Genomic DNA, 56,308 nt, shown 5'->3' with positions numbered 1-56,308 from the left:
GGTCGCCGTCGCTGGTGAGTGCCACCGCGGTGACATTGAAGTCCACACCGTTCGCCACGCTCGCCGCGCATTTCGACGCCGTCGACATGGATGAACGCGATATCTATCCGCCGGTCTGGAAACGCGACGGCGACGAAATCGGCCTGGGCTACCTGGGGGAGAACTACAAAGAGCTGGTCATGTTCTTCGTGCACGCCGCGAAATCTGGGTCGGGGGCGGTGATGAGTTTCGGCTGAGCGCCCGGATCGGTGCCCGACTGTCGGCCGCCGCGTCGGCGAAGCGGCGGGCCAGGTCCGCGAACGCGGCGGTGAGTTCGGCCGGACCGACGATCTCGAAATCGGCGTCGAACCTGGCGATTTCGGCTGCCAGACCGGGCCAGGACCACGAGCCGAGGACCATCCGGCAGCGGTGCGGGCCGAGTTCCTCGACGACGGCCTCGCGGGAGAATTCCAGGACGGTGCACGCGGGCAGTTCGAGGATCACCTCACCGAGGCACGGCCAGTCACCCGCGCCGTCGGACCCCTTGAATCTGCCGGTCACGAATGCGGCGACATCCCCACCCGGCACCTCGCGCGGGGTGAAACGCGGGCCGGTGGGAACGCGCGGCACGATCCGGTCCGCGCGGAAGATACGCCAGTCGTCGCGATCGAGATCCCACGCGAGCAGATACCAGCGACCATCCCGGGTGAGAACGCGATGGGGTTCCACTCGACGCGGTGCTGCCGTCTGGTGGCCGTCCGCGCGTGTCGTCGACACGGGGGTGTATTCGAAACGCAGCACTTCGCGGGCTCGGACCGCCGCGTTCACCGCCATCAGCACGGTAGCGTCGGCCCGCGAGTCGGACGGGCGAGGCACGGTCGCGAAGTGGACCGCGTCGATGCGGTGGCGCAACCGCGCGGGCATGACCTGTCGTACCGTCTCCAGCGCCCGGGCCGCGGCTTCCTCGATACCGGCGCCGCTCACCGCCGCGGTCCCGAGGGCGACGGCGAGGGCGACGGCCTGTTCGTCGTCGAACAGCAGCGGCGGGAGTTCCGTTCCCGCCGCGAGCCGGTACCCGCCGTCCGGGCCTTTGCTCGCCACGATCGGGTAGCCGAGTTCGCGCAGCCGGTCCACATCGCGGCGCACGGTGCGCGGACTGATGTCGAGACGTTCGGCCAGCAACGCGCCCGGCCAGTCACGGCGCAGTTGGAGCAGTGAGAGCAGCGACAGCAGTCGCGCGGACGTCTTCGGCACATCTCCGATACTGCCCCGAGTAGCGGACACATCCTGGCCTCTTCCGCTGCGAGCGTGGTCCCGTGTCGCCGCGACGGCGACACGGGCCGGTGATCACGCCGGGAAATATCCCTTCGACGACAGGAATCGATGATGTCCGTCACCACCACCACACACCTCAACTTCCGCGGTGATGCCAGGGCCGCGCTCGAGTTCTACCGGTCCGTTTTCGGCGGCGACCTCGCCGCAGTCACCTACGGGGACGCGGGCGCGGCCGAGGACGGCCCAGAAGCGGTACAGGTGATGTGGGGTCAAGTGCTGGCCGACAACGGCTTTCACGTCATGGCCTACGACGTTCCTTCGGCGATGCCCTACGACCAGGGCGTGAATTCGGTGTTCGTCTCGGTGCGCGGCGACACCGTCGAGGAGGTCACCGAGTACTGGAAAGGGCTGTCCGAGGAAGCCACCGTCGTCGTCCCGATCGGTCCGGCACAGTGGGCGCCCGCCTACGGAATGCTGAAGGACCGCTTCGGCGTCGTCTGGGTTCTCGACGTCGCGAGCTGATCGACGGCACGGCTGTTCCGCCGCGACGGGACCTCGGATCCGGCGTCCCGCCGCGGCGAACCAGCCGAGGTCGTAGATCCCGTCGCCGAGGCTCCGCAGCCCGCCATCGTTCCCGGCACTGCCATTTCACCTACCGGTCCGCGAACCGTCACGAACCGGACAGTGATGATCACCCGGTGTTCGCCCGGAGCCCGAAAAAGATCCGGCTTGCTCACGGCGCGCGCGTGTGGGCCATCACGCGGGATACCGGCGCGGGCGAGCTGCCCGGGGAATCCCGCGCGGAGCGGAACTCGAGCTACAGTCAGCCTCTGCACGGTGGATGACGCGCTTGTTCCGGTACCGGAGGGGTACGCGCCGCATCGAAGAGGTAGTGAACTGAGAGGTATGCGGTGAAGGACCGGTCGGGGGATGCGGTTCGGCGGTTGCGGGCACGCGGGCGGGATGTCCTCGACCGGATCGGGCCGAAATTTTCCGAACAGCGCGTGATCGCCGAGGCCACGCAATACTGGTCGGCGCGCGCGGATCGGGCCTGGGAAGGTAACTCCCATTGGCGCGATGGCATCCCCGACCAGTGGGAACAGGTCGGGCGTGACCATTTCGCCCTGTTCGGCAAACTGGCGCGGGTGCTGGACCGGGAACCGACGATCGGCACGGTCGTGGAGTGGGGATCGGGCGGCGGCGCGAACGCCGTCGCCTTCGCGCCGCACGCGGATCGTTTCATCGCCGTCGACGTCGTGCAGGCCAGCCTGGACGAATGCGAGAGCCGTACCCGGGCGGTGTGCGAGACACCGTTCCTGCCGGTCCTGATCGACGTCGCCGCTCCCGAGGAGGCCATCGAACGGATCGGCCCGGGATCGTGCGACCTGTTCCTGTGCCTGTACGTGATCGAGTTGCTGCCCTCGCAGGAGTACGCGCGCCGCATCCTCGACATCGCCGCGGAACTGCTCGGTCCCTCCGGGGTGATGTTCGTGCAGATCAAATACCGCGACAACGCCGACCGCGCACCGCACAAACGCAATTACGCCCGAAATCTGGCATCGCAGACCATCTTTCCGATCGACGCGTTCTGGCAGGTGGCGGTCGCGCACGGCTTCGAACCCGAAGTGGTGTCGCTGGTGCCGCAGAACGACCTGGACCACAACTACGCGTACGTGCTCCTCACGCCGTCGAAACAGGACCGCGGATAGGTCGATCGACCGATGCGACGGGACGGGGCCGACGTACACCATTGGTGACACGGTCTCCATAAACGCTCACCGAGGCTCGAAGACGCAATGCGAATTGCGGACAGCCTTGCCCGCCAACACTTCCGACAGACCGTGCTCGACTGCGCGCCGCGCAGGATTGTCGCATCGATCGAAGGAATCTCATGTCTCGTCAACTTCGGTACGGCGCCCGTCGTCGTACCGTCGGCGTCCTCGCGGGTGTCGCCGCCATCGCGTTCGCGACCGTCGGCGGCCCCGCGCTGCCGGTCGCGGGCGCGTCCAGCCACCGCGAAGCGCCCCTCGTCGCCGCCGATCCGGCGGTGGACAACACCGATGTGTACGCGTTCGTCAGTCCCGACAAACCGGATACGGTGACGATCGTCGCCAACTGGTTCGGGCTCCAGGAGCCCAACGGCGGACCGAACTTCTATCCCTGGGCCACCGACGCCAACTACGACATCAATATCGACAACGACGGCAACGGCAAGCCGAATCTCAGTTACCGCGTCAACTTCACCACCGACGATCGGCGCGGTGGCACCACCTTCCTCTACAACAACGGCCCGGTGACCGGTCTCGACGACGAGAATCTGCTGTTCCGGCAGAATTACACGGTGTCGGTCAGCCAGGGCGCCGACGACTGGCGTCCGATCGCGCACGGCCGAGTGGCGCCGTCCTACACCGGGCAGGCGTCGATGCCCGACTACGACGCGCTGCGCAAACAGGCGACGACGAGTCTGCCGGGCGGCGGAACCGCCTACGTCGGCGCCGCCGAGGATCCGTTCTTCCTCGATCTGCGGGTGTTCGACCTGCTCTACGGCGGGGATCTGTCCGAGGTCGGCACCGACACACTGGCCGCGTCCAACGTCAACACCGTGGTGCTGCAAGTACCGAAAAGCGATCTCGCGCTGCGCAACGACGCGACCCGCAATCCGGTGATCGGCGTGTGGAGCGACACCGAGCGCAAAACACTGCAACTCACCCCCGGCGCGGCCACATCGGTCGGCGAGTTCGTGCAGGTGTCGCGACTGGGCAACCCGCTCGTGAACGAGGTGGTCGTCCCGGTGGCGCTGAAGGACGCCTTCAACAGCCTGTCGCCGAGCAAGGACGCGACCATTCCCGAAGTGGTCCGCCGGGTCACCGATCCCGAACTGCCGACATTGATCGAGGCGCTCTACAAGGTGCCCGCGCCCGCGGGCCCGCGTAACGACCTGGTGGAGATCTTCCTCACCGGAATCGCGAAGAAGGCGCCGACATTGGACGGCAGCGCGCCGCCCATCCAGGCGGATCTGAACTCGCAGATCCTCAACGCCGACGTGCAGGCCTCGACGTTCCAGCCCTCGGAGATGCTGCGGTTGAACATGTCGGTGCCGGTGACGGCGAAGCCGAATCGGCTGGGGGTGGTCGGCGGGGATCTCCAGGGATTCCCCAACGGTCGTCGCTTGAGCGACGACGTCGTCGATATCGCCTTGCAGGCCATGGTCGGCGCGGCCCAGGCCGGTAAACCGGTCGAGGCGCTGGCCGCGGGGGACAAGGTGGACGCCAACGACACGTCGTTCTCCGGAAGTTTCCCGTATGTCGCGCTGCCGTCACCGGGCAAGACCACCGGTGGCAAGGCCGTCGGCCAGACCTCGTCGACGGCCGACACGACGAACACCTCCGTCGCGATGCCGCAGAGCGGGGACGACGACACGTCGGCCGTGCTGCTCGTCGCCGCCGGGGTCGGTGTGGGCGTCCTCGTCGCGGGTGGCGGACTGCTGCTGATCCGCCGCCGGTCGCGTCGGGCGCCGAGTCCGTCGTCGAACGGCTGATCCCCGTGCGGGCGGTGACATCGAGCCGATGTCACCGCCCGCACCTCTCCGTACCCCTGCCACTCGAGGACCCGTGATGTCCGAAAATCTCTTTCGCGTCTTCCGCACCCCTCTGCTCGTCCTGCTGGTGCTCACCGGGCTGACCGCCGCCGCCGTCGGTGTCACCGCCGCGTGGCCGGACGTTTCCCCGACGGTCGAGACCATCGCCGACCCGAGTGCACCCCTGCGCGCGGAGATCACGCGGGCGAGACAACAATTGGATCGGGTCCCGGACAATACGACCGGTTGGGCAGTGCTCGGCGCCGCCTACGTCGAACTGGCGCGGATCACCGCGAATCCGGAGCACTACGGCGCGGCCCAACGCGCCCTGGACCGTTCGCTCGAGCTGAAACCACAGGACAATGCCGACGCGCTCATCGGGTTCGGCGCGCTCGCCAACGCCCTGCACGATTTCACGGCCGCGCGTGACTACGGTGCGCGGGCGCTCGCGCTGCGACCGAGCAGCGCCGACGCCCACGGTGTCCTGATCGACGCGCTGACCCAACTCGGCGAGGCCGACGCCGCGACGGCGGCGGTCCAGCGGATGCTCGACCTGCGACCGGGCGTGCCGTCGTTCACCCGCGCCGCCTACGACCTGGAACTGCACGGCCGGACCGACGACGCCGCGGCGGCACTGCGCATGGCGCTCACCGCGGCGACCACCGCCGACCAGATCGCCTTCTGCCGTTACCACCTCGGCGAACTCGCGTTCGACACCGGAGACCTGGATCGGGCCGAAAGCGAGTACCGCGCGGGTCTTCTGGCGTCCCCGGACAACGTGGCGCTGCGCCGAGGGACGGCCAGGGGCACCGCGGCTCGCGGGGATCTCGACGGGGCCGTCGAACAGTACGAAGCGCTGACCGCCGCCGCGCCCGTGCCCGAATACCTGATCGAGAAGGGCGAACTGCTCGAAGCGGCGCGCCGTCCGGAGGAGGCGGCCGCCGTCTTCCGGGAGATCTCCGAGCGGTTCCGTCGACTCGAGGAACAGGGCGTGACCGAATATATCGACGCCGCCCACCTCGCGGCCGAACACGGCGATCCCGCCGAGGCGGTGCGGTTCGCGGAACTGGAGTTCGGTCGCAGGCAGAGCGTGATCACCTCGGATGTGCTCGCGTGGTCGCTGCACAAGGCGGGCCGCGACGCCGAGGCGATCGGCTACGCGGACCGGGCGTCGGCGCTCGGGTGGCGCAACGCGTCGCTGGCCTATCACCGAGGCATGATCCTGGCGGCTCTCGGCCGGGCGGATCAGGCCGCCGCCGCGCTGACCTCCGCACTGGAGATCAACCCGCATTTCTCGCCGCTGCACGCACCCCGCGCCAGGCAGGCCCTGGCGGCACTGGCCGGGCGCTGAGCTCGGCCGTCCAACGGGCTTGACAGCCAGCGTGATTCGGGCCGAGCCCGCCCGCGATACGGTAGGGAGGTGACTGGCGCTTCTCCCCATCTCGACACCGGTAGCGAGCATCGGGGGTCGGCTGGGTCGGGCGGTGTCCCACCCGCGTCCATCCGGGTCACCGAGGTGCTGGCCGCGCTGTCGCTGACGACCGATCTCGCCACCGGAGCCCCGTTCGAGAAGGGGCTGGCGACCTGTCTGGTGGCGACCGCGCTGGCCGAGCGGATCGGCATGGATCAGTCCGACCGGCGCGTCGTCTTCCAGGCCGCCCTGCTCGGCGCGATCGGCTGCACCAGCCGGGCCTCGGAGAACGCCGCGTCCTTCGCCGACGACATCGCCTTCCAGCGGGCCTATCACGTGCTCGACCCCGGCGACGCCCCGGTCTACGCCGCCCAGCTGGCGCAGTTCGGCTCCTGGGCGCCGGGTTTCCAGCCTTTGGTGCGTGAACGCCTCGAGGAGATGACGCCCGAGCAGGGTTCGGCGGCGGTCCGCTCGGTGTGCGAGGTCAGCCGAGCCCTCGGACCCCGGCTCGGCCTGCCGGACGCCGCGGTGCTCGCGCTCACCGAGGTCAAGGAACGCTGGGACGGTCTGGGAAAGCCCGAACATATCGGGGGAGAGAGTATTTCGCTGCCCGGCCGGATCGTGCATGTCGCCGAGCAGGCGGTGCTCGCCGCGACGGACCTGGGCAGGCGCGGCGCGGTCGACGAACTGCGGCGGCGCGCGGGCGGACATCTCGATCCGGATCTGGTCGACGCGTTCGCCGCGGGCGAGATCTGGGACTGTCTCGATGTGCCGGACGCGCTCGCCGCCGTCATGCGCGCCGAGCCCGGTGTGCCGGTGTACATCCGACCCGCCGAACGGCTGGAGCTGTGTACGGCGCTCGCCGTCGTCGTCGATCTGAAAGGCCGCTGGCTGCTGGGGCATTCGGCGCACGTCGCGGGCCTCGCGCACGGCGCGGCGAACCTGTCCGGGCTCGGCGCGGCCGATATCGACACCCTCAGCGCCGCGGCCATGCTGCACGATATCGGCCGGGTCGGTGTGTCGTCGGCGATCTGGGATCGCCCCGGACCGCTCGGCGCGGGGGAGTGGGAGCGCGTCCGGCTGCACACGTACTGGACCGATCGGGTACTGCAACGGTGCCCCGGCCTGGCGGATCTGCGTGAGATCGCCTCGGGTCACCACGAATGTCTCGACGGCAGCGGATATCACCGAGGCGTGCGCGGCCACGATCTGTCCAAATCCGCCCGAATCCTCGCCGCCGCCGATGTTTTCGCGGCCCTCACCGAAGCCCGGCCGTACCGTCCCGCCCATTCGCCCGACGCCGCGGCCGGAATCCTGATGTCGGCGGCGACGACGGGGCGGCTGGACACGGCGGCCTGCGCCGCGGTCGTGGAAGCCGCGGGCCTGCGGAAACCGCGGACCGAATATCCCTGCGGCCTCACCGAACGCGAGGTGGAGGTGCTCCGACTCGCCGCCCGCGGCCTCTCGAACCGCCTGATCGCGGCCGAACTCGTACTGTCCGAACGTACTGTGGGCCACCATCTCGCCCACATCTACGACAAGACCGGCCGCCGCACCCGCGCGGGCGCCGCCGTCTTCGCGATGGAACACGGTCTGATGCCGGAGTGATCCGCCGTCGCCGGACCTCGCACGCCGGTAGTATGCGAACAGGATCCCCGAGGCGATACGAGCACCTCGGGGATCCTGTCGTTCACTCCGCTCGAGCGCGCCGTCGCACCGCCAGCAGCACCAGACCCGCGAGCACCGCGACCGTCACCACGCCGACGATCACCATCGTGTAGTCCGAGTCGTCCTCGGCCGCCGGTGCCGCCTCGGTGACCGGTGCGGGTTCGGGGCTACCGAAGGTCAACGGAACCGCGGCCAGAATGGCGGTGGGATCGGTCAGGCTGGTCACGGCGATGGCGCACGCGCCCGCCGCACTCGTGCAGTCCACGCCGCCGACATCGGCGGCCAGGGTGATCGATGTGCTGCCGCCGTTGGATTTCCACACCCCCGCCGCATCGGCGCTACCCATCAACGCGGTCGGCAGGTTGCAGTCGGTCGGCGCTTTGACCAGTGGTTTGCACTGTCCGACGGCCACCATCGGCAGATTCGCGGGCAGCCCGTCGAGCGTGACGGTGACCGATCGGCCGACCGCGACTCCGGTAGGTGATTCGACCTGTAGGGCGGGATCGGCCGCGGCCACCGGACTCGTCGCGAGCAGGCCCGCGCCGAGCAGTACGGCCGCGCCCACGCGTAATCGCGTCGTCGTCATATCGCGCCTATCCGAAACTCAACGGAACGGTCGCCATCATGGCGGACGGATTGTTGAGCGCGGTGACGGCGACGATGCAGGCGCCCTCGAACGCGGTGCAGTCCACGCCGCCGATACTGGCCGCGAGAGTGATGGCGGTCCCGGAATTGGAGGTCCAGTTGCCCGCGTCGTCGGCTTTACCGAGCAGGGTGCCCGGCAGATTGCAATCGGCCGGTCCCGAGACCTGCGCCTTGCACTGGCCGATCGCCACCGAACCCTGGATCCCCTCGATTCCGCTCAGCGACACATACACCGCCTGCCCCGGCGAGACCCCGGCGGTCTGACTGACCGACAGATACGGGCTCGCCGTGGCGACACCCGTCGCGCCGAATGCCGCGGCGCAGGTGAGCGCCGCGATGGCGCCGAACCGGATTCGCGTGAATGTCATTTCTCCTCCTGGATTATTCTCTGATTCGCGGGAATGGTCAGCGCCAGGCCCGTGATGATCACCAGCAGTGCCGCGGTGGCGAACCACAGTGGTGTCGACGGGCCGGACAAGTCTTCGACGGCGGCCGTGCTCGCGGCTACCGGCGTCTGCACGGTGCCGCCGTGGAATCGCGTTCCGGCGAATCCGATGAGTACGACAGCGGAGTTGGCGGCGAGAATGGATTCCGGCTCGCTGCCCGGCAGTGGCGCGGCCGCGATGACGCATTGCCGCTGGGCGCAGTCGATATCGCGGAATTTGGATCGTGCGGTGAGCGTCAGTTCCGGAAACGTTCCGTCGGCGGCGATATTGACGAAGGTCGCGCCGCCCTCCAGATCGCAATCGGTGAGCCCGTTGGTGTAGCCCTGCTTGCAGAGCCCGACCGCGACGGCGGCGAGTCCGGGCCGGAAGCCGCTGCCTCGGACGGTGATCCGCTGACCTTCGGTCACACCGTCCTCGGTCCCGACGTGCAGGGTCGCGGTGTCGGAGGGCGCGGCGTGGCCGACCGCGGGCGCGGCGACGAGGCCCGCTGCGAGCAGAGGCGCGAACACGGCGCGGCGCAGCGCGGTGCGCGTGGAGGTGGTCACGGGTGGTCTCCTTCCGGAACGGCGGACTGCGTGCGAGGTTTCGACGTCACGACCGACCCGGCGGTGACCGATGCGGGGGTGACCGACCCGGCGGCGACCGATGCGGCGGCGACTGATGTAGCGACGATCGATGCGGCGACGATCGCCAGGACGGGAACGACGGTCAGCGTGAGCGCCGTCCCCGCGCCGACTATCGCGCCCAGTGCCTCGGCGACCGCGAGCCCGGCGACAGCGCCGAGCCCGCCCGCGCACACGGCGAGGGCGGTCGGCCGGACGGCGCGGGGATCGGTGGACCGGTCCAGTTCGAGTGCCGCGCGCGCGGCGGCCGCCACGGTGACCGCGAGTCCGATCGCGAGGGTCGACGGTCCGGGGGCGAGGGCGACCAGCAACGGCCCTCCGGCCGCGACGACCAGGATCAGCGCCACCGAGACCTGTCGCAGCGGCAGGAGGACGGCCACCAGGGCCGCGACCGCCGCCGCGCCCACGACGGGCATCTGATCCACCCCGACGACTTCCCAGCGGAACAGCAAGAGATGCAGTGCGGGAGTGAAACTCACGCCGAGAGCCAGACCGGCGGCGGCGTAGCCGAGCAGGACCGGACCCGCCGTCGTGCCGCCGGTGCCGGGCGTGGCCGTCGCGGGGGTCATGGCCAGCGGAATCGCGAGCACGCCGAGTCCGGCGGCCACGACCCCGGCCACCATCAGCCCCGACATCGGGTCGTCGTAGGACAGTCGCGCCAGCGTGGCAGCGGCGAGCAGGCCGAGCCAGGTCAGCGCGTGCCTGGTGGTGCGCGCATTCGCGCCGAGCGCGCCGAAGGCCGTTCGGCCGGTGGTGTAGGCGATACCGGTGAGCGCGCCCGCGGCCAGCGTCGCCGCGGTGAAGAGGATCGGTTCGGAGGCGACCGCGACCAGGATCAGCGCCGCCCCCGCGCCGATACCCGACCACGCGCCCGCGCGGGCGGCGGTGTGGCGAACCAGTCTCGGTACGGCGAGGGCGGTGAGACATCCGAGCAGCGCCGCCGTCACCACGACATATCCGACAACCGCGCCCGGGATATCGAGGACGCCGCCGATCGGTTTGGACATCAGGATCAACTGCCCGCCGCCCACCGGTCCCGTGACGGCCGCCCCCGCGGCGAGTGCCCACGCGAGCAGCGTGTCGCCTCGGGGGGCCGCGGGATCGGTGGCCGACGCCGAGGCGCGCGCGGTCGAGTCGATCGACGGCCGGACAATGCTGTGGTCGGTCACCTTGCCTCCTGACATGTTCCGCTATGAGAAACGCAGTTTCGGAATGGGCTCAATTGAATCGGTGGCGGAGCGAGAGTGTCAAGGTGCGAAACGTCCCGAAACACGAACGTTTCATCGGATTTCGGGACCGGCGTGACGCAGCCGACAGGCATCGATCGGTCCGTCTGGAGAAACGGCCGTTTCCCTTGTAGCGTGGCGTTCGATCGCGTTGCTTCGATGCCGGGCCGCCGCGTCCGGCGCTGTGGAAGGAGTCGCGATGTTCTCCGTCGCACTGGTTGTGCTGTCCCTCGTCGAAGTCGCGACACTGGTCGCGCTCGGACGACCGGGCGCGGGTGTGCGCCGCCGCCTGTTGATCTGGGCGGTCGGCCTCGGATGTGCCTACGATTCGGCGATATTCGGGCTCGGGTCCGTGGTGGGAGCCGGGCAGGCGCTCGAGACGGCGAGTTGGTTCCGGTTCCTCGGTCACGCGGTGCTGACCCCGTTGCTCGTCGTCTGGGCCGCGTGGAAATACGCGGACCGACCGGGGATTCGCCGCGGCGCGGTGGCGGTGACCGCGTCGCTGATCGCCTGGGGCCTCGCCGTCGACGTGTGGGGTCTGCGGCTGACGGTGCGTACCTGGGCGGACACGCTGCGTTACGCCCCAGAGGAGGCCGCCGTCCCGCTTCCCGCCCTGATCGTCGTGGTCGTTCTGATCGCGGCGGGGGTGATCGGATGGCGACGTGACGGCGATACCGCGTTGCTGATCGGCGCGCTGGTGATGTTCGTGGCGGCCGGTGCCGGGGCCGCCGCGCCACCGCTGGGCAATCTGGGGGAGGCCGTGCTGCTCGGCGCGATCGTGGTGGCCGAACGCGGCGATTCCCTGCGCCGCACCGCTGATTCGGCCGGTCGGCGCGAGGTGTGACACCGAGCCACGCCGACCGGTTCGCGGCGGAACCGTTCGATCAGTACGGGCGCAGGATCTGCGCGCCCGGCGCCGCGGCCACCCGGCGGAAACTCTCGTCCGGGTAGAACTCCGAGGTGGGGGTGCCCGACAGGTAGTCGTCGGCCCAGCCGATGGCGAGTGCGTCCAGTTCGGCCACGTTGGAGGTCTGGGGCTCGCCGCACAGCAGCGTGCCGAGCAGGTCCGAGCTGCTGCCCTCGGCGTCGGTGTGCACGCCGCCGGTCAGGCGGACGCCGAGGAACGGGCGGTGCAGATACTGCTGCATCGACATCGTTCCCGTCCCGAGGTTGTTGCACGCCGACGGCGCCGCGGAGATCGCCTGGATGGGCAGCGAGGTGGTATCGAGATTGATCAACGACGGATCGGTGTTGTTGTCGATGAACGATTTCACCGGGTCGAGCAGGATCAGGCCGCGCAGACCCGACCAGGCCTCGGGGTAGGTGGTGCGCAGGCGGTCGGCGACATAGGTGACCGCCTCCGCGCCCGCCGAATGACCCACGAAGACCATCTGCCGTGGCATCGCGACAGGTGCGCGCCCGATGCGCGCGGCGGCCTCGGTCAGACTCGCGCCGAGTGTGCTCGCCGGATCACCGGAGGTGCCGAACAGTCCGGCGACATTGTCGAGAAAACCTCGATTGCCGGTCAGGTTCTGCAAAGTGCAGCCGTTGAGATCCATGAAGGGCAGCGCCGGGGTGAAGACCAGGTAGCCGGCCTCGGCGAAACGCGTCGCCAGATCCGCGACATTGGCGTTGCTGCGGGCGAAGCCGTGTTGCAGCCACACGAGGCCGCGGGGCTGACCGGACGGGAAATACCAGTCCGACGACTGGTGCAGGACCGCCGACCCGCACGGGATGTCGACCGATTGGGCGGTGTGGGTGACGGACTCGGCGTGCGCGAGCGCCGGAGCGAAGAAGGCCGCTCCGGCGACCGCGGTCGCGGTGATCACGGTGGGTAGTCGAAAACTCATTCTGGCGCTCCTGCGATGACCGGTATGTTTCCTCGAGCGAAATGGCGTTTCTCGACCAATTAGCGGTCACGACCGGCCCCGTGTCAATGGCGGGAAAAGTGATCGACATCGCCTCCGACCTGCCGTGATATGGCCGATTCCGGGCAGAGTTTGCGTCGCGGAAACCGTGTCGGCACATTCGCCGGAAGCGGTGGCGCTTTCCGGCGTCCGTGCGAGGCGGTCCGGGTCGGCGCGCGCGCCGCGACCCGGGCCCGTTACCCGGTGATGATCTGCCGTCTCAGCGCCGATTCGCCTGTCGTCGCAGAATATCGCGGCCCGCGATGATCGGAAGATCGAGGAATGTCCGGATTCCCGGAGCCGCCGCGCACACCGGAGCGATCGCGTGCACCGCGTGCATGGCGGTGCCGAGGCAGCCCTGATCGACCTCGTCCTCGCCGTGGGTGGCGATCTCGGCTTCGAGCACCATGGACGGCACCCCTTCGACGGTCACCTTCCAGCCGCGCCCGGTCGGCCAGTCCGGCGCCTGGTCGGGCCGCATCCTGGTGATGTGCTCGACGGTCAGCATCGGCCTGCCGTCGATGATCGCGGTGTAGGAGAACCGTTGCGCCGACACCGTTCCCGCCTCGATCGGTCCGGCCTTGGTCTCGAACGGTTCGTCCGCCACCGCGACGCGGCGGTCGAAGACGAAATCGTCGATGGTCGCGCCGAGGCCCTCGGCGAGCAACATCAGCGGCGCGCGGAACGCGGTGCCCGCGACGATCGGATCGGCCATCAGCACCGGTTCGTCCGGATGCTTCCCGAAACCCATGATGCCGACGACCATATCGGTGCTGTCGTAGGTCGAGTAGTCCAGAAGTTCCTGTACCAGAATGGAATCCGTGCGGTACAGCAGCGGGGACAGGGTCAGTGGCAGTACCTCGGCCGCCCATCCCGGCTCGATACCGGTGCCGTGGAACGACGACGCGCCCTCGGCACACGCGCGTTCGAGTCGGTCGACGACCTCCTGCCCGAGACTGAGGGGGTAGATCAGCCCGGTCACCGCGGTGGACACCACGTTCTTCCCGGAGGCGAGCAGTCGGCAGATGTCCTCGACGGCGCCCATCGGATTCATCTCGCCCTGCGGCATGTACAGGACGCAGTCGGCGTCCAGCGCGAGGATTTCCTCGATATCGTGGGTCGCGACGACGCCGACGGGGCCGATTCCGGCGATCTCCCCGACGTCGCGGCCCGCTTTCGCCTCGCTGTAGGCGTACGCGCCGACAAGTTCGAGGTCCGGCAGATCGTGGACGGCGGCGACCGCGTGCCGTCCGACCGACCCCGTCGCCCATTGAATCGTTCGCAGCACCGCATCGCTCCTCACATCGCGCCCGAGGTATTTCGCTGTCGACCATACTGTATTTGAAACAGTATGTGCGGCGATCAGCGAAACGCGATATCCGGTGCTTTTCGTCTCGTTCTCAGTAGTCCCGCAACAGTGTTCCCGCGCCCTCGACCCGGTCCAGGATTCCGTTGTCGCGTAATGCCATCCACCAGGTCGCGGCATTGATGGCGATCACCGGTTTGCCCAGCCAACGTTCGGCTTCGTCGGCCAAGCCGACCATCGACAGATTGGTGCCGCACTGCACGATCGCGTCGATGTTCTCGCCGTCGACCCGGAGTATCGCCGAGCGCAACACGTCCTCGGTGACATGGGCGATCGATACCGCGGTCGGACACCGCAACCCCTCGATGGCGGCCACCTCGAAGCCGAGTTCGCCGAAGAACCGCACCACATTGGCGTCGCCGACGGGCTGATAGGGCGTCACCACCCCGATCCGGCGCGCGCCGAACAGTTCGAGCGCGCGACGGCACGCCTCCGCGCCGGTGGCGACCTCGAGCCCGGTCAGGCCCCCGATCTGTTCGACGAACCGCTTGTTGCCCTCCACCCCCTCCCAGAAGGTCTCCGCGGACATGCCCATCACCATGTAATCGGGCTCGCAGGTCAGCACCCGCTCGCAGGTCGCCTCCATCTCGGCGCGGATCTGGTCGAGCAGGCGGCCCATGCCCTCGTCGTCGTCCATATTCTGGTCGCGGATGTGGATGCGCCCGAAATGGGCGGTGACTCCCGGCACGCCCATCCGGGCGAAATCCGGTTCGACCACGGTATTGGTCGACGGGGCGAGTACGCCGAACTTGCGGCGCCAGCCCAGCACGTCGGGCATGGTTGTCTCCTCTGTTCAGTGCGCGAATTCACGCGCCGACCGGGGTGTCCGCCGCGAACAGATCGCGTCGGCGGACCGGGGCCAGCGCGAACCGCGCGGCGATCTTCGGGGTGGTGAGCCAGCGGACGTGAGCGCCGTTGCGCGCCTGCGAGACCGCGCGCTCGGCCAGCCACGGCGCGACGGTGTCGACGTGGTCGGCCAGGATGTTCATCACCTTGCGCACCTTGACCAATTCGTCCTCGGTGTAGCCGTGGGTGAGCAGGTCGGTGACGACCATGCCCGGACTGAGCCGCCCCACCGAGACCCCGTCGGGCACCTCCCGCGCGAGCGCCTCCGACAGATAGGTGACGGCGCGTTTGGTCGCCCCGTACACGCCGAGGCCCGCGACCATCCGTCCGTCGCTGCCGAGTCCTTCCATATTCCAGACGTGTCCGCCGCCGCCCGCTGCCATCCCGGCGATCGCGACCGCGCAGCCGTGGATCGCGCCCAGCAGGTTGGTCTCCACCACCGCCTGCGAGGTGGCGGCGCTCAGCGCCCACGCCCGCTCCCGGTCGTGCGAGATCCCGGCGTTGTTGATCCAGATGTCGATGGGGCCGAGCAGTTCGCACCCCGCGTCCCAGAATCGCTGGACCTGGTCGCGATCGGTGACGTCGGCGGCCATCACCAGCGCCTCGTCGGGCAGTTCGGCGCGCACGCGCTCGATCCGCTCGGGATCGGTGCCGCAGACCGCGACCCGATGACCCGCCGCGAGCAAGGCGCGCGCGATGCCGAGTCCGATACCGCGCGTGCCCCCGGTCACCGCGACGGTCTTGACGGCGTTCACGACCGCTCCAGAATGCCGTGCAGTACCGCGTCGAGGCGGTTGTGCTCGAAGATCTCGTAGACCACGGCGATCCGGGTGCCCGCACCCATGCCCGGTTCGGCGTCCATGACGAATTCCCTTCCCTGTAACCGCTTTCCATCGGCGAAATGCACCAGCGGATAGTTGGCGCGCCCGTAGGCGGTCGCGTTGCCCCAGCCGTCGGGGCCTTCGTAGAACAACCGGGCCCCGTCGCGGCGCGCCAGTGTGCGGTAGTCGTAATCGATCGCGCCCGACCAGGTGATCTCGTGCCGCGCGGTGAGCAGATTCAGCGGGTCGATCGTCAGTTCCATCCGTACCGGCCCGATCGGTCGCTGGTCCGCGCCCCACAGCTCGCATGCGCCGGCGTATCGGCTGACCTCCTTGGACGGCAGAATGAAAGGCACCGCACCGCAGCGTGTCTCGTGCGCGAGATGGTCCTGCACCAGATCCGGGACTCGCGTGTAGAGGCCGTTGAAAACCCCGACCATCGCCGGTCCCTGCCGCAGCACCGAGGAATACACCTGGGTGTCCTCGATGGTCTGGTTCCAGGTGTTCAGGCTGACCTGCCACCCCGGCCCGTAGTAGTGGGCGTCGACGAAACTGCCGTAGGGCTGGCCCGCGCCGAAGAAATCGGGACCGGTGTAGAGCCGATCGGCGTCGGAATCGGTGACGCCGAACGCGAACGGCGCGGCCAGCGCGAAACGTCCTGCCAGCGCGCCACCGCCCTCGATGCCGCCGTCCATGTAGTAAGTGGTGACACCGTCGCGGAACACCGAGGAGCGGCGGATGTTCTCGAATCCGCACCAGGTGCCCTGCGCGTCGAACAGCGACGGCCTGCCGACCCATTCGCCGGTGATGCGCTGCTGCCAGCGACTCGGTTCGACCGCGGTGCTCATGCGAGCAACTCCCCACGCACCAGATCGCACTGCTCGGGACCGATCAGCCGGGTGACCCGATCCCACACCGGATCCACCCGGGGATCGAAGAGATTCGCGCGGTTGGCGCGATCACGGCCCGCCAGGTCCGCGTCGACCTCGCCGATGCCCTTGTCCACCAGTGTCAGCCAGTGTTCGAGATAGCTGTCGACGGTGCCGTCGAGTGCGACGAAAGCCTCGGGTGTGACCCGGCACACCAGCATCCAGGGCGACATCATGGCCCGCTGACGTGGGCCGATTGCGGCTGGTGAAATGCCTTCGGTCGACCATGCCGTTTCGAGTAACGGTGTGAGGGGTGCGAACACCTCGTCCAGGTAGTCCAGATTCACCGCCAGATCGGCCCGGGGGACCAGATCCAGATGCATCGCGTGATACTCGGCCGACGCGACCGAATCCAGGGTGAAATGCGGTATCGCCGAATCGCTTCCAGTGAACGCGAAGATCATGTGGCTGTCCAGGCCGATCTGCGGCACCACGAGAGAGACCGTCACCGCCTTGTCGATCGGCCCGCCGCGCAGCACGCGCAGCCTGCCGACCGGTTCGGGCGACATCGGACTGGTCAGGGCGATGTCCTGGGTCACCGCCAGATCGAGGGCGTCGGACAGTGTCGCCAGCGTGCGGTCACTGAGCGCGGCGGGCAGACTCATCGGGTTTACCTCCATTGCGGGCCTTGTGCACCCACGCACTGGCCAATTCGGGGTGGTCGCGGCGAGTGGGTGAGGCGATGACGGTCGCGTTGCGCCGCGGCCCCTCGGTGGTGATGATGTCGTCGCCGCCGACCCACCAGCCCTGCGCGATCAGCTGGGCGCGGCGACGGCGGTAGGCCACCTGGAGCGCGTCGCTGCGGACATGCAGTTCGTCGGCGAGATCGAAGGGCAGCAGCTCCGGGCGTTGGGCCTCGACCACCGGCCGATCCTGGACCAGGATCTTCTCGATACGTTTGCGGGCGTTCTCGTCGGCCCAGCCGCCGGTGAAGAAATTGCGGTAGCCGATGATCTTCACCATGGTCCGGTCCTGGGTGATCGGGATGTTGAAGTCGTAGAGCAGCATGTCGCCGATCGGCAGGCGCACATGCAGTTTCACCACATTGGGCAGGTACCAGCCGTTGGTGACGGTCACGTATTCCGGACGCGGTTTGCGTTTGGCCAGCAGGCCCCAGAGTCCCTTGGGCGGCGGCGGGCTCAGGAAGATGTCGGCTTCGGCCGACCAGTCGTCGGAACGGATCTCGAAAGCGGGAATCTCGGGTTTGTCCGGGTTGCCGAAGGAGGTGCCGTGCACGAACGGGGTGTGCGAGGCGTCGACGACGTTCTCGAAGGTCCGCTCGTAGTTGGCGTTCAGCTCCATCTCGAAATGCACGGCCCGGAAAGTCGGGTCGTCGTGTTCGGGGATGACCGGAATCGGCGGGCGCTCGTCTTCGGGCAGATCACCGAGAAAGGCCCACACCATGCCGTACCGTTCGACGGCCGGATAGGAATCCACCCGCGCCTTGCGCGGAATACCGCGCTCCTCGGCATTGGCCGGGATCTTCACGCACGCCCCGTCCGGGTTGTACTGCCAGCCGTGATAGGGACACGCGATGCGGTCGCCGACGAGGCTGCCCATCGCCAGGGATCCGCCGCGATGCACGCACAGATCCGACAGACAGACCGGTGCGCCGGATTCGCCCCGGTAGAGGACGAAATCCTGGCCGAGACAGGTCACCCTGATCGGTTTCCGGGTGACCTTCTCCGCGAATTCCAGTGCGTACCAGAAGTTCTTCAGCATGTGCGCTCGCTCCTATCGGCGGTGCAGGACGACACCGTCGTCGGAAACGGAGCCGTCGTCGGAAACGGAGACGTCGCCGAATGCGGACAGTTCGGCTCGCGCGCGCGCCGAACCCGACACGTGGGTGTGCAGGAACAGCGCGGTCAGCCGCGAGAACGCAGGCATCGCGTCGGTGTCGGCGGGCCCGTCCAGGAATGCCCGCGCGGCGGTCGGATCGGCATCGGCGATGGCGAAGTGGTTGGCGCCCTTGATGATCGCCAGTAGATTCGCACCGTCGGGCAGTGCTTCCTCGAAGGTGCGAGCGACCGGATCGGGCCGTTCCAGCCCGTCTTCGCCGTAGCGGTCGGCACTGCCCATGATGACACCGTCGTTGGTTCCGACACCGAGCAGGACCGGGCAGGTGACCTGTGCGGGCAGCACCGTGCCCGGCGCCCAGCCGAGCATCGTCGCCACCATGTTGTGCGCGCCCCATGCGAATACGGCCGCGATCTCGGGGAAGTATCGCGCCGACTGCAAGGCGACCGTGCCGCCCGCCGAATGCCCGCCGAGCGCGACCCGCTCCAGATCCAATGCCCCCGCCAACGGGCCCGAGGTGTTCAGTTCGGTCAGCGAGGAGAGAATCGCGCCGATCGTCGGACAGGTGGGCGCGGTGCCGTAGGTGTCGGGCCGCGCCGCGGCGAGGTCGACGCCGGGCGTGAGCCCGAACTGTCCGCCGAACAATTCGGCGACCCTGTCGAATGTGGCGACGACGAAGCCGTTTTCGGCGATGGCGGTGGCGAAGCGCCGGTAGGCGTCCTGGCCGACGTTCACCCCGGACAGGAACAGGACCACCGGATACGGCGCGTTCGCCGGATCGGCCCAGAAGACGCCGGTGAGACGTTCGGCGTCGTCACCGCGGACCTCCGCCGGGTAGTAGATCTTCAAGTGCGCGGTATCGAAGGGGGCGGTCCCGTCGGTGCGGACCGACCACCACAGGGAACGGATGATGCTCATGGATGTCCTCCGGCGATTCGGGGTGGTCGGCGTCTCGTGCTCACGCGACCGGCCGTGGTAGGACGCGGTCGCCGCCCCACAGCGCGCGGACCAGGCGTTCGGTCAATTCGGCGCCGAACATGCGCTCGCCCATGACATTCGCGGGATCGCGTTCGGCGATATTGCGCCGGATCGCCAGATCGCGCCCGGCCAGTTCGGCGCGCTGTTCGGCGGGCACCGGCTCGGCCGCGTCCACCCAGCCCAGCCACTGGTCGACGCGACCGCGCAGCAGAACGGCGACGGTGTCCAGGTTGGGTCTGGTCGACGGGAACGAATAGCAGTAGGCGGTGGGGGACAAGCTCGCCCTGATGAATCCGGTGCGGCTGGTGAACCACGCGAAATCGGGATGCTCTGCCTTGAATTCCAGCCAGGGGGCGTCGTTCTCGGCGTAGTAGCTGTCGAAGTAGTCGCCGTCGCCGACCATATCGCCCCGGGGTACGGCGTCGACGTAGAACCAGCCCTCCGGCCACAGCAGCAACGCGATCGCCAGATGCGGGACCCGGGCCTGGGGGCCGAGCCACAGCGTCAGGTGCAGATTCACGAATCCGGTGCCCGGGTCGCCGATCCACGAGTGCACCAGCCAGTCGACCTCGGGCCCGGTGTAGGCGGCCAGACTTCCGGCAGGACCGGTTTCCGGGTCGCCGTAGTGCTCCAGATCGACGGTGGACGGGTCGCGCGTCAATTCGAACCGCGCCGCGAGCCGATCCTTCAACTCGGTGAGCAGAGCCCGCCATTCGGTGAAGGTCTCGCTCACGTCGGTACGCGGATTCTCGTCGACCATCTGCTCGACGTGTTGCAGCGTTTCGCTCACCTGATCACTTCCGTTCCTGACGATGCGATGGCGAGCGGCCGCAGCGGACGCCCGTCCACGAGATTCGTGCCCTTGGAGACATTGCGGTTCACCGCTTGGGCGGGCCGGACGGCGGCGCTGAGACCGACCGACCCGGCGACCGTCGCGCTCACGACCGGATGGCTGATGACCCCGGTGAACGGACCGCGCCACGCGGTCCACAGCGTGAAATCCGGGCTCAGCGCGTAGCACGCGCCACGGAACTCACCGTCGGCGTCGTACCCGGCGGCGACGATATTGAGCCGATTCTCCGCCGACCGTTCGGCCAGGCCGAGCCGCAACTCCCACGGCTCGGACGGTGTGTGGGTGACCGCGACGACATCGGCGTCGGCGACCGCGGCCAGCCGGAACGTCTCGGGGAAGATCGCGTCGTCGCCGACCACGATCGCCACACGGCCCCAGGGCAATTCGAAGACGAGCAGGTCGTCGCCGAGTTCGGTCAGCCACGGGTGCCGACGCGTCGCATGTAGTTGCGGCTGACGACCCACCACGCCCCCCGCGTGCACCAGCAGGCCGTGGTTGGCCGCGCCGTCGCGCACCGACACCACCGCGTGCGCGGTCGAATCGGCGAGCGCGTCGACCAGATCGCCCAGTGGGATATCGGCCAGTTCGGGCAGCACGATCAGCGCGGCCCCGGCACGGGCGGCGGCGCGGACCAGCGCGACGTCGGCGGCCACCACCGCGGCCGTGACGGAAGCAGCGCCGGGCGGCGCCGTCCTGGCGGACGGCTCGGTGAGCCGGTGATAGATCTCGGGACGTCGCGCGGCCAGTAGATCCGTGCCGTCGGGCCGGATCTTGTCATCGGCGCGCGCGACATCGATATCGGCGACGACGATCGCCTCCCCGGTCGGCGGTGCGATCGCGACCACCGTGCCGTCCGGCGCGACGATCTGGCTTTCCCCGGCACCGTGCAGCCGGTCCGGCGGAACACCCAGGCGCGCGGCGATCTCCGGCACGAGCTCCTCCGGCAGCAGCGGCCCGACCTTGTTCGAGGCGACCACCCACACCTTGTTCTCCGCCGCCCGCACCGGCACGTGCAGACTCGCCTCGTCGACGGCGAAGGAGTTGAGACTGTTCAACAGGATCTGCGCGCCACGCACCGCCAGTGAGCGGGTGACCTCGTTGATGACGCCTTCCATGCACGCGTACATCCCCAGCCGCCCGATCGGGGTGTCGATGACGGGCGAATCGGTCTCGCCCGGATCGAAGTAGTCGTTCTCCGCGCCCATCAGGACCTGCTTGTCGGACTCGCCGAGCAGCGTGCCGTCCGGTCCGTAGAGCAGGCTCGTCGCCGTCGTGCGGCCGTCGTCACGGGCGAGGCCGACGCCGATCTTGACGTAGAGGCTGTGCCGTGCCGCACGTTCGGCGACCGCGGTGAGGAACTCGTCACCGATCCGGCAGGCTGCGCGCCGTGCGTGTGCCCGATCGGCGTACCAGGATAGGTGGTGACAGAACTCCGGCAGCACGACGAGCTCGGCGTCCGCCTCGGCGGCGGCATCGATGGCGCGCAGGCACGCGGCCAGATTGACGGTCACCTCCGTGCCCGCGGCGAATTGCGCGGCCGCGACTCGACTCATGGCATCGTCCTCTTTCCGCAGCGGATGGTGTTCCGTAGATCGAAACAGCGTTTCCAATCGACTCGAATTCTGTCCCGCTGCCGATCGCGTGTCCAGGCAGGCAACAGGCAATTCATCTGGACGTAACATGCGATGAGCGACGCCCGAGGGGAATTCGGCTCGTGCGGAGAAACGCCACTGGGCTCCGGCCCGACCGTTCGGCGCGCTGTCGAAACCGTTTCGACGCCCGGCGGGACCGCAGTACCGTCGCGATATGCCCGACCTGATCGCACCGACCGCGCGTCTGCACACCGCGTGGCTGCGGGCGCACGACGAATGGGGACCCGGCCCGCACGAAGACGGCTTCGGGCTGCGACCGTCCGACGAGGTCGATTCGCCCGCCGGTTTCGCGGACTGGGTGGCACGGTTGACCGCCGAATCGGACGAGGCAAGCGGTGCGCGCTGCACCTACCGATGGATCGTCGAGGGTGACGGCGTGCTCGGCGGAATAGCGCTGAGACACGGGTTCGACGACCATGTGCGATGGGCAGGCCATATCGGCTTCGGCATCCGACCGTCCGCGCGCGGTCACGGGTACGCGGGCTGGGCGCTGGGCCGGATGCTCGGCGAGGCCGCGGAACTCGGCATGGATCGGGTGCTGATCGTCTGCGCCGTCGACAACATCGCCTCGGCCAAGACCATCGAGCGGCGCGGCGGCGTCCTCGAAGGCATCCGGGAAACCCGGCTCGGACCCGCACGGCGCTACTGGATCAGCGTGGCGTCGGCACTCTCGCGGTGACCTCGTTGCGGTACAAAGGATTGCGCGTTGTGTTCGGTCCCGGGGTTCACCCGCGCAGTACCCTGCTCCCATGACATGGTCCATCGCCGAGGTCCATCGCCGAGGTCCAGCACCAACGGAGCAGGTTGCGCGCGATCCTCGAGCGGGCCACCGGGGTATCGGCCACCGAACACGACGTGTACGCCACCGTGAAGTTCGTTCATGGCGTCACGACGACGCAGCGGGTGAGCCTGTGGTGGGCGGCAGACACCGTGCGACTCGGTGCGTGGGTCGGCGAATTGAAACCGCAGTACACCGCCTTCTATTCGAATCCGACCGTGGTCGACGGACTACTCGCCCTGGAGAACAGTGGCTGGTCGATCAGGGCGAATCTGCATCTGGCGTACCATACTTCGCGACCCGAGCAGCGATGGTATCCCGCGATGGCCCTGACCGGCCGCGACTACATCGGCCGATGGACGCGGGATCTCCCGCACGCGGGACGTCGCCCGCGAGAGGAGATCGCCGATCCCCGATTCGGCCGATGGCTCGTCGACCGCGGCTACCTCACCGACGGCGAACTGCCCGGCCTGCGCGACTGGCTAGCCCGGCACTCGCGGCGACACATCGATATTCGCCCGAGTATCGCGGTCGAAAGGGCCTGGGCCACCGACGAGACATCGACCGGGGACCGCGCCCTCACGTCGCACATACGCACCGCCATCGACGAGTTGCTCGAGGCCCTCGACGAACCCGGCCTGCGCGCGACGGCGTGAGAGTCGCGTCAGCACCGAATCCGCCTGCGGTCGAACGACCTCACGTGGCCCGAACACGACACCGATCACCGTCGATGAATGCCCGCCTCTCGGCCCATCTCTCAGGGATCTCGTCGGTACGCTCGTGGCATGGGCGGGGACTTGTTACCGGCGATCGTCACCATCGGCCCGTTGGCGCTGTTCGGGTGGGCGGCTCTGCGGGCGAAACACCACGGCCTCGGAGGCGCGTTCGTCGGGCCGTTCCAAGAGATGTTCGATCCCGGCGCCGCGCGAGCGCAGATCGTCATGGAGGAGATCGCGGAACTGCCGGATCCGTCCGACTCGGGCGATCCGGGCGACGATGATGCGCCGAACACGGTGGTGTACAGGGGTGTTCGGCTCCGAATCGACCCCGACAGGGCGCGGCGGCGTGAAGGTAACGGGGCCACCGGGAGAGCTGGATGAGCCGGTCGAATCACGGTTCCGTGCGGCGGTAAGGCCACGATGTTCGAGGCCCCGACGGTGTGCGGGGACCTCGAATCATCTCGGGGAGCTCAGAGCTCGACGATCTGCTCCTTCGGTGTTCGCGCCGGGTGGCCGTCTTCCAGGAACTCCTGGGGCACGAGGTTCTCGATGTAGGCCTTGATCAGCAAGGAGGTGGTCGGGGTGTACCAACGTGCCTGCGCGACGGCTCCGAGCATGATCCACAGGCCGTCCTGCGGCGTCGGCTTCCAGACGTTGTTGATCTCGCCGTCGGTGCCGAAGCCCCATACCTTGCCGACCTTGTCGCGTACCTCGGCGCCGAACCATTCCTCGATCGCGTTCTCGATGGATTCGTAGCCGGTCGCGAGAACCACGGCGTCCAACGGGATCTCGTCGCCGTTCTTCAAGGTGACGCCGGTCGCGGTGAACGTGTCGACGTCATCGGTCTGAACGACCCCGATATCTCCGTCGATGATCCGTTGCGACGCGCCGACGTCCAGGTAGTAGCCGCCACCGGTGAGGAAGTAGCTGTAGAAGAATCCGGTGTCCTCGGGGCCCGATCCGATTTTCATACCCGCGGCCCGCAGCTTGTCGTGCAGTTCCTTGTCGATCTCGTCACCGATTTTGGTCTGCGCGATGAAGTTCTGCTTCAGCTGCGGATACACCATGCCCGACATGAACCGGATGTCGATCAGTTCGGCCGGGATATCACGAGGGTTGTATGGTGCGTACGACAAATTCGCGGTTTCGATATCCAGCACGATCGCGGGCGAACGTTGCAGGATCTTCGAGGTGCCGCCCTGCTTGTGGATATCGAGTGCGATGTCGTGCCCGCTCGTTCCGGTGCCGACGACGAGGACGTTCTTCCCCGCGTAGTCCTTGCCGTCGACGAACTTGCTCGAATGGACGACCTCGCCCTCGAAGTCCTTCAGGCCGTCGATATCCGGGATGCGCGGTTTCTGGCTACCGCCGGTCGTCAGCACGACGTGCTTGGGTCGCAGTTCCCGCACCGAGCCGTCCGACTGCTGGATCCGGACGGTCCAGCGACCCGACGCCTCGTCGTAGGTGCCGCCCTGGAACTCCGAGGACGTCCAGAAGTTGATGTCGAGTGCCTCGACGTAGGCCTCGAACCAGTTGGCGAACTTGTCCTTCGGAATGTACTCGGGGTAGCTCTCCGGGAACTTCATGAAGGGGAAGAAGAGCATTCCGTGGGGCTGGTGCAGCAGCAGGGACTCGTAGCGCTTGCGCCATGTATCGCCGATTCGCTCGTGTTTGTCGATCACCACGTTCGGCACACCGAGCCGGTTCAGGTGCGCTGCCATCATCACGCCGAACTGGCCGCCGCCGACCAGGAGCACGTCCGGGTCGGAATCGACGAAACTCGCTTCCTGTGCGCGGTATTCGGACCAACGGATATCGGGATGGGTGTCGTCGAAGCGGTCGCGGCGTGGCCATTGCGGTGCGTGATCGCGGAAGCCGTCGATGCGGGTGAGCAGGTTGACCGCGCGCCAGCCGCTGGGTGCGGTGGTGTCCTCGACCAGGTAAGCGAGGCCGTCAGCCGTTCCGGCCTCGACCTCGAACGCGAGGAACACCTCGATTACCCGAGGTCCGCCCTCTTCCTGAGAGATGACCGGCGCACTGGGCTTGCTGTCGTCGACGTGAAAGTTACGCGCGTAAGTGCCCGTGATGCATCCGAGGATCAGATCGATCACGGCATCGCGGCCCGCCGCCTGACGAAAGTTCCATGTGAGCGCTCCCAGATCTCGATAGAAGCTGTCCTCGAGGAACAACGCCTCGAATCGGCTGCGGTCGCGTGAAGCGAACGCCTCATCGAGAGCGCCCAGCCATCGCTGAGCTCCGTCGAGCGCCGAATCAGTCGTGGCATCGAGAGTGCTGGTCATGTAGTGCCCCTAGCTTACGCGCATAACTAATGACACCTACTGGTGCCGTGTTAGCAAGCTAACAAGCCCTCGGTGTGCCGTCAATCGACCTCCCGGCGTCCACCTCGGGAGGTGGACGCCGAGTGGGGCCGGAAAGCTCTGTGGGCAGGGATTACCGCCTCACCTCCGACGGGGAGCTACACGACCTTGGCGGCGATCAGCAGGTTCCAGATCTCACCCTGGTCGACGACCTCGACGCCGAGTTTCTCGGCCTTGGTCAGTTTGCTCTCGCCGACCCCGGCGCCGGTGATGAGCATGTCGGTATTGGCCGATACCGACGACGCCGCCGTCGCGCCCGCCTTCTCGCACAGACGCTGGAACGTCGGGCGAGCGACCTTCTCCCCGGAGCGCGGGTCACTGAGCGCGCCGGTGATCACCACCGTCTTGCCCGCCAGGGGCGCACCTGCCGCGACGACGGGCGGCAGGTCCTCGTCGCGGACGTCGAGACTGACGCCCCGCTCGCGCAGCCGTTCCAGTTCCGGGCGCAGGCGCGTGAGGTGCGTGACCAGGGAGGCCGCGACCTTCGGTCCGATGTCCTCCACCGCGACGAGCCGTTCCTCGCCCGCGTCGGCGACCTCCTCGAGTGAGCCGAATCCCGCGCGGGCGAGCCGGGCGGCGGTGCCGTCGGAGGCCATGGGGATCGCCAGCCCGATCAGCGCTCGGCGCAGTCCGACCCGGCGGCTGGCGTCGATCGAGTCGATCATCCGCGCGGCCGAGACCTCGCCGACGCGGTCGAATTCGAGCAGGCGCTCCTTGGTGAGGGTGTAGAAGTCCGACGGGTGTTCCAGGATGCCCGCCTCGGCGAGTCGTTCGATCCACACTCCGCCGATGGCGTCGATATCGGCCGCGGCGCGTGAGGCCCAGTGGATGAGTCTGCGGACCGTCTGCGCGGGGCAGGAGACGTTGGTGCAGAACAGTTCTCGGCTGTTGCCCTGTTCGGTCACCGGCTGCGCGCACGAGGGGCAGGCGGTGGGCGGCACGATCTCGATTTCCTCGCCGGTGCGTTGGGAGGCGTCGAGTACGCCCGCCACGAACGGGATCACATCACCCGCGCGGCGCACCAGGACGGTGTCGCCGACCTTGATGTCGCGGGCGCGGATGACCTCCTGGTTGGCCAGCGTCGCCTTGGTGACGGTCGTGCCGCCGACGAACACCGGCTCGAGCCACGCCACCGGAACGATCTTGCCGGTCTTGCCGACATCCCAGATCACCTCGCGCAGCAGCGTGGTCTTCTCCTCGGCGGCGAATTTGAACGCCAGCGCGCCACGCGGGGAGTTCGACCGGGTACCGGCCGCCGCGTAGGCGTCACGGTCGGCCAGTCGCAGCACCGCGCCGTCGAGGTCGTAGTCCAGTTCGTTGCGATCCCGCTCGATCGCGGTGATCGCCGCCTGGGCCTGTTCGGCGTCGGCGCACAACCGCATCTGTGCCCCCGCGACCCCCAGTGCCCGCAACCCCTCACCGAGATCGACCGCCGTGTCGTCGTCGGTGTCGAGGTCGAAGCCGAAGAATTGCAGGCGGCGCTCGGCGACCGTGGCCGGGTCCTTCGCGCGGAGCGTGCCCGCGGCGGCGTTGCGGGGATTGATCAGTGGTTTGTCCGGGTGGGCGGTGTTGTAGGCGAGGAAGGTCGAGCGCAGCATCACCGCCTCGCCGCGCACCTCCACCCGCGCCCTGGATTCGATCCGCTCGGGAACGCCGTCGACCAACGCCCGGACCAGCATCGTCACGTCGTCACCGGTGGTGCCGTCACCCCTGGTGATCGCGCGCGCCAGTGTCCCGTCCTCGAAGACCAACGCCAGCGACAGGCCGTCGAGCTTGGGCATCACCACCACCGGCTGGCCGGGGAAACGGTCGAAGAACGCCGCGACCTGTTCGGGCGTTGTCGACTTCTCCAGCGACAGCATCGGCCGCGAATGCCGGATCGGGGCGTGCAGCACCGCGGGCGCGCCGACCTGCTCGAGCGGATTCGGGTCCGGCGCGAGCTCGGGATTCGCCGCGATCAGGCCGCGCAGCTCGTCCTCGACCGTGTCGTACTCGGCGTCCGCGACCAGCGGCGAGCCCTGGTAGTAGGCCTCGCGCAGCGCCACGATGCGGTCAGCGAGCTCTCGGATGTGTTCCCCAGTTTCCACAGACCATGACGCTACAGAAACCCACCGACACCACCGTGCACCGTGGACACGACCGATGGCCGCGTCCACGCGGCGGGCGCCGCGAAAACCGGTTCTCGGATCGGGATCGGCCGGGTGTACTGACACCATGACGATCACATCTGTCACCGTGCGCGCCGCCGGTGACGTCGATCTGCCCGCCGTGTTGCCGCTGGCCGTGGCGTTCTACGCGGAGGACGGTTTCGCCACCGGCGAGCGGGCCCTGCGGCGCAATCTCGCGACGCTGCTCGCCTCGCCCGCTGCGCGGGTCGCGCTGGCGTACTCGGCCGATCGGCCGGTGGGCTTCGCCGTCACCGCCACCGGCTTCGGCCTGGAAAACGGTCCGATCGCCGAACTGGAAGACCTCTTCGTGGTCCCCGCCGCGCGGCGGCACGGCGTGGCGGGACGACTCATCGAGGACAGTGCCGGGTGGGCGCGCGAGCGAGGCTGCGGACGCCTCGAATTGGTCATCGCGCCCAACGGCGGCGAGGTCGGGCACCTGTTCGACTTCTACCTCGCCCGCGGCTTCCGAGACGAAGGACGCAGCCTCATCAGCCGCCCTCTCTGAGGCGACACCGCGCTTTCGTCGATGCGCGTGCTGCGGCGGTGCGGCAGCCGTGCTTCTACGCGGCGATGCGTTATCGTCGCCCCCCGAAGGGGATGCCGGGTAGGTAGGTCACCGAGGTTCATCGCTCACCTGAAATGCGTTATCAGGGAGGAATTGTGGACATCACCGAACTCATTCTCGACGATCACCGCGAGCAACGGCGGCAGTTCGCGATCCTGGAGCAGATCGATCGCTCCGAGGTCGGCGTGCTCTCCGTCATCTGGGACAGGCTGGCGGCCTTCCTCGAACTGCACGCGCTGGCCGAGGAGGAGATCTTCTACCCGGCGCTGCTTCAGGTGGGTATCGCCGCCCGGCGCAAGACCGGGGTGGAGGACGAGACGCTCGACGCTATCGGCGACCACAACGACATCAGGGACGCGATCGCCGAAGTGGCGCGTCATCGGACGGGCACCGATGACTGGTATAAGGCTGTGGCAGCGGCGAATTCGGCCAACAGTGACCACATGGCCGAGGAAGAGCGCGAGGGCCTCACCGACTTCCGACGCTTCGCGAGTCTGGACCGTCGCCACCGGCTGGCCGTCACCTTCGCCGCCTACGAGGCGCGCAATTACGCGGGCGTCCAGCCCGTCGACAAGGATCCCGTCGGCTATGTCCGCGAGGTGGAGAAGAAGGTACGCACCGACACCGGCGGATCGCTGAGTGTGGGCACCATGAAGCGGAACTGATCCGGCGGATCCGCGTTCCGTCCGGTGCCCTTTGTCGGAGTTCCGAGCCGAGTATGTCCCTACCTTTCCGGTCATCGCCGGAGTCGGCGAGCGAGGACGTCGCCTGGCGCGGTGCGATCCCGTCGGCTAACGTAGCGTTCCACTGTTCGAAACGATGTTTCTTATCTGGAGTGTGATCCGCGTGGACAGTTCTTCGTTGCACCACATCGTGCTGATGAAATTCCTCGAGCGGTCCGACGCGTCCGAGGCCAAACGCAAACTGCTGGAGATGGCGGACTCGGTACCCCAGATCAGCACCATCGCCATCGAACTCGACGAAGCGGGCACGGAAGTGTCCTACGACCTGTGCATGACCACGGTGCACGATTCCGCCGAGGCGCTGCGCGGATACCAGGCCCACCCCGCGCACCTCGAACTCGCCGCCTGGCTGGTGCCGCGCCTGGCCGATCGCGCCGTGGTCGACTACCGGCGCTGACCGCGTCCTGCGGGTTCAGCCCGCCGGATAGGCATTGGCCGCCGCCCCCGCCCCGCCCCGCCGGAATGCCGCCGGCGCGTGCCGCACGACGGTCTGCGCGTACTCGCGCAACCCTTCTTCGGCGTATTCGCGCCCGAATCCACTGCCTTTGATCCCGCCGAACGGCGCGCGCAGCGACATACCGGTGCGATTGTGCGTGTTGACGAAGGTGAAGCCCGCCTCGACGCGCGCGGCGACGGCGAAGGCCCGATCCTCGTCGGCCGACCACACCGACGCGCCGAGTCCGAGTTCGCCGTCGTTGGCGCGGGCGAGGACCTCGTCCTCGCTGTCATAGGTGAGCACGGGCAACGCGGGGCCGAACTGTTCGAGCCGGACCAGGTCGGCATCGTCGCACAAACCGAGAACCAGTGTGGGAGTGAGGAAATAGCCGTCTCCCTCGGGTGCGGACGCCAAGGGGATCAACTGCCCGCCGCGCCGCGCCGCATCGGCGAGCAGTCCGCTCACACGGTCCGCCGCACCGCGCGTGACCACCGGCCCCATGGTGACCTCCTCCGAGGTCGGATCACCCACGTGCAGGATGCGTGCTGCCGCCGCCCGATAGGAATGCACGAATTCGTCACAGCGTGCGCGCGGTACGTAGAGGCGTTTGGCCGCCATGCAGACCTGGCCCGCCGTCGCGAACGACGCCAGCACGAGCCGCTCGTAATCGGCATCCGTCAGGGCGAAGTCATCGAGGAATATCGCCGGATCGTTGCCCCCGAGTTCCAGCAGGATCGGCGTGAGCGCCCGCCCCGCCGCGGCGGCGATACCGCGCCCCGCGGCCTCACCGCCGGTGAACGCGATCTTGCGGACCGATTCGTGCTCGACGAGCGCGAGCACGGTATCGGGACCGCCGTGCACGACGGTCGTCCCGGGCAGGAGTGCCGCCACCGCCGACACGGTCAGCGGGGCCAACGGCGACGGTTTGAGGACGACGGTATTCCCCGCCGCCAGCGCGGGGGCCACCTTGAGCATGGACAGGATGATCGGCGCGTTCCACGGGGTGATCGCGGCGACGACCCCGTACGGCCGCGCCACCAGGTCCAGACGGCCCAGATCGTCGTCGAACATCGAACCGGCCAGTACCGCAGAAACTTTCGCGCACACCCACCGCAGATAGGTGACCGCGAAACCGATCTCGCCCCGACAGTCGGTCACCGGTTTACCCGACTCGCGCGCGAGCAGAGGCGCCAACTCGGGTACGCGGGAGGCGATCACGTCGGCGGCTTCGCCCAACACGGTCAGCCGTTCGGCCATCGGCCGGCGTGACCACTCGCGGAAACTCTCGTGCGCACCTCGCACAACGGCCGCCACCGCAGCCGGTTCGGTGACCGGCACCGATCCGACGATCTCGCCGGGACGGGCCGGATTCTCGCGTTCGATCCACATCGTCGGCACCGGCTCAGCTCAGCGAATCGATCAGACACGCGCGCCGCAGATAACTCCGCGCCGCGACCGGATCGGCGGCGAGCGCACGCAGCCTGTCGTGTTCGGCGCCGTCATCCGCACGCAGTCGCGACCAATTGTCGTGGCTGGTGCGTTGCACATGATCGACCGCGACGACCCGCCGTCGCCGAGCCGCCGCGCTCAGCACCTCGTCCGGTGCGCCGTCGACGACGTCGGCGAGCGCGGTGCACAGGGCGACCGCGTCGTGGATGCCGCTGTTCATTCCGAGGCCGCCCAGGGGATTGTTCACGTGCGCGGCGTCGCCCATGAGCAACACCCGACCCACCCGGAACCGATCGGTGACCCGCTGGTGCACCCGATACAGCGAGGAATGCAGAATCCGCCACGGTCGACCGAGATCGGCGACCCCGCGCAGACGTTCGGGCAGTCTCGCCGCCTCGGCTTCGTCGGGAGTGTCGGCAGGCGTGGGCAGCAGCACCCGCCAATGCTGCGGCGTCCGCAACAACACGAGCCATTCGTCCGGATCGAAAACGTAGTTGATCGGGGCGATTCCGGGCAGTGCCGCGTCCAGATCCTCGTCCACCGAGGCGACGAGGAACCGTTCGGGATAGGTGGTGCCGTCGAATCCAGCGCCGATCGCGCGGCGCACCGCCGAATGCGCGCCGTCCGCGCCGATCACCCAGCCCGCGTGCAGCGAACCGTGATCGGTGTCCACGCGCACCGAATCCGGGCCGGGGACGCAATCGCGCACTCGATGCCCGAATCGGACCTCGACCTCGGGCGGTAGGGCGGCGAGCAGAATCGGTGTGAGCCTGCTCTGTTCGCATTGCACGCGGAACGGGAAGGCGGTGTCGCGCGCGAGTACCGCGAGATCCAACGTCGCGATCTCGCCGCCGCGCCGGTCGCGATACTGGAAGGTGGGCGCGACGATACCGCGTTCGAGTAGTGTGCCCGCGACGCCGAGCGCGTCCAGCATTTCGAGCGTGGGCGGATGAAAGGTCGAAGCCCGCGACTCCGCCGCCAGCTCCGCGCCCGCTTCGAGAACCGTCACGGTGACGCCGCGACGCGCGAGGGTGAGCGCGGCGGTCAGACCGACCGGACCCGCGCCGACGACCACCACGTGGGGCGTGCTCATGACGTGTGCAGGGCGAATCGCCCTTCGACGCCGACGACCCTGGCCCCGGTGAAGAACAGCAGCGTTTCCGCCGTGCCCTCCTCGCCCAATCCCGACAGTCCCCACGCCGGACGCGGAGTCATGGGATTCAGACTCATGATCGTCGAGCCGTTGACCTTGACCTCACCCGCCCGGATCGTGCGCGCCACCGCCAGCGCCCGCTCGGTGTCGGTACCGCAGACATACCCTTCGAGCCCGTAGGGCACGGCATTGGCCACCTCGGCTGGATCGGTGTCCGCCTCGTAGGTGACGACGGCGGCGACCGGCCCGAACACCTCGTCGGGAAGATCCTCTTCCACGAGTGTGGGCGCGAAGTAGTTCCCGATCGCGGGCACCGAACCGAAGGACCGGGCAGGGCGATCCGCGATCGCCGCCCGCAGCATGCGTGTCTGGCGTGAATGGATCTGCGGCCCGAGATCGGTCGCCGGATCCAGCGGCGGCCCGACGGTGAGTTTGCCCAGGCGTTCCCCGATCGCCTCCATGATCTCCCCGGCCGCCCGTGCGGGCAGGATCAACCGTCCCAACGCGCGACACCACTGCCCGTTCAAGGTGGTGAGCAGTTCGGCGGCCATGCGGGCGGCGGTGTCGATATCGGCGTCGGGCAGCACGACCAGCGGATTGTGCCCGCCGAGTTCGAGTTGCACCGGCCGCAGGAACGCGGCACTCGCCGTCGCGACCGCACGCCCGCCCGCGACACCGCCGGTGAACGACACGGCCTTGATCCTCGGATCGGAGACCAGCCGTTCCCCGGTTTCCGGACCGCCGTGCACCAGCTGGAACATGCCGGGCGGCACATGCGCGGCGATCGCCCTCGCCACCGTCACCGAGCTGAACGGGCTCAGTTCGCTCGCTTTGAGGATCACCGGACACCCCGCCGCCAGCGCGTTGGCCACCTTGTGCGCGGCCATCGGCGCGGGCGCGTTCCACGGCACCAGACACAGACTCGGCCCCAGCGGCAGGCGACGCACCTCGACACCATCGCGGTCGGCGCGCCGAATGCCGTCTCGAACCTGTTGTGCGGCAAGGCGAAACGATCCGGAAACGATCACACCGAGCGGGGCGGTCTGGCGCAACGGCACCCCGGTGCTCACCGCGTCGAGCGCGGCGATCGCGTCCAGTTCCGGTTCCAGCGCGTCGGCGATGGCATCGAGCATGTCGGGGTCGACCCGCCCGCGCGCCGCCGCGGCCACTTCGAGACTGCGCTCGACACGCGCGGGCGCACTGCCGAGCGCGCGGACGGTCGCCGCGCCGGTGGCCGGATCTTCCAGGTCGAAGCCGAGATCGATGGTCGCCTCGCCCCATTCACCGTCGACGAAATCCGTGATCGGCGTGAGTCGCGTATCCATCAGCCCACCTCGGCCGGTGCGGTGGCGAACAGTTCGTTGGCCTTCGCCTCGGTCGCGATCTTGGCGACCTCGAGCATGCCGCGTTCGGCGGGAAAGGTCATGACCAGGCCCATCGCGAGATCGCGCAGCGCGCGCCCGGCCGAACCCTGCATGGACGCCGCGGACGTGCCGCCCGCCTTGAGCGCCCCGAGGGCGACCTGGAAACACGCCTCGGTGACCGAGCCCTTGCCCAGACGCCACTGGGTGAAGACATCCTGCTTCGACTTGAACGGCGGCTCGGCGGTCTCGACCGTGAGCTGGTAGCGCAGCCACAGGTAGGCGGTCTGCAATTGCCGGGTCATTTCGCCGAACAGCACCTGGTGCACCGGCGAGGACGCCACCGGTTTTCCGGTGTCGGCGAAGGTTTTCGAGGTGGCGGCGGCCAATGCCTCGTCGTAGACGTTCTGTGCGCAGCCGGTGTACACCGCCGCGATCGCGAGCTGATTCCCGACGAAACTGCCCCGGCTCCTGGTGAGCATCTTGGGAAACGCGCCCGGCACCGCGAGCGCCTCGTCGTCGGCGATGAACACATCGGTGAGCCGGATGCCGTTGTTGGCCGTTGCCCGCATACCGAGCCCGTTCCACGGCGCGCGCACGCTCACCCCCGGCGCTTCGCGCGGAACGAAGAACGTCGCGATACCGTCGGCGGTGTCGTGGCCGTCGAGTACGGCCGAGGTGAGGTAGAAGTCGGCGACGCCGGTCGCACAGCCGAACGACTTCTCGCCGTTGAGAATCCAGCCGCCGTCGACCTTGCTCGCGGTGGTGGCGATGGTGATGTTGGCCGCTTCGGTCTTCACCGATTCGGAGGCGAAATTGGCCAGCCACACTCCGTCCGCCATACGCGTGAGGACCTTCTCCGCGAACGCCCGCACCACCGGTATCTCGTCCGCGTCGAACAGTCCGGCGTCGATCGCCTCCAGCGGTAACAGGCCGCGCGAGGCGCTGGTGTTGTGGAAGAAGTACGCCAACGCGGTCGAGGGACACGCGGTGCCCATCGCGTAGGTGGCGGCGGCCAGATCGCGCAGCCCGCCGCCGAGTCCGCCGAATTTCTCCGGCACGACCAGGCCGAGCAGGCCTGCGTCGCGCAGCAGGTCGACGTGGCCCGTGGGGAAGGTTCCCGTGGTGTCGGCGTGGTCGGCCGCCGCGCGCAGCACGGGCAGGATCGAGTCCACCCGCCGCGCGCGGTCGCGTTCGTCCGCGGTCATATCTTCGACAAGTCGTTCACCGATCATCTGACGAGTCCCTCGTAGTAGGTGCGGGCGTGGTAGAGCAGGGGAGCGGCTGACCGCGGCGTCGCCGCGTCCTGCACCGATCCGAGCAGTATGGTGTGATCACCGGCCGGATGACAGGCTGTGACGACGCAGTCCAGCCAGGCCAGCGAATCGGCCAGCACGGGGGATCCGGTCCAGGCTGTATCCCAATCGCCGTTCGCGAAACGGTCCCTGCCTGCGATTTCCGGGGTCGCGAATCGGTCGCTGATATCGCGGTGATCGTGGCCGAGCATATTCACGGCGAAGACGCCGCTGCGCCGGATCATCCGGTACGTGGTGCCCGCCGAGGCCAGGCAGACCGAGATCAGCGGTGGGTCGACGGCGACGCTGCTGAAAGAACTGGCCGTCATGCCGTATCTGCGGCCGTCACCGTTGCCGACCGTGGTCACCACGGTGACGCCGCTGGCCCATTGCGCCAGGACCGCCCGGAAGAATGTGGGATCCACCGCGTATCTCGTTTCGTTAGTCGAAACACTGTCTCCCACAACGTAACGTTAGGTATCGGTTCGTGCAAGGGGAACGGGTGTGTCGTCCGTTTCCCATAGGGAAATTTCCTGCTTACACTGGCCGAGTGGCAGTCAGTGAACCCGAAAGTCCCAGTCGATCCATCGCCGCAGTCGAGCGCGCCATGGACGTCCTGCTGCTGTTCGGCCGCTCCGGCCGCGCCGACCTCGGCGTCACCGAGATCGCCACCGAACTCGGCATCACCAAGGCGGCTGTCCATCGCATCCTCACCGCGCTGCGCAACCGCGACCTGATCGCGTTCGAACCGTCCACGCGGCGCTACACCCTCGGCCATGCCGCCATCGCGCTCGGCCGGGCGTACATGGCGCGCACCGATTTACGCATCATGGCCGCGCCCGAGTTGCGCCGCCTGGCGTCGCTGACCGGCGAGACGGTGACACTGTCGATCCGTCGCGGCGACACGAGAATGTACGTAGACCAGGTGGTGCCCGATCACGAGCTGCGCGTGGAAGTGTCTCTGGGCGTTCCGTATCCGCTCTACGCGGGCAGTTCGTCGAAGGTGATCCTGGCCTACCTCGGCAAACAGGACATCGACGACTACCTGCGCAGGCAGGACCTGGTCGCCTTCACCGACGACACCATCACCAGCCGCACCGCCCTGCGCACCGAACTGACCGCGACCCGCAAACGCGGATACGCGATCTCGCTCGGCGAACGCCAGATCGGCGCGGCCTCGATCGCGGCGCCCATCCTCGATCACGACGGCGGCGTCATGGCGGCCATCAGCGTCTGCGCCCCGCTGTCGCGCTTCGAGCCCCGCATCGACGAATTCGTCCCGATCCTGCTCAAATCCGGGCGTGCGATCTCGGCGCAATTGGGTTACGCGGGTTGATATTCAGAGGTTCGCGCCCGGTTTGAGCACGCCGAGCGCGGCGGCGGCGAGCACACTGCCCCAGATCGTCCAGACGTAGGGCAGGCAGCCGTCGACGCTGCGCCGGATGGCGCGTTCCACCTCGTCGGTCGAGCCGGTCGTCATCAGCGCGCCGAACGCGGGACCGAAGGGGCGCAACGTCATTCGGATACCGAGTCCGGCGGCGATGGATGCCGCGTACAGCAGGATCTTCGCGCCGAGCCAGCGCGGCTCGGTGGTGACGCCGAACGGTTCGTCTACCGCGACGGTGTAGACGCCGCACGCGGTGAGCGCGAACACCACCGCGTATCTGATCCCGAGATCGGTCCACAGCACGGCCCTGAACCGTCCGTGCGTCCGATGCTGGATGACCGTCAGCGTGAGCCAGCCCGCCGCGAATATCCATGTGCCGCCGACGATCCACCAGGGAAACAGCGCGACACCGAACAGCGTCGCCCCGTGCGGGTCCAACGCCATCAGGGTGACCCCGCTCGGCAGGAACAGCACCAGGCAGACCTTGGGCGCGAGATCCACACCGCTCATGATGTGCAGCGCCGTCGCCCTGGCGCCGGGCGTGAGCGCCGGGTCGATGACATACCGGCTCGAATAGAACACGCCGAGGTCGCCGCCGAGCCAGAAGACGAACAACACGATGTGCACGATGATCCACCAGCCGTGCGGATGCGATCCCATATCAATCCTCTACGAGCGAAGGTGGCGCGAGGCGGATCCGCGGCGCCGGGGCGGGTCCGCCGGAGCAGATGTCCGAATGGAGACAACGTATCCCTGTAAGAAACAATCGGCAACCGGAGCCGACCGTGACCGGATCCCGACCGGGCGCGGTGGATAATCGGGTACACGGGAAGACCGAGATCCGCGAATACGCGTCCGGCGATTCGGCGGCGGTGTCGGTCGGAGAGAGGTCGGATGTCCGAGCAGCCGGGAGCCTTCGCGGACGACCCGTTCGACGGTCGCACTCCGACCGGCCACGAACGCATGACCGGCCTGTCCTGGGACGCCTCCTACCGCGACGGTCCCGCGCCGTGGGATATCGGCGGCCCGCAGCCCGCGGTGGTGCGGATCGCATCGGACGGCGGCTTCGCCGGAGCCGTCCTCGACGCGGGCTGCGGCACCGGCGCGAACGCCATGCACCTGGCCGCCTCGGGATTGTCGGTGCTCGGCGTCGACATCGCCGAAACCGCCTTGGAAATGGCGCGCGAACAGGCCGAAAGTCGCGGTATCACAGTCGAATTCACGATCGCCGACGCGTTCGCGCTGCAACGGCTCGGCCGCACCTTCGACACCGTCCTGGACTCCGGGCTGTTCCACACCTTCGACACGGACGAGCGCGCGCCGTACGTGGACAGCCTGGCCGCGGTGACCGAACCGGGCGCCACGCTGTACGTGCTGTGTTTCAGCGACGAGGGCACGGAGACCGGTCCGCACCCGGTCCGACGCGACGAACTGGAGACCGCCTTCGCCCCGGAGCGAGGCTGGAAAGTCGTCACGATCGAACGCGACCGGATCCATACCAGATTCCACGACAACGGCGCACCCGCCTGGCTCGCCGCGATCACCCGTGTATCGAGGTGATCGGCGCGAGTCGATCGACAACCCCCGCGTCGGTAGGGGTTGGATCGCCTCGGACCGAACGTGCGGTGGCGTCGAACCGTATCCGTCGCGCCACAGAACTCACCTACCGGTCGCACTCCGCCTCGTGTCGTCAGCGCCGCTTGTGACGCCTGACCCGACGCGGAGGTGACGGCATCGACTGTCGTACGGCGACATCGACGACCCCGGGCGCGAGCGGATTCGCGTAGAGCGATTCGATCGCGGCGGCGTAATTGCGCTCGACCACGTAGCGACGCAGCGACATCTTCGGGGTGAGCTCCTCGTCGCCGGGAGTCCAGGCGTGGTCGAGCAGAATGAAACGCTTCACCTGTTCCGGGCGTGACACCGTGGCGTTGCCGTCGCGGACCGCGGCCACGACCTTCTCGCGGATTCCGGGTCGGTGGACGAGGATGTCGATATCGGCGGCGAGCACGCCCGCGGCGGCCGCGTCCGCCGCGATGGCGTCCGGGTCGAGGGTGATCAGCGCGGTCAGGTACGGCCTGGCCTCGCCGATGACCATGACGTGCCCGATCAGGAAGGACGCGGCCTTGATCGCGTTCTCGATGGCGGAGGGCGCGATGTTCTTTCCCGCGTCGTTGATGATCATCTCGCTCTTGCGCCCGACGACGAACAGGTTTCCCGCGGCATCCACGGTTCCGAGATCGCCTGTGGCGAGCCAATTCCCGGCGCGAAACGCGCGCGCGGTGGTCTCGGGATCGCGGTGGTATCCGAGCATGACCATGGGGCCGCGAACCATGATCTCGCCGTCGGCGGCCAGGGCGATCTCGGTCCCGTGCACGGGTCTGCCGACGCTGCCGAAGGCCGGATCGTCCAGTGTCGTGGTCGTACTGACCCCGGCCGCCTCCGACAGTCCCCACACCTGGGTCAGCCGGATGCCCAGACCCGCGAAATACGCGAGCAGATCCGCCGACACCGGGGCGGCGCCCGATGCCGCGAACCGAATGCTGTCCATGCCCAACTGTCGGCGGACCCGCGACAACACGAGGGCATCGGCGATCCGGCGGCGGACCGGCAGCCGCCGGTAACGCGGCACACGTCGGGTCTCCGCGTCCGCGGCGCGGCGACCGATCTCGAATGCCCAGACGGCGAGTGCCTTCCTGGCGTGACCGGGTTCGGCATCGATGCGCGATTCGATCGCGGCGCGCGCCTTCTGCCATACCCTCGGCACCCCGAAGAGCACCGTGGGGCGCACTTCCGGGAGGACGGCGGCCATCAGGTGCGGGTCGGCGACCGACGTCACCTGGATACCCCGCACCATGCCCGCGTAGTGCGCGGTGATGCGGTCGGCGATATGTGCCGCGGGCAGATAGGACACGATCCGATCGCCGTGATCGGCAGGCAGGTGTTCGCCGAGGCCGACGAGCTGGGCGAGGATATTGCCGTGGGTCAGCTCGACGCCCTTGGGCGGGCCCGTCGTTCCCGAGGTGTAGCTGATGGTGGCCAGGTCGTCGGGGCGGACCTCACGCCAGCGTGCCTCGAAATCGAAGTCGGGGGCCGACATGCTCACCAGTTGCGCGAGTGACATGACACCGGGGGAGAGCCCGTCCACGCAGATGATGTGGTCGAAGGCGACACCGGACTGGAGCAGCCTCGGCAGGAACTGCTGTTCGGTGATCATGATCCGGTTGCCCGCGTTCGCGCAGATGTAGGCGATCTGCGCGGGCGGCAGCGTGTTGTAGATCGAGAACGGGGTCGCCCCGACGTGCAGTGCGGCGGTGTCGACGAGGTGGAATTCGGGCCGATTGGTCAGCATGATGCCGACGGTGTCGCCGAAGCGGATGTCGAGCGCGGCCAGGCCCGCCGTGATCCGCCGGACCTCGCGCGCGTATTCCCGCCAGCTGTATTCCCTGCCGCCGCTCACCCGCAGCGCGATCGCCTCCGGCTGCACCGACTGCGTGGCCTGGAAGGCCTCCGGGAGCGTGTAGACCGGGTAACCCAGGCTGTGCTGAAACGCGAAGAACCGCTCCCGACCGCGCATCGCACCCCTTCGTCCGATCAATCTTGAAGGAACAAAGAGTAACTTATTGACGTTCGGTCCGGACCTGAACGAGCTCGAAAGCTCGAGTCGTCTAGCATTTAGAGCGTTCGATTGATTCATCGACGTGCGGTGCAGAATCGGCGATCTTGCTGTGAACCTCTATTAACTTAATGATCCGATGTCCGGATCGATGGCCGGAAGCGTCCCCGCCCCCGGGGCGATCCGTCGCCGAGGGGATCGCGGTGGGAAGGTCTCGAACCGGTCGCCATCCGGCAGACCCGTGGCGTCATCTATGTGCCGATGGGATGCTGTATCGGCAGCTGGTGGTCGACCGCTCGGGCCGGACGGCGAGTGAGAGCGGATACGGTCCGGGTGGGCCACGAAAAGGACTTCCGACGTCAGCGCAACCGATCTCCACGAACCCCGGCGTGCCGGCGGCACGTCGTGAAAGGTGCGAATCATGAAGCTCACAGTCATCGGCGGTACCGGACGAATCGGCTCCCAGGTGGTGCGGAAGTTGACCGAGGCCGGGCACCAGGCGGTCCCCGCGGCGCCGTCCACCGGCGTGGACCTGATCACCGGCGAGGGGCTCGACCGTGCGCTGGCCGGCGCGGATGTCGTGATCGACCTGGCCAATTCGCCGACATTCGACGAGGCGTCCATCGACTTCTTCCGCACCTCGATGAACAACCTGCTCAGGGCGGGGGAGCGGGCCGGAGTCCGGCACCAGGTCGTCCTGTCGATCGTCGGGGTGGACCAGGTCCCCCAACTCGACTACTACCGCGCCAAGGCCATGCAGGAGGAACTGCTCAGACAGGGGCCGACCCCGTACTCCATCGTCCGCGCGACCCAATTCTTCGAATTCGTCGACGCGGTCATGGACTGGACCGCCGACGGTGACACCGTCCACCTGCCCACCACCCGCCTCCAGCCGATCGCCGCCGCCGACATCGTCGACGCGGTCATCGAGGTCGCGACGGGTGAGCCGCTGCTGGGAATCAGGAATGTCGCCGGCCCCGACGTCTTCCCCCTCGACGAACTCGGCCGGGTCACCCTGGCGGCGCATCACGACGACCGGACCGTCGTCACCGACGACGAGGCCGGAATGTTCGCGGCCGTCACCGGCGACGTACTCACCGCGGGCCCGGACGCGCACCTGGCGCCCACCCACTACCGGGACTGGCTCCAGAAAGTGTGAACGGGCGGAAGCGGTTTCCGGCGACCGGTCGAAAAATGTCACAGAGTGACAAATGAGACCGGATGTGTAAAGCTCGGAAACGCGGGCGGTGACCTGGGTCACCGCCCGGCCTCGGCCGCATCGAGGCGGTCGAAACGCGCGGAAAGAGATCGATGGGCACGTTACGCGTCATTCAATGGACCACGGGTAAGGTCGGCAAACTCAGTCTGCGGGGGATTCTCGACGATCCACGACTCGAACTGGCGGGCGTCTACGCCTATTCCGACGACAAAGCGGGCACCGACGCCGGACCGCTGTGCGGTCGTCCCGACACCGGCGTGCTCGCCACCAGGGATATCGACGAACTACTCGCCCTCGGTGCCGACACCGTCCTGTACACCCCCTTCATGGCCGACCTCGACCACGCCGTGCGGCTGCTGGAGAGCGGCCTCGACGTCATCAGCACGAACCTCTTCCTGAACGTCGGCGGGATCCAGGGCGAGACCAAGGCGCGGCTCGAGCAAGCGTGCGAACGCGGCAACAGCTCGCTCTACATCTCGGGCATCAACCCCGGGTGGATCAACACGATGACCGCCGCGATGACCGCGGTGTGCCGCGATGTGCAGATGGTCTCGATCGCCGAATCCGCCGATGTCTCGGTCTACGAATCCGCCGAGACCTGGCAGGCGCTGGGCATGTCGCTGCCCGAGGCGACACCCCAGGTGATCGAGATCGCCAAGATGTGGCTGAGCACCTTCCACGACGCCGTCCAGCGGATGGCGGTCACGCTCGGATACGAACTCGACGACATGGAATTCTTCATCGAACACGCGACCGCCTCGGAAAAGGTCGACCTGGGCTGGTTCTGTATGGAGAAGGACACCATCGCCGCCATCCGCGCCGGGTGGAACGGTAAGGCGAACGGCAAGACCGTGGTGCAATCCAAGGTCGCCTGGTACCTCACCAAACAACTGAACGCTGACTGGGACTTCCTCGACGATCACTACCATGTCGTCATCAAGGGCGAACCCGAAGTCGACACCCGCATCCGCTTCATCCCGCCCGACACCTGGGGCAACCACGAGTGGGACACCATGACCGCGATGCCTGCGGTCAGTGCCGTGCTCGACGTCGCCGCCGCCCCGGCGGGAATCCTCGGCCTGAAGGACGTCGGCCTGGTCGTCGCGCTCGCGGGGATCTGGCAGCACGACTGAGACGCCGATCGGTCGCGCGAATGGAGTAGCGGAATACCCTAGCCCGGCCTGTGCTCCGAACCGGACGATGGATACGCGCAAGAACAGAAATCACATCTCTGGTGAGGAGACCATCATGGCGCAAACTCCAGCTATTCACGTCGGTTCCGATACTCGGGCCAAGTCGCAGGCGGACGCTCTCCGGGACGCGGAATTCGCGATCCGGGAGACCGGTCTGGCGGTGACCTTCTCGTCCGATCCGCATATCGGCGGTGCGGGCGACCTCGACGGATCCGGTGTCGCGGTACTGGTCACCTGCTTGCCGCAGGGGTCGAGGACCTTCATCGAGGTCGTCGGCGCCAGCGACAACAGCTCGGCGGCCGAACAGGCCCGCAACAGGATTCGCACGATCACGATGGGCCCGCCCAGCTGACGTCGTGTGGTCACCGCGGTGCGTACGACGAGATTCTCGAACGCGAGAAGCGTCGAGCTCGTGACCGATCGAACATTTCCCGGGAATTCGACGTGGCATTCCCGGATGGAGTTCGGGCCACAGGCGGTCTGTGACCGTGGCCCGCCCTCGGTGGCCGCGCCGACGTCGTCGCGGCCACTCCGTTCACTCTCTGCGAGAACAGGATCCGCTATACGGGCATCGGCTGTGATGTAGGTCGCCCTACGACCCTCTGTCGGAGACATGGCCCCCGCGTTAGTCTGACTGCGGCGCGAATCGCGAAACATACTGTTCCGCAATCTCGTTCGCTCGATTTCGGGTATTCGACTCCGCGATCCGCGTCAGGTAACGCCGCGTGTCGTCCGTGTGCCTCGCGCTGTCCCGGCGCACACCACGACTCCGTGAAACGGCGACGCGCATCCTCGCTAGGAGTCTCCGATGTCACTCCCGTCCAACACTTCCCCCACCTCGGGCGCCTGTGCCGGGATCACCCGCCGCCGCGCGCTCGTCGCGGCAGCCCTGCTGGCACTTCCCGGTTGCGGCGCCATCGGCGCGAGATCCGGTCCGGAGGTCGAGCGACATCCCGAAGCCGGTGCGCCCCACTGGGATTACGACGCCGACGGCCCCGTGCGCTGGCCGGTGATCGACGGCCGGTACAGCGCCTGCGGCACCGGCGACAGGCAATCCCCGATCGACCTCGGCCATCCGACGCGCGTCGAGCCCGCCGAACACATCGATATCGAATACGGATCGGTTCGATCGCTCGAGCTGGTCAACAACGGTCATACGATCCAAGCGAACCTACCCGTCGGCGCGGGCCACACCATCGTCGTCGACGGACAACGCTTCGCCCTGACCCAGTTCCACTTCCACGCACCGAGCGAGCACATCGTCGACGGAGTCGGCGCCGCGATGGAAATGCACCTGGTCCATGTCGCGGACAGTGGCGCGGTCGCCGTCCTCGCGGTCCTGCTGGAAGTGGCGGGCCAGCGATCGGCCTTGACCGAGGTACTGGCCGAACTGCCACGGGCCGGGGCGACGCGCGCCGTCGGCGCCGTCGATCTGCGCACCGTCCTGCCGGGCGACCACGCCCAGTTCCGCTACGAAGGCTCGCTCACCACGCCACCGTGCACCGAAGGAGTGGCCTGGACCGTCCTGCGTCACCCGGTGACGGTGACCCAGGACGAACTCGACCGCTACCGCGCGCGATTCCCGCACACCAACCGCCCCGCCCAGGCACTCAACGGTCGACCGGTAGTGCTCGCCGGAGGGTAACGCGGCACCCTCGTCCACGCCCCCACCGCCCTCGCCGACGACGTCTGTTCGGTCCTTGTGTCCACGTCCGTCAGGGGGCGAACGGCGAATGGAACGAGGGACCGATCCCGAAGGCGGGGAAGTCCTCGGTGTGATCGTCCGCAGCCGCGACGGGTGTGGTGAGCGGGACGTTGTCACCGGTCATCCGCATGATGACCCGTTCCATCGCGGGCAGGATCTCGGTGCTGTCCAAATCGCCTGCGGCACAGCGGCCGACGAGCGCGTAGGTCATATTCGTGAGCACGAGGCCCAGGTCGGCGGCGTAGTCGGGCCGAATTCCGGCGAAGATCTGGGCAGCGACGGGCAACACCGCCTCGAAACCCTTCGCGTCGAGGCGGCGACCACCGGGGATCGACCTGGCCCGGAAATAGGGTTCGAGCATGTGGGGATTGTGTTCCCAGGGCTCGAACACGTAGCGCAGCATCCGTATCAAACCCTCGGCCAGGGTCTCTCCCGGATCGGGCGGTGCCAGCTCGCGGTAGATATGAGCGTCCACCCATTCGGTGATCGCCGCGAGTACCAACTCGTCCCGATTCGGATATCGCTGATAGATGGTGCTCATCGAGACACGAGCGACGCGTGCGACGTCGCGCAATTGCAGGGCGTCGTAGCCGTCGGATTCCAGTAACGTCCACACGGCGTGGGTGATCCTGGTACCCGGATCCACGCTCGCCTCACCTCCCATGCCCCTACGATAACTGCGTTACCTGTCGGGTCGGCACGGGCCGGGTGACTTCGCCGAATCGAGATCGATCTCCCACCGGATCACTCCTCGTTCTCCATGTGCGAGTCCAGGCGTGCGAGGATCTCCTCGATCCGGTCCCGCGCCCAGCGTGCCAGGTGGTCGCTGCCCATGGCAGTGGCGACCGGGGCGGGATGGTCGAGAGGGATCACGTAGCGCCCGTCGTCGGGGAGGTCGCGCCACAGCAGGCCCGCTTCGATCCTGCCGCGCGGTCCGTACTTCGAGCGGCCCTGGAGCACCTTGACGATCCCGGTGCTGACGGCGGGGATCTCGAAGAAGGCGGCGCTGCGGACGGCGTCGTCACCCGGATCGTCGTCGTTGTCGGAAATTCTGGAGACCGGGCGTTCGACCTCGTGTTGCGGTTCGGTGGACGGAAGCGACAGAGCGATGTCGTCGAGTCCGCCCGCGTCGCAGCGGGGGAGCAGTCCGAGCACGGTGTCGCCCAAGGTGTGCGGATCGCATTCGACGACGGTGAAACCACCGCTGTGCGCGAGGGTTTCGCCGGGAAGCTGGGTGATGACATAGCCGCGCGCGCGGTGGCGGATCGCGTGCACCCGGGTGCGCGCTTCGGGATTGTCGAAATCCTGGTCGTCCCAGGCGTGCGCGACCACGAAGACATCGGGTTTGGCGATCGCCCCGGCCAGCGCGTCGGTCTCGTGGTCCATGCGTTGCCGGAGCCGCTGACGGACCTGTGCCTTCTCTCGCTCGTAATCCGCTTCCAGCCGGGTACGGCTGGTGAAGACGAACGGCGCGGGCAGTTCGCCCTGCCGGACATCCTCGCAGAGCAGGTTGAATTCCAGGTCGGTGAATTCCCAGGTGTGATTCACGAGTCGAGCACCGGCTTCACCCGGTCGGGGACGGCGCCGATGGCCTCGTCGAGGTGCACTCGTGACTGCAAGAACTTGGCGGTCTTGTGGCCGGTGTTGCCCTGTCCGGCGTTACCGGCCGCGGCGCCCGGCGCACCCATCATGGGCGCGCCGCCGGGCGTGCCTTCGGTGCGGGGACCTGCCGCCACGGCGGAATGGACCGGCACTTCCGCGCCCGCCAACGACGCGCGCGGGTAGAGCGCGGACGAAGGCTGCTGGGCCGGGCCGGATGCCACGTCGGCGCCCGCGCCGCCCGATCCCGCGCCACCGGCGCCCGCGGGATCCACCGGAACATCGCCGGTCGCGGCCGCGAGGGCCCGGGGATCGAACTGCCCCAACAGGTCCCGGATCTGCTCGGTACCAGGCAGGGCGCCCCCGAGTTGGGTGACCGCTTCGAGGCCCTGGGTCAACGCCGTGCCGAGATGTCCGAGCAGATCCCGGCCCGCGGAAACCAGCGAACCGGCGGCATCCGAGGGCGATCCCGCGTTGCCCGCCGGGCCGTTCGTATGGGTCGCCGCCCCGAGCGCCTGCTCGTCCAACGCGTCGGGGAGGTTCTCCAGCACCGAGCGCACCCCCGCCGGATCCACTCCGCTGAGTTTCGCCAAGGCGTTCTCGTCGACCCCGTCCGGGATGTTGTCCAGAATCGAACGCACCTGCTCCGGTGGCAGACCGGTCAGGCCGGAGAGAGTGTCCTCGTCGAGCAGGCCGGGAAGGTTGTCGAGGAGCGAGCGCACCTGCGCCGGGTTCGCGCCGGTCGCCGCGGCGAGGGCGTCGGCGAGTCCGGCCGCGCCCGTGCCGGAACTCGGTGCGCCGGATCGCGAGGGTATGCCACCGGACGACCCGCCCGTGCCGCTGGACATCCGCGGCAGCGGGACCGAACCGAGGGAGCCCACATCGGGCATGCCACCGCCCGCCGCGGATTCGGGCTGCCCGGTGGATGCGAGGCTGCTGCGAGGAAAGGCGGAACTCCCCGATCCCCCGGACGAACGCGCGGGCACCGCGCTCCCCGAAGACCCGGCTGCCCCGCCGAATGCGCCTGCGGGATCGGAGCCACCGCCCGTTGATTCCGTGCCCGCTCCGGCGCGGGCGGCGTCGTAGCCGGGAGGCAGCGAACCCGCCTGACTTTCGGGCGAACCACCCGCGGTCCCGGAGCCCGAAAGCCCGGAGCCCGGTCCCGATCCGTAGCCGAGGGTTCCCGCGCCGGACGTTTCGGCGACACCCTGTCCCGCCTCCAGTCCTTCGCGGTAGCCCTCCTCGTAGCCGTTGCGGTACTCATCGCCCGGCTTCTGACCGGCTTGGTCGCCGTAGCCGGCGCCCTGGTCGCCGAACCCGTTGCTGCCCTGACCGTTCCCGTAGTTGCCGGGCGGGCTCTGATTGTTGCCCGGTGGGTTCTGTCCCTGGCCCCCGGCAGGCTGGGGGGTGGCGATCGGCCCGTCGACCGCCGGCATCACCGACACGGTGTTCGTCATGCCCTCGCCGTAGTGCTTCTGCCATTCCTTGCGATAGCGCCTGGTCACGACACCCGGGCAGCAGTCACCGGCATCCGAGGTCGCGGGCATACTCAGTTTGGTGAGATACAGCCATTGGGCGGTGTAGTCGAGGTTCTGGCTCATCACGATCATCGAGCTGATCAGCGGCTGCACCCCGTCGGAGTAGTTCTTGATCGCCGCCGTCGCGGCGGTCGCCCCCTGCCCCTCCCAGCCCGAGGTGCCGGCCGAGATCACGGTCACGAAGTTGTTCAGCCTGCCCATCAGGTCGGTGGCCATGGTGTGCCAGGTGCCTGCGGCCGCCAGCACCGGTTGCGGATCGAGATCACGGCCGAGCTCGTACATCTCGGTGAAACTGAGACTGTCCTTGTTCTCGATATCGGCTGTGACCCCGGGATCCTTCGCGCCCTGGTAATCCTTCAACGTCGAGGGGAAACTCTCGGCGTTCGCCTTCTCGGTGTGGGTCTTGCCGTCGTCGTCCGTCCACGTGAAACCGCCGCTGGGCCGGTCGAATTGGGCATCGGGGGCGCCCGGAGCGGCTTTGCCCGGCGTGTAGGGGGTTGCCGTGGTCGGCATCTTCAGTTCGCCGAGCGCCCGGAAGGTGTCCGCGGAATCCCCGTCGGCCCTCGTGTAGGCCCTGCCCGCGGCGATATAGGTCTCGCCCATATCGGTGACGATCTTCGCGTGGTCACCGAGGATGGTGTGCAGGCGTGACCCCTTCGTGGTGAAGGCCGTCGCCAGCTGGGCGCCGGAGGTCAGCGTGCCGATGGGCGCGAAATTGTTCAGGCGCAGGTCGGTCACCGCGGCGGCCATCCCGAGCAGGTCGTCGACCAGATCGGCGCAGGCCTCGGCCGCCTTCAGCGCCTGGGCCGCGTCGAACTTCAGATACCCCGCCTTCGCCTGATTCTCCAAGCCGGACCACGTGTTCGGTTCGAGGGCCATCGTCGCCTTTCCTCGCCGGGGATCGGGCTCCCCGCCAGTTGTGTCGCGGGTACGGTCAGTCGTCGTTGTCGGCGACCACCGATCGCGGTCCCGTCGTGCCGGAATCGTCGGTGGGCCATCGGGCCGGGTCGGGCGGTGACATCGGAGGGGCAGGCGCGGTCGGCAGCATCGATCCCAGATCCGGTGCGCCCTCGATGATCTCCGAGAGTTTGGGCAGCGCGTTCTTGCGTTCCAGCAGCGGTGTCATCAATTCCCCTCCGCGACCGGCCACTTCGGCGGCCGCGGCCTGTACCGCCGCGGTGATGTTCTCGGCGATCTCCTCCGGGCCCAGATCGAGGATGTCGTCGGCGAATCTCGTCGCGATCAGGATCCCGTCCGCATTGACCGTGACCTCGATGCGCTTGTCGCACGCGGTGACGGTGGCCGTGAGCAGTGAACGTCGCTTCTGTAGTTCGGCGATTCCTCGGAACTGCTCGCCGAGGCCGTCGAGCATCGTGGCCATATCCGCGCGTAGGCGTTCGTTCACCACGGGATCACTTCCCCGCGCCGAACTGTCCGCCGGAGGCATGGTCGGTGCCGGTCAGCGCCTTCGATGCCGCACGCTGACCCTGCGCCATGTCGTGCAGAGTCTGCGCGGCCCCCCTCGCACCGTCGAGCAGATTGTCGCGCGCGGCCCGATAGCCGATCTCGCCCTGCGCGAACTTCTTGCCGCGCTTGTCGTTTCCCCATGGCACGACGGCGGTATCGGATTCGATGCCCGCGAGGGCGTCACGCAACTTGTCTGCGGTAGCCGTGACCTTCGTCGACAGGCTTTCGGTCAGCTCCGATGCCACGAAAAGCTTCTGGGGATCGACCTCTATCCGATCGGCCACGGTTGACATCCCTTCGATATCGGTGTTCTAGGGGGTGAAAGGAATATCGACGTCTTCGGGGCCCGCGGCGGCGTGCTGCTCGGCGCGGGGGGAGGGGGCTGGGGGCAGCCACGCGCTCGACTGCGCGGCCCCGCCCGGTGGCGGGGTGAAGGCGTCCGGTAGCGGTTCGATCGACGGCCACTCTTTGGGGCGTGGCTTGCCGCGCACATCCTTGCCCTCGCCCAGGAACGGCTCGCCCGCGCCCGCGGCGATCGGGTTTCCGTGTGTGTTCGGAGCACCGGTGATCCGCGGCGCGCCACCGTTCGGAGCCGACCCGGTCGACGCGGGGGGTGTGCCGACGGGTGCGGGTGAAAGCGGTACGCCGCCGACGAGTCCGGTATTGCCTGGTGGTGGGCGTCCGTTCGCGCCCCAGCCGTCCACCGACGACTCCCACGACGTGGGCGGCCTGCCGGTGAAATGGCCGGACTGTCCGCCACCGGACGTCGTCGATCCCGATCCCGATCCTGATCCCGACGACGAAGATTCCGATGCCGACGATGATCCCGACGACGAGGACGACCCCGAGATCGTACTGGCGGCATCGTGATATACCGTCTGACCCGAACCCGTGCTCGCACCGGCCCGAGAGGGCGGTCCACTCGTCGCGTCGTGATACACCGTCCCGCCCGAACCCGAGGACGACCCGCTCTCGGTACGGCCCGAACGAGTCGAGGACCCTGCACTCCCGCTCGTGGACGATCCGTCGGTCACCGGTGGGTGTCCGGTGGTGCCCGACGTCGATTTCGGCATCCACACGTAGGAGCGGATATCCCCGCGCCCCGGGGGTATCGGGGTCCCCAACGCGAACCCGCCCCGCGCCCCGCCGACGAGGCCACCGCGCGCGATGCCGCCGACCCATCCCGCGCCGGAGGCGAACGACGACCAGTCGCCGGTGACCGCGCCCGCGGCCACGTTCCCGAATCCGGTGCCGACGGCCCCGGACGTGCCGCCGATCACGACGCCGCGCCCCACACGGCCCGCCACGTTGTCGAGGTTCTTTCCCGCCACCTTGTCGATGCCCTTGCCGAGATAGCGACCGACTTCGCGGCCGGGAATCATTCCGGCGACACCGGCGAAGATGGACAGCCCGAACTCGCCGCCGTTGAAGTGGCGACGCTTGTGCGCTCCGAGCTGTCCGACCTGCACCGCGCCGTTGATCGTGCCCGTGATGGCGGCCGCCTCGATAGCCCTCGCCCCGTAGACGCCGTACCCTTTCGCCGTGGGCAGGACCGGTCGCAGCTGTACCGCGCGAGTCCAGAAGTGCCGCTTGACCGTCGGGGCGCCGAGCCGGGCGGCGATATTCGTGATGATCTTCTGGACGGCGTCCTCGAACACCTTGAGGAAAGACCGGGTCGTGGTGATCGCGGCCGCCTCGACCGCGGGCGCGGTCGGTGGGAACAGCCACGCCCACAGGATCTCGAGTGCGAGCCATGCCAATGTCACGATGACCGTCAGCTTGGTGGCCTGGATCTCGGTGCCCATGTCGAAGGCGCTGTCGCTGATCGTCTGCATCAGCTCGGCCAGAGCCTCCACGGACTGGTCACCGCTACGGAGGACGTCGTAGCGCGCACCCATCGCGGCGCCGCCTTCTCCCTGCGGGTACGCGGCCACCGTGGCCAGCCTGGCCTCGTCTATCCCGGCCAGCAGTGCTTTCAGCTCGTTGCTCGCTGTCTCCCACGCCCGCGAGGCCGCCCACGAGGCGTCTTCGTCGCCCTCCGGCCATGTGGTGCCCGCTATCCAGGCCAGCCACTGCAACCCGTCCGGCATGTAGAGGGTCACGACGGTTCCGCGGCAAATCCGGAATGCCCTCGCGGCGTGGTCGGCACAGTTCCTCCCGGTCGGTCGACGTCGCTGGGATTACACCGCAGCAAGTTGAACTTCGATCGACGCGCAGGCGAATTCTGCTCGCGCGCAGCGAGGGTCGTGCGATCAGCGGCGAAAAGCGCTTGTCGCCAATACTGTTCGTTTCCCGCCGAGTGGTACTGTGCGCCGCGATCGAGGAGGTGCCATATCGTGACCGGAACCGAGGAGGCGACTGCGGGCAGCTCGCCGACGGACGCCGTGAGCCGCCGGATCGCGGCGCTGCTGACCGGCCTCGCTCCGCAGGGCCGCAACGAGATCCACGCGATCTTCGTCCTCGCGGCGACCGCCGAGCTGGCCGCCGTGGTCGCCACCGACGAGCAGGGTGTCGCGGCGCAGATCATCCCGACCGGAGAGGTCATGGCGCTGGTCCGGGCACATCGGGAGGCATCGACCGCCCTGTCCGAGGGGCCGTGGTGGCGGTACCTGCTCGTGGTGTCGATGTCGGGTGAGGTACGAACCGACTACGACTTCGGCGACGAACCGTTCCCCGACGAACACCTCTTCGACCCCGATGTCTATCGAGCCGACCTCGAGGTATTTCCCAGGTACCGGCTGCCGGTGTGGCTCGGCGCGCATATCCGACACGGTGACCGGCAATCACGGCCTGCCGAGGTGGCGGCGCGTGCCGAGCCGGACGCAGCCGTGGTGGAGACCGATCTGCCCGCGTTGCCGTCGATGGTCGGACGCTGGGCCGTGCTGTCCGCGGCGTTCGTCGCCGTCGGTTCCCCGTGGGGGCCGCGAGTGCTGCCCGCGCTGGGGATGTTCGAAGGCGTCGAGCGCAGCGGGTCCTCGCTCTGGGTGCTGCCCGGCGATCGAGCGGTGCTGTCCGGAGGTGTCTGGAACGACCCCGTCCTCGACGCGGTCTACAACACCGGCGCGAAGATGCCGGATCTCTACGCCGGGGCCCCCGCGTGGGTGGCGAATCCGGTGCTCGACCCCCGGGCCGGAATCGGCCTGCTGTCGTTCTGTTACTGGTGGGATCGCGGTCGGTGGTACCGGGGTGACTCACCGGCCGTCGCCGACATCGCCGCTGCGGTACCGGGTGTGTGGAGTCAGGAGAGCACCGCCGAGATAGTGGCCGCACTGATCGATGACCGGACGGGTGACCGTGAAGCAGTGCGGACCTTGGTGCGTGCCGCCGATCGGGGAAAGATCGACCGAGCCGCGCTCACGCGGGTTTTCGCCGACGGTGACATCGACGACGCATGGCTTCAGCTGATCATGGCAGGTGTGGCCGCCGACGAGTGAGCTCGGCCCCGCGTACCCCGGTCCGTGGCAGGCGGTGGGCGGCGATTCGCTTACGGCGACACCGATACTCCGGTCGCGCGGAGTCCGTCGAGTACGAAGCGCAGCGAGCGCTGCCAGGCCGCCGAGCCCGCGCTCTCGCCCAGCAGTGAGAGTGCCGAGAGCAGGTGCGTGACGTCTTCGTCGCTGGCGTCGGCGCGCAGCGCCCCGGCCTTTCTGGCGCGATCGGCCACCGCCGACAGATGTGTCGCTCCGCGTTCGCACGCCTGTGCCAGTAGCTCGGCGGTCGGCGGGTCGCCGGTGAAGGCCTCGAGGAGTCCGCGGTCGGCGGTGAGCTGGATCAGGAGGTTCTCGACGAAGCCGCTGAAGGCTGTCCAGGGGTCGCGTTCGGCCGACGCCACGGCGGCGAAGTCGTCCACCGCGGCCAGACGCGGCGGCAGCAGTGCGTCGATGAGTGCGTCGCGGGTCGGGAAGTGGTTGTAGAGCGTGCCGATGCTGACTCCGGCGCGGCGCGCGATCTCCTCGAGCGACGCGCCCAGTCCCTGCTCGATGAACACATCTGCCGCTTCCGTCAGGAGCTTTTCGCGGTTGCGGGCCGCGTCGCGGCGCATCGGTCGGGGCACGAGACCCATCATACAAACTTGAGGCCCCCCTCATGCTGATGCTAGCCTCGAATAAAATGAGGTACCCCTCAATTATGGAGGACGACAATGTCGAGAAGACGTACCGCGGTGATCGTCGGCGTAGGGCCGGGCCTGGGCATGGCGATGGCCCGGCGTTTCGGACGGGAGGGATTCCGGGTCGCTGTCCTGTCGCGCGGCGCCGGACGTCACGGCGGGTATCTGGCCGATCTCGCCGCACACGGGATCGAAGCCGAATCCCATACCGTCGATGTCGCCGACGGGGACCGGTTACAGGCCGTGCTGGAGAAGATCGGCGCCGAAAACGATATCGATCTGCTCTATTACGGTCCGGGGCCGACAACCCAGTCGATCGTCCCGATCGCCGATATCGATGTGACGACCGCGCAGTCGGCATTCGAATGGGTGTGGCCCGCGGTCCGGGCAGTCGGCGTGGTGCTGCCGGGCATGCTCGACCGCGGTGCGGGCGCGCTCTTGTTCGCGGGTGGCCTGTCGAGTGTGCGGCCCATGCCGATGCTCGGCCAGTTGGCTTTGGCCACCGCCGCGCTACGAAACTACGCGCTCACACTCAATTCCGCCTTGGCCGAGCACGGCGTCTACGCGGGCACGCTCACCATCGGTGGACTGGTCGTCGGCGGCGATATCCACGCGATGGTTACCGCCGACCCCGCGAAATACGGCGCCGCCGAGGGGCATACGCTCGATCCGGATCGGATCGCGACCACCGCCTGGGATATGTACCGCCAACGGAACCGTGCCGAGGAAGTCTTCGACGCGGTATCTGCGAGGTAGGCGCGACGGCGCACGCTCGACGACCACGTCCGGCCGCGGGACGCTCACGTACTCGAATCCTCGCCGCGCTGCATGCGCGTACGATCACGGGGCGAGAGGGGTGGGTGCTATTCGGCGCTCTTCGCAGTCGAGGCGCCGCAGTGAAAAAGTTTCGGGCAGTGCCGACCCGTGAAGGTCGAACACTGCCCGAAACCCATCTGGTGTCCGGAGGGGGACTTGAACCCCCACGCCCGATAAAGGGCACTAGCACCTCAAGCTAGCGCGTCTGCCATTCCGCCACCCGGACCGGTGGTGCTCAGCAAGGTTAACGGATGCGTCGGCTGGGACCAAATCGCGGTACAACCGGACGCGCCCGGCGGGATTCCGCCGGGCGCGTCGGGCCCCTGACCGGGGGAATCCGCCGGTTCGGCGGTGATTCCCAGCTCCGGTCGTCGGCGTTCAGCGGAGCTCTTCGAACGTCCGAGCGAACGCGAGGTCGCCGTGTCCATCGGCGACCTGACGGTCGATGAGATTCTTCACCGGCGCGATGACATCGAGTGTGACCCCCGCGTCGCGACTGGCCGTCACGATGGCGTCCAGCGCGGCCTTCTGGAAACCGAGGTGCTGGACATCGGTGGTGTAGTCGCCGGAATCGATGGTTCGGCCGTATTCCGGAAGCCCGTGTGCCATCGCCGTCACCCACCCGGATGCGCGTTCGCCGAACTCAGCGGCGGACACACCGACCGAGCGGACCATCGCCGCCCCGTGGAAGAAACCGGCGAACATCGAGTACATCACCGACAGCAGAGCGAAGTCGTAGGTGGAAGCCAGTCCCGGATCTTCCCCGAGGTATTCCGCCGCAGCCAGCGACTCGAGCAGCGATCGGTTGCTCTCGAATACGGCGCGCTCCCCGCTGTAGAGGATCGACGCTCCCGGCTGCCCGATCATCGACGGCACCGCCATGATCCCGCCGTCGAGATAGCCGACGCCGTTCGCCGCCGCCCACCTCGCCAGTTCGCGGGCGTGTTCCGGCGTGGTGCTGGTCAAGTTGATCAGTTGTCTCCCTCTCAGACGAGCGATGACAGGGTCCAGAGTTTCGTGCACCGAGGCGTGGTCGAGCAGTACCGCGATGACGAGATCGTTCACCCCGACCGCCTCGGCGACCGAAGACGCGCGGGTGGCGCCGACTTCGACCAGATCGTCACCGCGCCCGGGTGTCCGATTCCACACGGTCGTCGGGTGGCCGCTCGCGACGAGCGCCCCGGCCAGAGCATGTCCCATAGCGCCGAGACCGAGGACGGTCACTGCCTCGTGCGGGATTTCCGCCATGAACGGATCAACTCCTCGAATAGGAAAAATCGTGGTCAGCGCGCTGAAACAAACACTGCCTCCCCGTTGTTGAGTCGACAAGTGCCCACTATTCGGTCGGGTACTTACCGGCGGGTGTGTGAACAGGTAGCGAGGTCGCGCGGTGAGCGAAAAGAGATCCGGCCCATATTTCTGCGGCATCGACGCCGCCATGGACGTGATCGGCGGCAAATGGAAGGTCCTGATCCTGTGGGAACTGGAAGCGAACGGCGTGCGCCGTTTCGGTCAACTCCGACGCGGCCTACCCGGCGTCTCGGAGAAGATGCTCATCCAGCATCTGCGCGAACTCGAAGCCGACGGCATCATCGCCCGCGAGATCTTCGCCGAGATCCCACCCCGCGTGGAATACGAACTGACACAACTCGGTTCGGAGCTCAACAGCGCCCTGCGACCGCTCGGGGCATGGGGCCGCGAACGTATCGACCGGATCGGCGCGAATCGCGTCCAACCGCCCCCGTGACCCCGCGATTGGCATTCCTCGCACCGATATGTCTAAGATTTCGAATCGTCGGCGACCTACGAAGTCGCCTGCGTGACAAGAGAACACATCACCGGTCCGGGTGGCGGAATGGCAGACGCGCTAGCTTGAGGTGCTAGTGCCCTTTATCGGGCGTGGGGGTTCAAGTCCCCCTCCGGACACCAGTGCCAACCCCGCAGGGGGTGGCACCAACGATCGCGAGTGTGAGCACCAAACCCGGCCCGATCCGCTGATCTCTCGGCGATCGCTGCAGACCAGCCGGAGTTCGATTCCTGCTTCTTCTGCCGGTGCCCCGTGATGGCCAGCGGATATTGTCTCGGCGTCTTCAGTGAACGCGGACCCGACCTGCGGTGAAGTACGCCGCGGCCTGATCGATGGCCGATATCGGCTGGGTGAGGATCCGCACAGCGGTCCGTAGCCCGGTGGTGCCGTGAACCCGCTTCCGGAGCATCGTCTGCGCCTCAGGGTGGTCGAGGCCGTGAACGCCGGCTGTGGAAACGCCGACTCCGGACATCAGATCGACCACCAGCAGTTGCTGGCCCCGCCAACGATGCACCCGTAGCCCTCGCAGAGTGTCCCAAGGCAGAAAGACGGAATCCGGGGCTCCATCCAGGCTGAGTCGAAGGCCGTTGGCGGACAACCGCATTGCGGTGGGGACGACACCCTCGGCGGCCCACTTGTCCCGTAGACGCCGCCGGTTCCGGAGGGTCCGCAGCGCACCGAAGACGAAGAAAGGCACCACCGCGAACTGTACTAAGAGGTCAGTTCAGAATGAGTTTTCGGAGGCAGATGACCGCGCAGGCGAGGGTGAGTAGCGCGTGGTGGATGTCGGCGCGGCGTTCGTAGCGGGT

The 56,308-nt window shown here is 68.0% G+C and carries 55 protein-coding genes and 2 tRNA genes (1 of these 57 cut by a window edge); 23 read left to right on the top strand and 34 right to left on the bottom strand.

Going from position 1 to position 56,308, the window contains the following annotated elements:
- Positions 1 to 236, top strand: the 3' portion of a protein-coding gene (locus tag DAT37_RS19020; RefSeq protein WP_109526150.1) for a YfbM family protein. It extends 235 nt beyond the left edge of the window; 236 of the gene's 471 nt are visible here — the last part of the coding sequence; its start codon lies beyond the left edge, outside the window; it ends in the stop codon at positions 234 to 236.
- Here the strand turns inward: DAT37_RS19020 and DAT37_RS19015 are convergent.
- Complete coding sequence (locus DAT37_RS19015) at positions 178 to 1,233, bottom strand: helix-turn-helix transcriptional regulator (protein ID WP_109526149.1); 1,056 nt, start codon at positions 1,231 to 1,233, stop codon at positions 178 to 180. The genes DAT37_RS19020 and DAT37_RS19015 overlap by 59 nt on opposite strands.
- Before the next feature lie 132 nt (positions 1,234 to 1,365).
- Between DAT37_RS19015 and DAT37_RS19010 the strand changes: the two genes are divergently transcribed.
- The 5 genes from DAT37_RS19010 to DAT37_RS46070 all read left to right on the top strand — a co-directional run bounded on the left by DAT37_RS19010 (position 1,366) and on the right by DAT37_RS46070 (position 7,850).
- Entirely contained in the window at positions 1,366 to 1,776 is a 411-nt protein-coding gene (locus DAT37_RS19010; RefSeq protein WP_109526192.1) for a VOC family protein, read from the top strand.
- 389 nt (positions 1,777 to 2,165) lie between these two features.
- Positions 2,166 to 2,963: a class I SAM-dependent methyltransferase gene (locus DAT37_RS19005; protein WP_109526148.1), complete on the top strand. Its 798-nt coding sequence runs from the start codon at positions 2,166 to 2,168 to the stop codon at positions 2,961 to 2,963.
- A gap of 182 nt (positions 2,964 to 3,145) precedes the next feature.
- A complete protein-coding gene (locus DAT37_RS19000; protein WP_109526147.1) occupies positions 3,146 to 4,792 on the top strand; it encodes a DUF4331 domain-containing protein in 1,647 nt (548 codons plus the stop codon).
- 76 nt (positions 4,793 to 4,868) lie between these two features.
- Entirely contained in the window at positions 4,869 to 6,182 is a 1,314-nt protein-coding gene (locus DAT37_RS18995; RefSeq protein ID WP_198654341.1) for a tetratricopeptide repeat protein, read from the top strand.
- Positions 6,183 to 6,251: 69 nt separating this feature from the next.
- The gene (locus DAT37_RS46070) at positions 6,252 to 7,850 is read left to right on the top strand and encodes an HD domain-containing phosphohydrolase (protein ID WP_157978551.1); all 1,599 of its coding nucleotides are present in this window, start codon (positions 6,252 to 6,254) and stop codon (positions 7,848 to 7,850) included.
- 82 nt (positions 7,851 to 7,932) lie between these two features.
- Here the strand turns inward: DAT37_RS46070 and DAT37_RS18985 are convergent, their stop codons facing one another.
- From DAT37_RS18985 to DAT37_RS44160, 4 genes are read right to left on the bottom strand one after another with little or no spacing between them, the layout of a single operon-like run.
- Entirely contained in the window at positions 7,933 to 8,496 is a 564-nt protein-coding gene (locus DAT37_RS18985) for a neocarzinostatin apoprotein domain-containing protein (protein WP_109526144.1), read from the bottom strand.
- A 7-nt stretch (positions 8,497 to 8,503) separates the two neighbouring features.
- A complete protein-coding gene (locus DAT37_RS44165; protein WP_157978550.1) occupies positions 8,504 to 8,923 on the bottom strand; it encodes a neocarzinostatin apoprotein domain-containing protein in 420 nt (139 codons plus the stop codon).
- Positions 8,920 to 9,546, bottom strand: coding sequence for a neocarzinostatin apoprotein domain-containing protein (locus tag DAT37_RS18975; protein WP_157978549.1), 627 nt, complete (start codon positions 9,544 to 9,546; stop codon positions 8,920 to 8,922). The genes DAT37_RS44165 and DAT37_RS18975 overlap by 4 nt, the downstream gene beginning before the upstream one ends.
- Entirely contained in the window at positions 9,543 to 10,793 is a 1,251-nt protein-coding gene (locus tag DAT37_RS44160) for a hypothetical protein (protein WP_157978548.1), read from the bottom strand. The genes DAT37_RS18975 and DAT37_RS44160 overlap by 4 nt, the downstream gene beginning before the upstream one ends.
- Before the next feature lie 256 nt (positions 10,794 to 11,049).
- On the opposite strand from DAT37_RS44160, the gene DAT37_RS18970 reads away from it, so the two are divergent.
- Positions 11,050 to 11,694, top strand: a complete 645-nt coding sequence (locus DAT37_RS18970) for a hypothetical protein (RefSeq protein WP_157978547.1) — start codon at positions 11,050 to 11,052, stop codon at positions 11,692 to 11,694.
- Between the two features lie 40 nt (positions 11,695 to 11,734).
- Here DAT37_RS18970 and DAT37_RS18965 read toward each other — a convergent pair whose 3' ends face one another.
- The 10 genes from DAT37_RS18965 to DAT37_RS18915 form a co-directional block, all read right to left on the bottom strand.
- Entirely contained in the window at positions 11,735 to 12,700 is a 966-nt protein-coding gene (locus DAT37_RS18965; RefSeq protein WP_157978546.1) for an alpha/beta fold hydrolase, read from the bottom strand.
- Positions 12,701 to 12,977: 277 nt separating this feature from the next.
- Positions 12,978 to 14,045: an NAD(P)H-dependent amine dehydrogenase family protein gene (locus tag DAT37_RS18955; RefSeq protein WP_232839851.1), complete on the bottom strand. Its 1,068-nt coding sequence runs from the start codon at positions 14,043 to 14,045 to the stop codon at positions 12,978 to 12,980.
- Positions 14,046 to 14,157: 112 nt separating this feature from the next.
- Positions 14,158 to 14,901 (bottom strand): maleate cis-trans isomerase family protein, encoded by a 744-nt coding sequence (locus DAT37_RS18950; protein ID WP_109526137.1) that lies wholly within the window; start codon positions 14,899 to 14,901, stop codon positions 14,158 to 14,160.
- A 28-nt stretch (positions 14,902 to 14,929) separates the two neighbouring features.
- A complete protein-coding gene (locus DAT37_RS18945) occupies positions 14,930 to 15,724 on the bottom strand; it encodes an SDR family oxidoreductase (RefSeq protein WP_109526136.1) in 795 nt (264 codons plus the stop codon).
- Entirely contained in the window at positions 15,721 to 16,638 is a 918-nt protein-coding gene (locus DAT37_RS18940; protein WP_109526135.1) for a hypothetical protein, read from the bottom strand. Before DAT37_RS18940 ends, DAT37_RS18945 begins: the two co-directional genes overlap by 4 nt.
- Positions 16,635 to 17,324, bottom strand: a complete 690-nt coding sequence (locus DAT37_RS18935) for a hypothetical protein (protein WP_109526134.1) — start codon at positions 17,322 to 17,324, stop codon at positions 16,635 to 16,637. The genes DAT37_RS18940 and DAT37_RS18935 overlap by 4 nt, the downstream gene beginning before the upstream one ends.
- Positions 17,299 to 18,441: an aromatic ring-hydroxylating dioxygenase subunit alpha gene (locus DAT37_RS18930; protein ID WP_109526133.1), complete on the bottom strand. Its 1,143-nt coding sequence runs from the start codon at positions 18,439 to 18,441 to the stop codon at positions 17,299 to 17,301. Before DAT37_RS18930 ends, DAT37_RS18935 begins: the two co-directional genes overlap by 26 nt.
- Positions 18,442 to 18,453: 12 nt before the next feature.
- Positions 18,454 to 19,434 (bottom strand): alpha/beta hydrolase family protein, encoded by a 981-nt coding sequence (locus tag DAT37_RS18925; protein ID WP_109526132.1) that lies wholly within the window; start codon positions 19,432 to 19,434, stop codon positions 18,454 to 18,456.
- Positions 19,435 to 19,474: 40 nt separating this feature from the next.
- Entirely contained in the window at positions 19,475 to 20,284 is an 810-nt protein-coding gene (locus DAT37_RS18920; RefSeq protein ID WP_109526131.1) for an oxidoreductase, read from the bottom strand.
- Positions 20,281 to 21,900, bottom strand: a complete 1,620-nt coding sequence (locus DAT37_RS18915; RefSeq protein ID WP_109526130.1) for a nitrilase-related carbon-nitrogen hydrolase — start codon at positions 21,898 to 21,900, stop codon at positions 20,281 to 20,283. The genes DAT37_RS18920 and DAT37_RS18915 overlap by 4 nt, the downstream gene beginning before the upstream one ends.
- A 253-nt stretch (positions 21,901 to 22,153) precedes the next feature.
- On the opposite strand from DAT37_RS18915, the gene DAT37_RS18910 reads away from it, so the two are divergent.
- The 3 genes from DAT37_RS18910 to DAT37_RS18900 all read left to right on the top strand — a co-directional run bounded on the left by DAT37_RS18910 (position 22,154) and on the right by DAT37_RS18900 (position 23,877).
- Positions 22,154 to 22,678 (top strand): GNAT family N-acetyltransferase, encoded by a 525-nt coding sequence (locus tag DAT37_RS18910; protein ID WP_109526129.1) that lies wholly within the window; start codon positions 22,154 to 22,156, stop codon positions 22,676 to 22,678.
- Between the two features lie 125 nt (positions 22,679 to 22,803).
- Positions 22,804 to 23,433: a hypothetical protein gene (locus DAT37_RS18905; protein ID WP_109526128.1), complete on the top strand. Its 630-nt coding sequence runs from the start codon at positions 22,804 to 22,806 to the stop codon at positions 23,431 to 23,433.
- 129 nt (positions 23,434 to 23,562) lie between these two features.
- Entirely contained in the window at positions 23,563 to 23,877 is a 315-nt protein-coding gene (locus tag DAT37_RS18900; protein WP_109526127.1) for a hypothetical protein, read from the top strand.
- An 89-nt stretch (positions 23,878 to 23,966) separates the two neighbouring features.
- On the opposite strand, the gene DAT37_RS18895 is transcribed toward DAT37_RS18900, so the two are convergent.
- On the bottom strand, positions 23,967 to 25,796 hold the full coding sequence (locus DAT37_RS18895) for a flavin-containing monooxygenase (protein ID WP_109526126.1): 1,830 nt from the start codon (positions 25,794 to 25,796) through the stop codon (positions 23,967 to 23,969).
- Between the two features lie 176 nt (positions 25,797 to 25,972).
- Entirely contained in the window at positions 25,973 to 27,961 is a 1,989-nt protein-coding gene (gene ligA / locus DAT37_RS18890) for an NAD-dependent DNA ligase LigA (RefSeq protein ID WP_109526125.1), read from the bottom strand.
- A 127-nt stretch (positions 27,962 to 28,088) separates the two neighbouring features.
- On the opposite strand from ligA, the gene DAT37_RS18885 reads away from it, so the two are divergent.
- The 3 genes from DAT37_RS18885 to DAT37_RS18875 all read left to right on the top strand — a co-directional run bounded on the left by DAT37_RS18885 (position 28,089) and on the right by DAT37_RS18875 (position 29,747).
- Positions 28,089 to 28,547, top strand: coding sequence for a GNAT family N-acetyltransferase (locus DAT37_RS18885; RefSeq protein WP_109526124.1), 459 nt, complete (start codon positions 28,089 to 28,091; stop codon positions 28,545 to 28,547).
- 155 nt (positions 28,548 to 28,702) lie between these two features.
- Positions 28,703 to 29,272 carry a hemerythrin domain-containing protein gene (locus DAT37_RS18880; RefSeq protein ID WP_109526123.1) on the top strand — a complete coding sequence of 190 codons (570 nt, stop codon included), beginning with the start codon at positions 28,703 to 28,705 and terminating at the stop codon, positions 29,270 to 29,272.
- Positions 29,273 to 29,453: 181 nt separating this feature from the next.
- Positions 29,454 to 29,747 carry a Dabb family protein gene (locus tag DAT37_RS18875; RefSeq protein ID WP_157978545.1) on the top strand — a complete coding sequence of 98 codons (294 nt, stop codon included), beginning with the start codon at positions 29,454 to 29,456 and terminating at the stop codon, positions 29,745 to 29,747.
- Positions 29,748 to 29,762: 15 nt separating this feature from the next.
- Here the strand turns inward: DAT37_RS18875 and DAT37_RS18870 are convergent, their stop codons facing one another.
- Genes DAT37_RS18870 through DAT37_RS18850 form a run of 5 tightly spaced genes read right to left on the bottom strand, consistent with a single transcriptional unit; the run spans position 29,763 to position 35,469 of the window.
- Entirely contained in the window at positions 29,763 to 31,175 is a 1,413-nt protein-coding gene (locus DAT37_RS18870; RefSeq protein ID WP_109526191.1) for an aldehyde dehydrogenase family protein, read from the bottom strand.
- Between the two features lie 13 nt (positions 31,176 to 31,188).
- Positions 31,189 to 32,328 carry an FAD-dependent oxidoreductase gene (locus DAT37_RS18865; RefSeq protein WP_109526121.1) on the bottom strand — a complete coding sequence of 380 codons (1,140 nt, stop codon included), beginning with the start codon at positions 32,326 to 32,328 and terminating at the stop codon, positions 31,189 to 31,191.
- Positions 32,325 to 33,713, bottom strand: coding sequence for an aldehyde dehydrogenase family protein (locus DAT37_RS18860; protein ID WP_109526120.1), 1,389 nt, complete (start codon positions 33,711 to 33,713; stop codon positions 32,325 to 32,327). Before DAT37_RS18860 ends, DAT37_RS18865 begins: the two co-directional genes overlap by 4 nt.
- Entirely contained in the window at positions 33,713 to 34,984 is a 1,272-nt protein-coding gene (locus DAT37_RS18855; RefSeq protein ID WP_232839850.1) for an acyl-CoA dehydrogenase family protein, read from the bottom strand. The genes DAT37_RS18860 and DAT37_RS18855 overlap by 1 nt, the downstream gene beginning before the upstream one ends.
- Positions 34,981 to 35,469 carry a flavin reductase family protein gene (locus DAT37_RS18850; RefSeq protein WP_157978544.1) on the bottom strand — a complete coding sequence of 163 codons (489 nt, stop codon included), beginning with the start codon at positions 35,467 to 35,469 and terminating at the stop codon, positions 34,981 to 34,983. Before DAT37_RS18850 ends, DAT37_RS18855 begins: the two co-directional genes overlap by 4 nt.
- 125 nt (positions 35,470 to 35,594) lie before the next feature.
- Here DAT37_RS18850 and DAT37_RS18845 point away from each other — a divergent pair, with 125 nt between their 5' ends.
- Positions 35,595 to 36,380 carry an IclR family transcriptional regulator gene (locus tag DAT37_RS18845; protein ID WP_232839849.1) on the top strand — a complete coding sequence of 262 codons (786 nt, stop codon included), beginning with the start codon at positions 35,595 to 35,597 and terminating at the stop codon, positions 36,378 to 36,380.
- 3 nt (positions 36,381 to 36,383) lie between these two features.
- Here the strand turns inward: DAT37_RS18845 and DAT37_RS18840 are convergent, their stop codons facing one another.
- Positions 36,384 to 37,091, bottom strand: a complete 708-nt coding sequence (locus DAT37_RS18840; RefSeq protein WP_109526117.1) for a hypothetical protein — start codon at positions 37,089 to 37,091, stop codon at positions 36,384 to 36,386.
- Positions 37,092 to 37,325: 234 nt separating this feature from the next.
- Here DAT37_RS18840 and DAT37_RS18835 point away from each other — a divergent pair, with 234 nt between their 5' ends.
- Positions 37,326 to 37,991: a class I SAM-dependent methyltransferase gene (locus DAT37_RS18835; protein WP_232839848.1), complete on the top strand. Its 666-nt coding sequence runs from the start codon at positions 37,326 to 37,328 to the stop codon at positions 37,989 to 37,991.
- A 130-nt stretch (positions 37,992 to 38,121) separates the two neighbouring features.
- On the opposite strand, the gene DAT37_RS18830 is transcribed toward DAT37_RS18835, so the two are convergent.
- Positions 38,122 to 40,008 (bottom strand): AMP-dependent synthetase/ligase, encoded by a 1,887-nt coding sequence (locus tag DAT37_RS18830; protein WP_109526116.1) that lies wholly within the window; start codon positions 40,006 to 40,008, stop codon positions 38,122 to 38,124.
- Positions 40,009 to 40,468: 460 nt separating this feature from the next.
- Between DAT37_RS18830 and DAT37_RS18825 the strand changes: the two genes are divergently transcribed.
- From DAT37_RS18825 to DAT37_RS18810, 4 genes are all read left to right on the top strand, one after another.
- Complete coding sequence (locus DAT37_RS18825) at positions 40,469 to 41,206, top strand: SDR family oxidoreductase (RefSeq protein WP_109526188.1); 738 nt, start codon at positions 40,469 to 40,471, stop codon at positions 41,204 to 41,206.
- A gap of 152 nt (positions 41,207 to 41,358) precedes the next feature.
- A complete protein-coding gene (locus DAT37_RS18820) occupies positions 41,359 to 42,399 on the top strand; it encodes an NAD(P)H-dependent amine dehydrogenase family protein (RefSeq protein WP_109526115.1) in 1,041 nt (346 codons plus the stop codon).
- Positions 42,400 to 42,514: 115 nt separating this feature from the next.
- Positions 42,515 to 42,811, top strand: coding sequence for a hypothetical protein (locus DAT37_RS18815; RefSeq protein WP_157978543.1), 297 nt, complete (start codon positions 42,515 to 42,517; stop codon positions 42,809 to 42,811).
- 456 nt (positions 42,812 to 43,267) lie between these two features.
- Complete coding sequence (locus DAT37_RS18810) at positions 43,268 to 44,104, top strand: carbonic anhydrase (RefSeq protein ID WP_109526113.1); 837 nt, start codon at positions 43,268 to 43,270, stop codon at positions 44,102 to 44,104.
- 70 nt (positions 44,105 to 44,174) lie between these two features.
- Here the strand turns inward: DAT37_RS18810 and DAT37_RS18805 are convergent, their stop codons facing one another.
- The 6 genes from DAT37_RS18805 to DAT37_RS18780 all read right to left on the bottom strand — a co-directional run bounded on the left by DAT37_RS18805 (position 44,175) and on the right by DAT37_RS18780 (position 50,870).
- Positions 44,175 to 44,828: a TetR family transcriptional regulator gene (locus DAT37_RS18805; protein ID WP_109526112.1), complete on the bottom strand. Its 654-nt coding sequence runs from the start codon at positions 44,826 to 44,828 to the stop codon at positions 44,175 to 44,177.
- Between the two features lie 80 nt (positions 44,829 to 44,908).
- The gene (locus DAT37_RS18800; RefSeq protein ID WP_109526111.1) at positions 44,909 to 45,712 is read right to left on the bottom strand and encodes an ESX secretion-associated protein EspG; all 804 of its coding nucleotides are present in this window, start codon (positions 45,710 to 45,712) and stop codon (positions 44,909 to 44,911) included.
- Positions 45,709 to 48,180, bottom strand: coding sequence for a hypothetical protein (locus DAT37_RS18795; protein ID WP_109526110.1), 2,472 nt, complete (start codon positions 48,178 to 48,180; stop codon positions 45,709 to 45,711). Before DAT37_RS18795 ends, DAT37_RS18800 begins: the two co-directional genes overlap by 4 nt.
- A gap of 55 nt (positions 48,181 to 48,235) precedes the next feature.
- A complete protein-coding gene (locus DAT37_RS18790; RefSeq protein ID WP_157978542.1) occupies positions 48,236 to 48,709 on the bottom strand; it encodes a YbaB/EbfC family nucleoid-associated protein in 474 nt (157 codons plus the stop codon).
- Positions 48,710 to 48,713: 4 nt separating this feature from the next.
- Positions 48,714 to 49,052: a hypothetical protein gene (locus DAT37_RS18785; protein WP_157978541.1), complete on the bottom strand. Its 339-nt coding sequence runs from the start codon at positions 49,050 to 49,052 to the stop codon at positions 48,714 to 48,716.
- 27 nt (positions 49,053 to 49,079) lie between these two features.
- Positions 49,080 to 50,870 (bottom strand): WXG100-like domain-containing protein, encoded by a 1,791-nt coding sequence (locus DAT37_RS18780; protein ID WP_109526107.1) that lies wholly within the window; start codon positions 50,868 to 50,870, stop codon positions 49,080 to 49,082.
- Positions 50,871 to 51,104: 234 nt separating this feature from the next.
- Between DAT37_RS18780 and DAT37_RS18775 the strand changes: the two genes are divergently transcribed.
- Positions 51,105 to 52,202 (top strand): hypothetical protein, encoded by a 1,098-nt coding sequence (locus DAT37_RS18775; protein ID WP_109526106.1) that lies wholly within the window; start codon positions 51,105 to 51,107, stop codon positions 52,200 to 52,202.
- 50 nt (positions 52,203 to 52,252) lie between these two features.
- On the opposite strand, the gene DAT37_RS18770 is transcribed toward DAT37_RS18775, so the two are convergent.
- Positions 52,253 to 52,822 (bottom strand): TetR/AcrR family transcriptional regulator, encoded by a 570-nt coding sequence (locus DAT37_RS18770; RefSeq protein ID WP_109526187.1) that lies wholly within the window; start codon positions 52,820 to 52,822, stop codon positions 52,253 to 52,255.
- Between the two features lie 87 nt (positions 52,823 to 52,909).
- Here DAT37_RS18770 and DAT37_RS18765 point away from each other — a divergent pair, with 87 nt between their 5' ends.
- Positions 52,910 to 53,632 (top strand): SDR family NAD(P)-dependent oxidoreductase, encoded by a 723-nt coding sequence (locus DAT37_RS18765; protein ID WP_109526105.1) that lies wholly within the window; start codon positions 52,910 to 52,912, stop codon positions 53,630 to 53,632.
- Positions 53,633 to 53,830: 198 nt separating this feature from the next.
- On the opposite strand, the gene DAT37_RS18760 is transcribed toward DAT37_RS18765, so the two are convergent.
- Positions 53,831 to 53,918: transfer RNA gene (locus tag DAT37_RS18760), tRNA-Leu, on the bottom strand.
- Positions 53,919 to 54,070: 152 nt separating this feature from the next.
- Entirely contained in the window at positions 54,071 to 54,940 is an 870-nt protein-coding gene (locus tag DAT37_RS18755) for an NAD(P)-dependent oxidoreductase (RefSeq protein WP_109526104.1), read from the bottom strand.
- 142 nt (positions 54,941 to 55,082) lie between these two features.
- Between DAT37_RS18755 and DAT37_RS18750 the strand changes: the two genes are divergently transcribed.
- Both DAT37_RS18750 and DAT37_RS18745 read left to right on the top strand, forming a co-directional pair.
- Positions 55,083 to 55,439, top strand: coding sequence for a winged helix-turn-helix transcriptional regulator (locus tag DAT37_RS18750; RefSeq protein ID WP_232839847.1), 357 nt, complete (start codon positions 55,083 to 55,085; stop codon positions 55,437 to 55,439).
- A 94-nt stretch (positions 55,440 to 55,533) separates the two neighbouring features.
- Positions 55,534 to 55,621, top strand: a tRNA-Leu gene (locus DAT37_RS18745).
- Between the two features lie 161 nt (positions 55,622 to 55,782).
- On the opposite strand, the gene DAT37_RS44155 is transcribed toward DAT37_RS18745, so the two are convergent.
- Positions 55,783 to 55,983, bottom strand: coding sequence for a hypothetical protein (locus DAT37_RS44155; protein WP_157978540.1), 201 nt, complete (start codon positions 55,981 to 55,983; stop codon positions 55,783 to 55,785).
- Positions 55,984 to 56,308: the final 325 nt, after the last annotated feature.

It is taken from the genome of Nocardia aurea, assembly GCF_003123685.1.
Taxonomy (GTDB): domain Bacteria; phylum Actinomycetota; class Actinomycetes; order Mycobacteriales; family Mycobacteriaceae; genus Nocardia; species Nocardia aurea.
Note: the sequence above shows the minus strand (reverse complement) of the source record. Positions and strands in the feature narration are given on the sequence as shown.

Bases quoted from the DNA above. Each gene is read 5' to 3' on its own strand.
- DAT37_RS19010 (WP_109526192.1), top strand. From the start codon at position 1,366: ATGTCCGTCACCACCACCACACACCTCAACTTCCGCGGTGATGCCAGG.
- DAT37_RS19000 (WP_109526147.1), top strand. From the start codon at position 3,146: ATGTCTCGTCAACTTCGGTACGGCGCCCGTCGTCGTACCGTCGGCGTC.
- DAT37_RS18995 (WP_198654341.1), top strand. From the start codon at position 4,869: ATGTCCGAAAATCTCTTTCGCGTCTTCCGCACCCCTCTGCTCGTCCTG.
- DAT37_RS18985 (WP_109526144.1), bottom strand. From the start codon at position 8,496: ATGACGACGACGCGATTACGCGTGGGCGCGGCCGTACTGCTCGGCGCG.
- DAT37_RS44165 (WP_157978550.1), bottom strand. From the start codon at position 8,923: ATGACATTCACGCGAATCCGGTTCGGCGCCATCGCGGCGCTCACCTGC.
- DAT37_RS18970 (WP_157978547.1), top strand. From the start codon at position 11,050: ATGTTCTCCGTCGCACTGGTTGTGCTGTCCCTCGTCGAAGTCGCGACA.
- DAT37_RS18965 (WP_157978546.1), bottom strand. From the start codon at position 12,700: ATGAGTTTTCGACTACCCACCGTGATCACCGCGACCGCGGTCGCCGGA.
- DAT37_RS18950 (WP_109526137.1), bottom strand. From the start codon at position 14,901: ATGCCCGACGTGCTGGGCTGGCGCCGCAAGTTCGGCGTACTCGCCCCG.
- DAT37_RS18940 (WP_109526135.1), bottom strand. From the start codon at position 16,638: ATGAGCACCGCGGTCGAACCGAGTCGCTGGCAGCAGCGCATCACCGGC.
- DAT37_RS18935 (WP_109526134.1), bottom strand. From the start codon at position 17,324: ATGAGTCTGCCCGCCGCGCTCAGTGACCGCACGCTGGCGACACTGTCC.
- DAT37_RS18930 (WP_109526133.1), bottom strand. From the start codon at position 18,441: ATGCTGAAGAACTTCTGGTACGCACTGGAATTCGCGGAGAAGGTCACC.
- DAT37_RS18925 (WP_109526132.1), bottom strand. From the start codon at position 19,434: ATGAGCATCATCCGTTCCCTGTGGTGGTCGGTCCGCACCGACGGGACC.
- DAT37_RS18915 (WP_109526130.1), bottom strand. From the start codon at position 21,900: ATGAGTCGAGTCGCGGCCGCGCAATTCGCCGCGGGCACGGAGGTGACC.
- DAT37_RS18910 (WP_109526129.1), top strand. From the start codon at position 22,154: ATGCCCGACCTGATCGCACCGACCGCGCGTCTGCACACCGCGTGGCTG.
- DAT37_RS18900 (WP_109526127.1), top strand. From the start codon at position 23,563: ATGGGCGGGGACTTGTTACCGGCGATCGTCACCATCGGCCCGTTGGCG.
- DAT37_RS18895 (WP_109526126.1), bottom strand. From the start codon at position 25,796: ATGACCAGCACTCTCGATGCCACGACTGATTCGGCGCTCGACGGAGCT.
- DAT37_RS18885 (WP_109526124.1), top strand. From the start codon at position 28,089: ATGACGATCACATCTGTCACCGTGCGCGCCGCCGGTGACGTCGATCTG.
- DAT37_RS18870 (WP_109526191.1), bottom strand. From the start codon at position 31,175: ATGTGGATCGAACGCGAGAATCCGGCCCGTCCCGGCGAGATCGTCGGA.
- DAT37_RS18865 (WP_109526121.1), bottom strand. From the start codon at position 32,328: ATGAGCACGCCCCACGTGGTGGTCGTCGGCGCGGGTCCGGTCGGTCTG.
- DAT37_RS18860 (WP_109526120.1), bottom strand. From the start codon at position 33,713: ATGGATACGCGACTCACGCCGATCACGGATTTCGTCGACGGTGAATGG.
- DAT37_RS18855 (WP_232839850.1), bottom strand. From the start codon at position 34,984: ATGATCGGTGAACGACTTGTCGAAGATATGACCGCGGACGAACGCGAC.
- DAT37_RS18840 (WP_109526117.1), bottom strand. From the start codon at position 37,091: ATGGGATCGCATCCGCACGGCTGGTGGATCATCGTGCACATCGTGTTG.
- DAT37_RS18835 (WP_232839848.1), top strand. From the start codon at position 37,326: ATGTCCGAGCAGCCGGGAGCCTTCGCGGACGACCCGTTCGACGGTCGC.
- DAT37_RS18830 (WP_109526116.1), bottom strand. From the start codon at position 40,008: ATGCGCGGTCGGGAGCGGTTCTTCGCGTTTCAGCACAGCCTGGGTTAC.
- DAT37_RS18825 (WP_109526188.1), top strand. From the start codon at position 40,469: ATGAAGCTCACAGTCATCGGCGGTACCGGACGAATCGGCTCCCAGGTG.
- DAT37_RS18820 (WP_109526115.1), top strand. From the start codon at position 41,359: ATGGGCACGTTACGCGTCATTCAATGGACCACGGGTAAGGTCGGCAAA.
- DAT37_RS18815 (WP_157978543.1), top strand. From the start codon at position 42,515: ATGGCGCAAACTCCAGCTATTCACGTCGGTTCCGATACTCGGGCCAAG.
- DAT37_RS18810 (WP_109526113.1), top strand. From the start codon at position 43,268: ATGTCACTCCCGTCCAACACTTCCCCCACCTCGGGCGCCTGTGCCGGG.
- DAT37_RS18805 (WP_109526112.1), bottom strand. From the start codon at position 44,828: ATGGGAGGTGAGGCGAGCGTGGATCCGGGTACCAGGATCACCCACGCC.
- DAT37_RS18795 (WP_109526110.1), bottom strand. From the start codon at position 48,180: ATGGCCCTCGAACCGAACACGTGGTCCGGCTTGGAGAATCAGGCGAAG.
- DAT37_RS18765 (WP_109526105.1), top strand. From the start codon at position 52,910: ATGTCGAGAAGACGTACCGCGGTGATCGTCGGCGTAGGGCCGGGCCTG.
- DAT37_RS18755 (WP_109526104.1), bottom strand. From the start codon at position 54,940: ATGGCGGAAATCCCGCACGAGGCAGTGACCGTCCTCGGTCTCGGCGCT.